The organism is Nocardioidaceae bacterium SCSIO 66511 (assembly GCA_023100825.1).
GTDB lineage: Bacteria > Actinomycetota > Actinomycetes > Propionibacteriales > Nocardioidaceae > Solicola.
Genome location: CP095846.1, coordinates 288,357 through 345,257 on the forward strand (window position 1 = coordinate 288,357; position 56,901 = coordinate 345,257).

Annotated in this window: 56 protein-coding genes and 4 pseudogenes (1 of these 60 cut by a window edge); 36 read left to right on the forward strand and 24 right to left on the reverse strand. The window is 65.7% G+C overall.

Features of this window, described 5'->3' with window-relative positions; genetic code table 11:
* Positions 1-1,482 precede the first annotated feature (1,482 nt).
* Positions 1,483-2,639: pseudogene (locus MU582_01350) on the reverse strand (IS3 family transposase).
* A 103-nt stretch (positions 2,640-2,742) separates the two neighbouring features.
* Here MU582_01350 and MU582_01355 point away from each other — a divergent pair.
* Both MU582_01355 and MU582_01360 read left to right on the forward strand, forming a co-directional pair.
* Positions 2,743-3,198 carry a hypothetical protein gene (locus tag MU582_01355; GenBank protein UPK75313.1) on the forward strand — a complete coding sequence of 152 codons (456 nt, stop codon included), beginning with the start codon at positions 2,743-2,745 and terminating at the stop codon, positions 3,196-3,198.
* Between the two features lie 16 nt (positions 3,199-3,214).
* Entirely contained in the window at positions 3,215-4,474 is a 1,260-nt protein-coding gene (locus MU582_01360) for an IS256 family transposase (GenBank protein UPK77229.1), read from the forward strand.
* A 1,021-nt stretch (positions 4,475-5,495) separates the two neighbouring features.
* On the opposite strand, the gene MU582_01365 is transcribed toward MU582_01360, so the two are convergent.
* Positions 5,496-7,544: an MMPL family transporter gene (locus MU582_01365; GenBank protein ID UPK75314.1), complete on the reverse strand. Its 2,049-nt coding sequence runs from the start codon at positions 7,542-7,544 to the stop codon at positions 5,496-5,498.
* A gap of 53 nt (positions 7,545-7,597) precedes the next feature.
* Between MU582_01365 and MU582_01370 the strand changes: the two genes are divergently transcribed.
* From MU582_01370 to MU582_01380, 3 genes are all read left to right on the forward strand, one after another.
* Entirely contained in the window at positions 7,598-8,098 is a 501-nt protein-coding gene (locus MU582_01370; protein ID UPK75315.1) for a MarR family transcriptional regulator, read from the forward strand.
* A gap of 39 nt (positions 8,099-8,137) precedes the next feature.
* The gene (locus MU582_01375) at positions 8,138-8,557 is read left to right on the forward strand and encodes an SRPBCC family protein (protein UPK75316.1); all 420 of its coding nucleotides are present in this window, start codon (positions 8,138-8,140) and stop codon (positions 8,555-8,557) included.
* A gap of 79 nt (positions 8,558-8,636) precedes the next feature.
* Positions 8,637-9,149 (forward strand): DUF427 domain-containing protein, encoded by a 513-nt coding sequence (locus MU582_01380; protein ID UPK75317.1) that lies wholly within the window; start codon positions 8,637-8,639, stop codon positions 9,147-9,149.
* Between the two features lie 66 nt (positions 9,150-9,215).
* On the opposite strand, the gene MU582_01385 is transcribed toward MU582_01380, so the two are convergent.
* Positions 9,216-10,094: a MerR family transcriptional regulator gene (locus MU582_01385; protein UPK75318.1), complete on the reverse strand. Its 879-nt coding sequence runs from the start codon at positions 10,092-10,094 to the stop codon at positions 9,216-9,218.
* A 117-nt stretch (positions 10,095-10,211) separates the two neighbouring features.
* On the opposite strand from MU582_01385, the gene MU582_01390 reads away from it, so the two are divergent.
* The 10 genes and pseudogenes from MU582_01390 to MU582_01435 all read left to right on the forward strand — a co-directional run bounded on the left by MU582_01390 (position 10,212) and on the right by MU582_01435 (position 19,776).
* Complete coding sequence (locus tag MU582_01390) at positions 10,212-11,495, forward strand: cyclopropane-fatty-acyl-phospholipid synthase family protein (protein UPK75319.1); 1,284 nt, start codon at positions 10,212-10,214, stop codon at positions 11,493-11,495.
* Complete coding sequence (locus MU582_01395) at positions 11,486-12,445, forward strand: SDR family NAD(P)-dependent oxidoreductase (GenBank protein UPK75320.1); 960 nt, start codon at positions 11,486-11,488, stop codon at positions 12,443-12,445. The genes MU582_01390 and MU582_01395 overlap by 10 nt, the downstream gene beginning before the upstream one ends.
* Before the next feature lies 1 nt (position 12,446).
* A complete protein-coding gene (locus MU582_01400; GenBank protein UPK75321.1) occupies positions 12,447-12,833 on the forward strand; it encodes a hypothetical protein in 387 nt (128 codons plus the stop codon).
* Positions 12,834-12,853: 20 nt separating this feature from the next.
* Positions 12,854-14,181 (forward strand): annotated as a pseudogene (locus MU582_01405) (DNA photolyase family protein).
* Between the two features lie 287 nt (positions 14,182-14,468).
* Positions 14,469-15,170 (forward strand): pyridoxamine 5'-phosphate oxidase family protein, encoded by a 702-nt coding sequence (locus tag MU582_01410; GenBank protein ID UPK75322.1) that lies wholly within the window; start codon positions 14,469-14,471, stop codon positions 15,168-15,170.
* The gene (locus MU582_01415) at positions 15,167-16,507 is read left to right on the forward strand and encodes a TIGR01777 family oxidoreductase (protein UPK75323.1); all 1,341 of its coding nucleotides are present in this window, start codon (positions 15,167-15,169) and stop codon (positions 16,505-16,507) included. Before MU582_01410 ends, MU582_01415 begins: the two co-directional genes overlap by 4 nt.
* 117 nt (positions 16,508-16,624) lie before the next feature.
* Positions 16,625-17,218, forward strand: coding sequence for a DNA starvation/stationary phase protection protein (locus MU582_01420; protein ID UPK75324.1), 594 nt, complete (start codon positions 16,625-16,627; stop codon positions 17,216-17,218).
* A gap of 32 nt (positions 17,219-17,250) precedes the next feature.
* Positions 17,251-18,150, forward strand: coding sequence for an NAD(P)H-binding protein (locus tag MU582_01425; protein UPK75325.1), 900 nt, complete (start codon positions 17,251-17,253; stop codon positions 18,148-18,150).
* On the forward strand, positions 18,147-18,917 hold the full coding sequence (locus tag MU582_01430) for a CPBP family intramembrane metalloprotease (GenBank protein UPK75326.1): 771 nt from the start codon (positions 18,147-18,149) through the stop codon (positions 18,915-18,917). Before MU582_01425 ends, MU582_01430 begins: the two co-directional genes overlap by 4 nt.
* A gap of 16 nt (positions 18,918-18,933) precedes the next feature.
* A complete protein-coding gene (locus MU582_01435; GenBank protein UPK75327.1) occupies positions 18,934-19,776 on the forward strand; it encodes a hypothetical protein in 843 nt (280 codons plus the stop codon).
* Positions 19,777-19,798: 22 nt separating this feature from the next.
* On the opposite strand, the gene MU582_01440 is transcribed toward MU582_01435, so the two are convergent.
* Positions 19,799-21,076 (reverse strand): FAD-dependent oxidoreductase, encoded by a 1,278-nt coding sequence (locus MU582_01440; protein UPK77230.1) that lies wholly within the window; start codon positions 21,074-21,076, stop codon positions 19,799-19,801.
* Between the two features lie 198 nt (positions 21,077-21,274).
* Between MU582_01440 and MU582_01445 the strand changes: the two genes are divergently transcribed.
* Positions 21,275-22,987: a cytochrome bc complex cytochrome b subunit gene (locus MU582_01445; protein ID UPK75328.1), complete on the forward strand. Its 1,713-nt coding sequence runs from the start codon at positions 21,275-21,277 to the stop codon at positions 22,985-22,987.
* A gap of 324 nt (positions 22,988-23,311) precedes the next feature.
* On the opposite strand, the gene MU582_01450 is transcribed toward MU582_01445, so the two are convergent.
* The gene (locus tag MU582_01450; protein ID UPK75329.1) at positions 23,312-23,689 is read right to left on the reverse strand and encodes a DUF2267 domain-containing protein; all 378 of its coding nucleotides are present in this window, start codon (positions 23,687-23,689) and stop codon (positions 23,312-23,314) included.
* A gap of 569 nt (positions 23,690-24,258) precedes the next feature.
* On the opposite strand from MU582_01450, the gene MU582_01455 reads away from it, so the two are divergent.
* The 3 genes from MU582_01455 (at position 24,259) to MU582_01465 (ending at position 26,594) form a co-directional block, all read left to right on the forward strand.
* Positions 24,259-24,966 carry a GAF and ANTAR domain-containing protein gene (locus MU582_01455; protein UPK75330.1) on the forward strand — a complete coding sequence of 236 codons (708 nt, stop codon included), beginning with the start codon at positions 24,259-24,261 and terminating at the stop codon, positions 24,964-24,966.
* A 144-nt stretch (positions 24,967-25,110) separates the two neighbouring features.
* Complete coding sequence (locus MU582_01460; protein ID UPK75331.1) at positions 25,111-26,154, forward strand: aromatic acid exporter family protein; 1,044 nt, start codon at positions 25,111-25,113, stop codon at positions 26,152-26,154.
* A gap of 182 nt (positions 26,155-26,336) precedes the next feature.
* The gene (locus MU582_01465; protein UPK75332.1) at positions 26,337-26,594 is read left to right on the forward strand and encodes a hypothetical protein; all 258 of its coding nucleotides are present in this window, start codon (positions 26,337-26,339) and stop codon (positions 26,592-26,594) included.
* A gap of 27 nt (positions 26,595-26,621) precedes the next feature.
* Here the strand turns inward: MU582_01465 and MU582_01470 are convergent.
* Positions 26,622-27,946: pseudogene (locus tag MU582_01470) on the reverse strand (IS3 family transposase).
* Between the two features lie 507 nt (positions 27,947-28,453).
* Between MU582_01470 and MU582_01475 the strand changes: the two are divergent.
* The 4 genes and pseudogenes from MU582_01475 to MU582_01490 all read left to right on the forward strand — a co-directional run bounded on the left by MU582_01475 (position 28,454) and on the right by MU582_01490 (position 31,798).
* Positions 28,454-29,068: a thiolase family protein gene (locus MU582_01475; GenBank protein ID UPK77231.1), complete on the forward strand. Its 615-nt coding sequence runs from the start codon at positions 28,454-28,456 to the stop codon at positions 29,066-29,068.
* 1 nt (position 29,069) lies between these two features.
* A pseudogene (locus tag MU582_01480) lies at positions 29,070-29,823 on the forward strand (enoyl-CoA hydratase-related protein).
* Positions 29,824-30,024: 201 nt separating this feature from the next.
* Positions 30,025-31,416 (forward strand): MBL fold metallo-hydrolase, encoded by a 1,392-nt coding sequence (locus MU582_01485; GenBank protein ID UPK75333.1) that lies wholly within the window; start codon positions 30,025-30,027, stop codon positions 31,414-31,416.
* Between the two features lie 85 nt (positions 31,417-31,501).
* The gene (locus MU582_01490) at positions 31,502-31,798 is read left to right on the forward strand and encodes a DUF2277 domain-containing protein (GenBank protein ID UPK75334.1); all 297 of its coding nucleotides are present in this window, start codon (positions 31,502-31,504) and stop codon (positions 31,796-31,798) included.
* On the opposite strand, the gene MU582_01495 is transcribed toward MU582_01490, so the two are convergent.
* Positions 31,795-33,756, reverse strand: a complete 1,962-nt coding sequence (locus tag MU582_01495; protein UPK75335.1) for an MFS transporter — start codon at positions 33,754-33,756, stop codon at positions 31,795-31,797. The genes MU582_01490 and MU582_01495 overlap by 4 nt on opposite strands.
* Before the next feature lie 138 nt (positions 33,757-33,894).
* Between MU582_01495 and MU582_01500 the strand changes: the two genes are divergently transcribed.
* Entirely contained in the window at positions 33,895-34,353 is a 459-nt protein-coding gene (locus MU582_01500) for a YtoQ family protein (protein UPK75336.1), read from the forward strand.
* 7 nt (positions 34,354-34,360) lie between these two features.
* Here the strand turns inward: MU582_01500 and MU582_01505 are convergent, their stop codons facing one another.
* From MU582_01505 to MU582_01530, 6 genes are all read right to left on the reverse strand, one after another.
* Entirely contained in the window at positions 34,361-35,077 is a 717-nt protein-coding gene (locus MU582_01505; GenBank protein UPK75337.1) for an ABC transporter permease, read from the reverse strand.
* A complete protein-coding gene (locus tag MU582_01510) occupies positions 35,074-35,988 on the reverse strand; it encodes an ABC transporter ATP-binding protein (protein UPK75338.1) in 915 nt (304 codons plus the stop codon). Before MU582_01510 ends, MU582_01505 begins: the two co-directional genes overlap by 4 nt.
* A gap of 39 nt (positions 35,989-36,027) precedes the next feature.
* Positions 36,028-36,945 carry an ABC transporter permease gene (locus MU582_01515; GenBank protein UPK75339.1) on the reverse strand — a complete coding sequence of 306 codons (918 nt, stop codon included), beginning with the start codon at positions 36,943-36,945 and terminating at the stop codon, positions 36,028-36,030.
* Positions 36,929-37,861 carry an ABC transporter ATP-binding protein gene (locus tag MU582_01520; protein ID UPK75340.1) on the reverse strand — a complete coding sequence of 311 codons (933 nt, stop codon included), beginning with the start codon at positions 37,859-37,861 and terminating at the stop codon, positions 36,929-36,931. The genes MU582_01515 and MU582_01520 overlap by 17 nt, the downstream gene beginning before the upstream one ends.
* Before the next feature lie 88 nt (positions 37,862-37,949).
* Entirely contained in the window at positions 37,950-38,627 is a 678-nt protein-coding gene (locus MU582_01525; protein ID UPK75341.1) for a helix-turn-helix domain-containing protein, read from the reverse strand.
* Positions 38,624-38,983 (reverse strand): ferredoxin family protein, encoded by a 360-nt coding sequence (locus tag MU582_01530; GenBank protein ID UPK75342.1) that lies wholly within the window; start codon positions 38,981-38,983, stop codon positions 38,624-38,626. Before MU582_01530 ends, MU582_01525 begins: the two co-directional genes overlap by 4 nt.
* Before the next feature lie 55 nt (positions 38,984-39,038).
* Here MU582_01530 and MU582_01535 point away from each other — a divergent pair, with 55 nt between their 5' ends.
* Positions 39,039-39,665, forward strand: coding sequence for a DUF2249 domain-containing protein (locus tag MU582_01535; protein UPK75343.1), 627 nt, complete (start codon positions 39,039-39,041; stop codon positions 39,663-39,665).
* A 164-nt stretch (positions 39,666-39,829) separates the two neighbouring features.
* Here MU582_01535 and MU582_01540 read toward each other — a convergent pair whose 3' ends face one another.
* Positions 39,830-41,089, reverse strand: a complete 1,260-nt coding sequence (locus tag MU582_01540; protein ID UPK77232.1) for an IS256 family transposase — start codon at positions 41,087-41,089, stop codon at positions 39,830-39,832.
* 43 nt (positions 41,090-41,132) lie between these two features.
* Here MU582_01540 and ctaD point away from each other — a divergent pair, with 43 nt between their 5' ends.
* Positions 41,133-42,770: a cytochrome c oxidase subunit I gene (gene ctaD / locus MU582_01545; GenBank protein ID UPK75344.1), complete on the forward strand. Its 1,638-nt coding sequence runs from the start codon at positions 41,133-41,135 to the stop codon at positions 42,768-42,770.
* Positions 42,771-42,797: 27 nt separating this feature from the next.
* Here ctaD and MU582_01550 read toward each other — a convergent pair whose 3' ends face one another.
* From MU582_01550 to MU582_01560, 3 genes are all read right to left on the reverse strand, one after another.
* Entirely contained in the window at positions 42,798-43,439 is a 642-nt protein-coding gene (locus MU582_01550; protein ID UPK75345.1) for a hypothetical protein, read from the reverse strand.
* Positions 43,440-43,496: 57 nt separating this feature from the next.
* Complete coding sequence (locus MU582_01555) at positions 43,497-44,897, reverse strand: GGDEF domain-containing protein (protein ID UPK75346.1); 1,401 nt, start codon at positions 44,895-44,897, stop codon at positions 43,497-43,499.
* A gap of 91 nt (positions 44,898-44,988) precedes the next feature.
* The gene (locus tag MU582_01560; protein UPK75347.1) at positions 44,989-45,450 is read right to left on the reverse strand and encodes a VOC family protein; all 462 of its coding nucleotides are present in this window, start codon (positions 45,448-45,450) and stop codon (positions 44,989-44,991) included.
* Between the two features lie 169 nt (positions 45,451-45,619).
* Between MU582_01560 and MU582_01565 the strand changes: the two genes are divergently transcribed.
* A complete protein-coding gene (locus MU582_01565; protein ID UPK75348.1) occupies positions 45,620-45,811 on the forward strand; it encodes a hypothetical protein in 192 nt (63 codons plus the stop codon).
* Positions 45,812-45,826: 15 nt separating this feature from the next.
* Here MU582_01565 and MU582_01570 read toward each other — a convergent pair whose 3' ends face one another.
* From MU582_01570 to MU582_01580, 3 genes are all read right to left on the reverse strand, one after another.
* Entirely contained in the window at positions 45,827-45,982 is a 156-nt protein-coding gene (locus tag MU582_01570; GenBank protein ID UPK75349.1) for a hypothetical protein, read from the reverse strand.
* A 148-nt stretch (positions 45,983-46,130) separates the two neighbouring features.
* On the reverse strand, positions 46,131-46,592 hold the full coding sequence (locus tag MU582_01575) for a nuclear transport factor 2 family protein (GenBank protein UPK75350.1): 462 nt from the start codon (positions 46,590-46,592) through the stop codon (positions 46,131-46,133).
* A 102-nt stretch (positions 46,593-46,694) separates the two neighbouring features.
* Positions 46,695-47,177, reverse strand: a complete 483-nt coding sequence (locus tag MU582_01580; protein ID UPK75351.1) for a YbaK/EbsC family protein — start codon at positions 47,175-47,177, stop codon at positions 46,695-46,697.
* Between the two features lie 53 nt (positions 47,178-47,230).
* Between MU582_01580 and MU582_01585 the strand changes: the two genes are divergently transcribed.
* The 3 genes from MU582_01585 to MU582_01595 are packed head-to-tail and all read left to right on the forward strand — an operon-like array spanning position 47,231 to position 49,243.
* Positions 47,231-47,614: a hypothetical protein gene (locus tag MU582_01585; GenBank protein UPK75352.1), complete on the forward strand. Its 384-nt coding sequence runs from the start codon at positions 47,231-47,233 to the stop codon at positions 47,612-47,614.
* Positions 47,615-47,662: 48 nt separating this feature from the next.
* Positions 47,663-48,034, forward strand: a complete 372-nt coding sequence (locus tag MU582_01590; protein ID UPK75353.1) for a YciI family protein — start codon at positions 47,663-47,665, stop codon at positions 48,032-48,034.
* Entirely contained in the window at positions 48,035-49,243 is a 1,209-nt protein-coding gene (locus MU582_01595; protein ID UPK75354.1) for an RNA polymerase sigma factor, read from the forward strand.
* A gap of 5 nt (positions 49,244-49,248) precedes the next feature.
* Here the strand turns inward: MU582_01595 and MU582_01600 are convergent, their stop codons facing one another.
* A complete protein-coding gene (locus tag MU582_01600; protein ID UPK75355.1) occupies positions 49,249-49,683 on the reverse strand; it encodes an SRPBCC family protein in 435 nt (144 codons plus the stop codon).
* A 210-nt stretch (positions 49,684-49,893) separates the two neighbouring features.
* Entirely contained in the window at positions 49,894-50,232 is a 339-nt protein-coding gene (locus MU582_01605; GenBank protein ID UPK75356.1) for a hypothetical protein, read from the reverse strand.
* Positions 50,233-50,406: 174 nt separating this feature from the next.
* Between MU582_01605 and MU582_01610 the strand changes: the two genes are divergently transcribed.
* Positions 50,407-51,054 (forward strand): amino acid-binding protein, encoded by a 648-nt coding sequence (locus MU582_01610; GenBank protein ID UPK75357.1) that lies wholly within the window; start codon positions 50,407-50,409, stop codon positions 51,052-51,054.
* On the opposite strand, the gene MU582_01615 is transcribed toward MU582_01610, so the two are convergent.
* Positions 51,029-51,916: an SDR family oxidoreductase gene (locus MU582_01615; GenBank protein UPK75358.1), complete on the reverse strand. Its 888-nt coding sequence runs from the start codon at positions 51,914-51,916 to the stop codon at positions 51,029-51,031. The two genes, MU582_01610 and MU582_01615, sit on opposite strands and share 26 nt — an antisense overlap.
* An 84-nt stretch (positions 51,917-52,000) precedes the next feature.
* Between MU582_01615 and MU582_01620 the strand changes: the two genes are divergently transcribed.
* Positions 52,001-52,930 (forward strand): 1,4-dihydroxy-2-naphthoyl-CoA synthase, encoded by a 930-nt coding sequence (locus MU582_01620; protein ID UPK75359.1) that lies wholly within the window; start codon positions 52,001-52,003, stop codon positions 52,928-52,930.
* A 182-nt stretch (positions 52,931-53,112) separates the two neighbouring features.
* A complete protein-coding gene (locus MU582_01625) occupies positions 53,113-53,811 on the forward strand; it encodes a DUF3800 domain-containing protein (GenBank protein ID UPK75360.1) in 699 nt (232 codons plus the stop codon).
* Between the two features lie 49 nt (positions 53,812-53,860).
* On the opposite strand, the gene MU582_01630 is transcribed toward MU582_01625, so the two are convergent.
* Complete coding sequence (locus MU582_01630; protein UPK75361.1) at positions 53,861-54,964, reverse strand: oxidoreductase; 1,104 nt, start codon at positions 54,962-54,964, stop codon at positions 53,861-53,863.
* A 125-nt stretch (positions 54,965-55,089) separates the two neighbouring features.
* Between MU582_01630 and MU582_01635 the strand changes: the two genes are divergently transcribed.
* The 3 genes in view from MU582_01635 to MU582_01645 are tightly spaced (each overlapping or abutting the next) and all read left to right on the forward strand, a layout consistent with a single transcriptional unit that may run on beyond the window.
* Positions 55,090-56,241 (forward strand): NAD(P) transhydrogenase subunit alpha, encoded by a 1,152-nt coding sequence (locus MU582_01635; protein UPK75362.1) that lies wholly within the window; start codon positions 55,090-55,092, stop codon positions 56,239-56,241.
* Positions 56,234-56,551: an NAD(P) transhydrogenase subunit alpha gene (locus tag MU582_01640; GenBank protein ID UPK75363.1), complete on the forward strand. Its 318-nt coding sequence runs from the start codon at positions 56,234-56,236 to the stop codon at positions 56,549-56,551. The genes MU582_01635 and MU582_01640 overlap by 8 nt, the downstream gene beginning before the upstream one ends.
* Positions 56,548-56,901: the beginning of an NAD(P)(+) transhydrogenase (Re/Si-specific) subunit beta gene (locus tag MU582_01645; GenBank protein ID UPK75364.1), read on the forward strand. Its footprint extends 1,026 nt past the window's final position; 354 of the gene's 1,380 nt are visible here — the first part of the coding sequence; it begins with the start codon at positions 56,548-56,550; its stop codon lies off the right edge, out of view. Before MU582_01640 ends, MU582_01645 begins: the two co-directional genes overlap by 4 nt.

Below are 56,901 nucleotides of genomic sequence, written 5' to 3' on the forward strand. Positions count from 1 at the left end.
ACACGCACGCCAGCCCTCGCAGCTCCGCTGGAACATCGCCGCCCTGGCACGCCACTGGCTCGGGCGTGGCCGTGTCCCGCGCACACCGCGGAATGGGATTGTGCAGCTCGTCGACGTGACGACCGACTGGGCACGATTTGATCACTACCACCAACGCGGCGCGGGACGACATCGCGCTGCGACTGGTCCGCGGCCAACCGCTGACTGGACTATCGCGCCACGCGTCCGGGTGGGCAGACATGTGGCAAGCCCAGATGATCGCGGTCGTACATCAAGCGGGCTTTCCTACGGACGCGAGCAGCTGCGACGCGAAAACTGGACCGACGCACGCCTCGGGATCAGCGCGGCACTGGCAGCCGAACCAGCAAGCATCCCTGCATACCGCTTGGTGGACGCGCTGGCCCGAAAGACAAACGATGCTCCTGCACTGGAGCGGACTCGGAATGCGAAGGATCAGATGCGTGGCGCGCTGCACGTCCCGCGCTATGCGTGAACTGACTGCCAGCAGCGCCCGCTCGGAGCTTGCTCATCGGGAGCGCCACGACCAGCGGCGCACCCGAGCCGCCCGGCGTCAGACACCGTTCGCGGAAGCTCCGGCAAGTGCCTCTCTTCGATTGTCACCAGGACCGACTGACGCGCGGGCACGTGGCCGATTGCCAATCTCCATCCCTGAAGGGAAGCAGGGATGACCGGGGGTAGCACTGCCGGCGGCATCCCGCAGTTTTCGTGCACGACCCATGCCCTTGAGCACGACGTGGCCGCTTGGACTGACCGAGGGTGCATCTAGGAGTCCCCTCGTTGCCTGCCGACAAGAAATCTTTCATTGGGTGAACGCTGGGAAGGCTCTCACTGCCTTGGGTTGTCACGAGGGCGAACGCGGCATCAACAACGGAAGTGAGCCGGATGAGGCATGGAACGCAGCACCACGGACGCGGCGACGTGGACAACCTGCTCAAGTGGCCCGTTCGTTCTAGGGTGAGGACCACGGTAACCCTCCGTAACCAACAGCTCCAAACATCGAGAGGGAGAAGCGTGGGCATACTCCGTATCGCTGTGGCAGCCACAATCCTTCCGGCATTGCTCGTCGCCGGCTGCAGGGGCGATGACGACAGCCTGCCTCCCGTCGACAAGTCGAGCGAGTCAACGACCGACGAGCCGAGCAACGCCGCCGGGAAAGACGGTGCTGGTGATTCTGAGCCGGCAGATGATTCGACGAAGTACGCGCCGAACCCTCAGGGAGCGAAGCTCACCAAGGGGGAGCAGGCCGCGTACAAGAAGGCACAACGCGACTACGACCGGTGGCATGCGATCGCGGCACAACTCAACCGAAATCCTCGTACAACGAAGGCAGTGCAGCGCAAGATCATCAACCACACATACAGCCCGTACACCGCGTCGTTCTACAAGAAGGTTGAGTCGCCCCGGGATGTCTGGAGGCTTTGGTGTGTCCCGGGTTCCGCGGTGTCGAGATGTCTTGGATTCTCATGCCACGGTGATGATGCGGTTGCGTTCGAACCCTATCGGCGTGAGCCATCCGAGTTGGCTGTGGCGGCGCTTGCGGTTGTGCCAGATCTCGAGGTACTCGAAGATCGCGTTCGCAAGCTCGAGGCGGGTGTTCCACTTCTTCCGGCCGAGTAGTTCGACCTGCATCCGGGACCAGAACGCCTCGATCATGGAGTTGTCGTAGCAATCTCCGATGCTCCCCATCGAGGCGAGCAGGCCGGAGTCTCGGGCACGTCTGGTGAAGGCCCAGGAACCGAATTGAACTCCCTGGTCGGAGTGAATGACCGTGCCCAGCTCGTTGGCCTTGCCCAGGCGGGTGTCGATGGCCATACCGAGTGTGTTGGTCACGAGCGCGGCATTGGGCGAGGAGTCGATCGCCCAGCCCACGACTCTTCGGGAGTAGGTGTCCAGGACGACGCAGCAGTACAACTTCCCCTCGCGGGTTGGATGCTCGGTGATGTCGGTGACCCAGAGCTTGTTCGGCTCGTCGCGGGTGAAGTCACGTTCCACAAGGTCGCGGGCGATGCTGTCGGGCTTGATTCGCTTCCACTTCCTTCGACCGGTGACGCCTTGCAGGCCAGCACGACGCATCAGCATCTCCACCTGGTTGTGGCCGACCAATACGCCGCGGCCCAGGGTCAGCTCGGCGTGCACCCGGCGAGCCCCGTAGATGCCGTTGCACTCGGCATGAATCTGAGTGATCAGGTCGGTCAGCATCGCGTGCCGAATGGCACGCTCGGACGGCGGTCGATTGCGCCGCTCGTAGAACCCGGACTCAGAGACCCCGAGGACCCGGCACGCAGCCTGCACGGGAAGGTTATCCGCGGCGATCAACTCGACCGCCGCGTACCTCCTTTTGGGCTCACCTCCTCCTTCAACGCATCGACCGCCTTCTGTGCGACCGCGAGCTCGGTCTCCAAGTCGCGGATCCGCTTCCTCGACGCCGCCAACTCGGCGTGCTCAGCGGTCGTCAGACCCGGCAATTCACCGCGGTCAACACGGTCTTGGCGGCGCCAGTTGTAGAGCGTCTGGTCACTGATGTCGAGATCGTGCGCGACGCTGGCAACACTGCGGCCCGCGGCAAGCAGGTCGAGAGCCTTGCGTCGGAACTCAGCCGGATAGCCCGGTCGTCCCATCTGAACCTCCTGGTGTCAGGCACCAGAATCCAGAAACTCAGACGCCGTAGAACCCGGGACACACCAGAGTCTCCGGACTCGCCGGGGCGACTCAGATCACGTCGTGACCTGGCTGAACCACGAATACACCTGGGATGCCGCCGACACGATCCCCACCTGCTGGCCCAAACACCCCCACATCATCAATGAGATCGCCGTCGTTGCCGACCAACGACGCCGCGCCCACCTCGACCCCGCCAGCAACACCCTCGAGGAATGGCACCGCTATTGCCTGCCCGCGTTCATCGACCGCATGCGCGGACGACTGAAAGCGCACTGCGACCACGACCACACCAGGTGGCCAGGCCGCGGCCGCCACAGCGAATACACCTCCGACAATGAGGCAGAGCGTCGCCAGGTGATGTTCGCGGCCGACGCCGCTGCTCTGAATCAGGGCCCGACACCTCAGAGCTCACGACCGGGTCCGCGGCTATCGGGGGACTGTCAGGAAAATGGTGGATCTGGTCTTGGTCTGACCGAGAGGAATGACCATGACGACGACCGATCCGAGAGATCGTGAGGTCGCAGCGGGCGAGATGATCGAGCCCGTGAGCGAAGAGGGCATTGATCAGCAGCAGTTGGCCGAGCAGCTTCTGGCGCAGGCCAAGGAACAGGGCATCGATCTGGTTGGCCCGGACGGGCTGCTCAACCAGTTGACGAAGAATGTGCTGGAGACGGCGCTCGAGGCCGAGATGGATGACCATCTCGGCTATGAACGCCATGACCCGGTGGGCCGCAACAGCGGCAACTCCCGCAACGGGACCAGGTCGAAGACAGTGCTGACGGAGATCGGCCCGGTCGAGATCGACGTTCCCCGCGACACTGACGCGTCGTTCGACCCGAAGATCGTGCGTAAGCGGCAACGGCGGTTGGACGGGATCGACGAGGTCGTGCTGTCGTTGACCGCCCGCGGGCTGACCACCGGTGAGATCGCGGCGCACTTCGACGAGGTCTATGGGGCCAAGGTCTCCAAGGAGACGATCTCGAAGATCACCGACAAGGTCGTCGATCAGATGGCCGAGTGGTCATCGCGGCCGCTCGATTCGATCTACCCGGTGATCTTCGTCGACGCCCTGGTGATCAAGGTCCGTGATGGGCAGGTGGTGAACAAGCCGTTCTATGTCGTCGTCGGTGTGACCACCAACGGTGAACGCGACATCCTTGGCATTTGGGCCGGCGACGATGGTGGCGAAGGTGCACGGTTCTGGCTGCAGGTCTTCGCCGAGCTCAAGAACCGCGGCGTGACCGATGTGCTGATCGCGGTCTGCGACGGGCTCAAGGGCCTGCCAGAAGCGATCACCACGACCTGGGAACACACGATCGTGCAGCAGTGCGTGATCCACCTGATTCGCAACTCGTTCCGCTACGCCGGGCGCCAGCACCGGGATGCGATCGTGCGAGGTCTCAAGCCGATCTATACCGCACCGTCGGAGCAGGCGGCCAAGGACCGGTTCGACGAGTTCGCGGCACAGTGGCAGGACAAGTATCCGGCGATCGTGCAGCTATGGCGCAACGCCTGGGCCGAGTTCGTACCGTTCCTCGAGTACGACGTCGAGATACGCAAGGTCATCTGCACGACGAACGCGATCGAGTCGATCAACGCCCGCTACCGCCGCGCGGTCAAGGCCCGCGGCCACTTTCCCTCCGAAGCCGCGGCGCTCAAATGCCTGTACCTCGTCACCCGATCCCTTGACCCCACCGGGAAGGGCCGAGCACGATGGACGATGCGCTGGAAAGCGCCGCTGAACGCGTTCGCGATCACGTTCCCCGGACGCCTGGACCCGACCAGCAACTAAGAACCGCCAAGGTCAGATCCACCGTTCATCTGACAGACCCTCTATCGGTCGTCGATGAGGACACCGGCGAGATTGTCGACACCTAGTCTTGCCGGTATCCGTCAATGGTGGCGTTCTTGTCTGCCGTATCCGGTAGAGTTTGCCGGTCGTTGCACGATGGGGCCTACGGGGCCGCAGCCCTGGTGGCTCGGTGGGCGAGAGATGCCCACTCGGGTCCGTGCCCTGCGTGTCGGCGGTCGAGGCGCGGCGTACCCCTGGTGGGAGTTCTTGGCAGTGCCCGAGTTGGAGCGCCGTCTCCTCTGCTGGATCAGAGCCGCAACGGCCCCAGCAGAGGAGACATGCCTACTCGCCAAATGGGGACTCGGCGACAGGATGACGGACGCTCCGATTGATTCGGAGCCCCCCAGCCCGGAGTTCGGCGGCGAACCGTCGTAGTTCGACACGTGTCTGCGCAGGCGTGGCCTTCGTCAACGTATAGGTCTTACCGCGTGTGCTGCGTAGCCGTAGGGTCGTCTCACTGTTGGTCTTGACCGTCCACCCCTGGGCGAGCGCACTGCTACACACCAGTTCGAGCTCCTGACTGAGCACTGTGCGCCCGGTGAGCTTTCCGGAGACAGGGATTGGGGGACGCTGTCCATGCGTCGAGATCTGCTGCTCGATTGCCAGGGCAGCGTTGTTGAGCGCGGCGCGCAGATTCCCAACGACGCCGGAACTCCGGCGGCTTCGCAGCAGGCATGTCACGGACTCCTATCTGAGACGATCATCGTCTCAACTCAGGTGTCCGTGAAAGCGGGTCATGCTCCGACGCACATTGAATGTCAAGAGGCGCTGAGCCACCGGCGGTAGCGCTCTGAACCGTCACCGGTTGAGTATCCGTGGACCGTCGCGGCCAGCGGTTACTGACGGGGTGCTGATCTGGAGGTAGTACGTCTACTCGTACACGGTTGACGGCGACACAGGAGAGCGCGGTGGAGGCAGCGATCATCGCATCAGTGAACCCCTTGTCAGCTGCGGGTGGTCCCTAGCGGGTTCGTGTTTGTGAGCGTGTCGTTCGGGAGAGATGTCCTGGCCACCAGAACCGGCGGCCGAGCAGAGTGATCAGGGCGGGTACGAGCACGCTGCGTACGAGGAGGGTGTCGAGTAGGACGCCGAAGCCGACGATGACGCCGATCTGGGCCAGCACGATCAGTGGTAGGACACCGAGCACGGTGAACACTGCGGCCAGCAGGATCCCGGCACTGGTGATCACTCCACCGGTGACGGCGAGAGCGGTCGAGATCGCTGTGGTGGTGTTGGCGTGCTCGGCTTCTTCCTTGGCGCGTGTGGTGAGGAAGATGTTGTAGTCGACGCCGAGCGCGACCAGGAACAGGAATGCGAGTAGCGGCACACTCGAGTCGAGCGCTGGGAAGTCGAGCAGCTGAGTGAAGGCGAGCCAGCTGACGCCGAGGCTGGCCAGATAGGTGGCCACCACGGTGAGCACGAGGACGACGGCTGCAACCGCCGAGCGCAGCAGAGCGAACAGCATGAGCAGGACCACGCCGAGGATCAGCGGGATGATCAGCCCTTGGTCACGCTCTGCGGTCTCGGCCGTGTCGAGTGCTTCGGCATCGGGACCACCGATGAGCGCGGTTGGGCTGACATCGGTTGCGGACGCGCGTACCGCTTCCACCGCGGCGAAGGCCTGATCCGATGCGGGCGCGGTGGTCAGGACGACCTCGAGCACAGATCGTCCATCGCCGGTGCCGCCGTCGTCCACCGACTGCACGGCGGGTATCTGTGCGACCGCGCGCTTGACCCGCTCGGCCGCATCCTCAGATACGACGACCCTAGTCGTCTGGCCGCTGCCGGCAGGGAAGTGGTCAGAGAGCACTTGCTGGCCGGTAACCGACTCGGGAGTATCGATGAACTGCTCCGTTTCCGACAAGCCTCTCTCGGCGCCGGTGAGCGGTACGGCCATCGCGATCAGCGCCAGCGCCCCGGCCAGGCTGACGGCGACTGGACGTGCGGTGACGTTCTCCGCGACACGCGCCCACCACCCGCTGCGGGCGGGGTCGCGCTGCCCGACGCGAGGCATGAACGGCCAGAACAGCCAACGCCCGAAGCAGGTCATCGCAGCCGGCAGTACGAGCAAGGCGTAGCTGACGGCCGTGGCTATGCCGATCGCGCCGCCGAAGCCGATGTTGCGGCTGGTCGGATTGTCGGCGAAGCCGAGGCAGAGCAGAGCCAGGATCACCGTGCCCGCGCTGGCGACGATCGCCGGGGCGGCCCGGCCGACCGCCTTTCGCATGGCGTCGTAGCGGTTCTCGATGCGACGCAGCTCCTCGCGATAGCGAGCGATGAGCAGCAAGGCGTAGTTCGTGCCTGCGCCGAAGACCAGGACCGAGGTGATCCCTGTGGACTGGCCGTCGGCCTGGAACGGAAGGACCTGCGTGCCGACGGCAACCAACGACGCGGCGACCTGGTCGCCGACGGCGACGACCGAGAGCGGTACCAGCCACAGCCACGGGCTCCGGTAGGTGACCAACAGCAGGAGCGCGACGACCGAAGCTGTGACGATCAGCAATCGAGTGTCGGCACCGTCGAACACGTTCCCGAGGTCGAAGGAGATCGCCGGCGCCCCGGTCACCTGGGCGCGCAGATCGTCGGGCAGCGAGCCCCCAACCGTGTCGCGCAGTCGCTCGACCGCGGCATTGCGTTCCTCCTCGGGCAGGTCCGTACGCAGCGGCACTCCGATGAGCACCGCCTCCTTATCGTCAGCGGGCACGGAGAACACCCGCTGCCCACTGCCAACCTGGTCCTGCAGGTGACCCGCCAGGTCCTCGATCGCCGTCCGGTCGGATGCCGTGAGTTGCTCCCCCCCGCGGTCGACGACGATGAGCGCCGGCACGAACTCCGCGGCACCGATCGCGTCCGCGAGATCAGCGGCGTGAGCCGACTCCGCATCCGAAGGCAGCCCAGCCGAGGCGTTGTCCGCCTCGTCGGTCTCGATGTTCGCTCCCAGCATCACCGCCGAGAACCCCACGGCGACCAACACCACGACCCAACTGATCCAATGGCCGACGAACTGCATCAGGTGGCGAGGCTCGCGATTTACTTCCACCATCGAAAGAGTACGCTCGGTAGATGGCCGACGGCAACGCGCCCCATAACGAAGACCGCCCCGAGATGGCTCGTCGTGTCGTCCGCGCGCTGCGCCGCTACGCCACCGAAACCGACCTGTATGTCGCTGCCGCCGGACGCTCCTCGGCAATGCACCACACGGATCTCAAAGGGTTGGCGCTCGTGATGGACTGGGGTCTGGAGGGCGATCCCGCGACGCCGGGCAGGCTGAGCACGGCACTGCAGCTGAGCCCGGCCGCGACTTCGGCGATGCTCGATCGACTCGAGCGCCATGGCCACATCACGCGCGCCACCCACCCGCTCGACCATCGCTCGGTCGTCGTGGAGATCACCGAGCACGCGATGGAGGTCGGCGGCCAGCTCTTCGGACGTCTCGCCCAGCACCTGGGACCCGTACTTGCACGCCACAGTGAGCAGGAGCTTATCCTCGTCGCCCGATTCCTCGAGGATGCAGGAGCTGCCACCATCGCGGCCCGCAACGACACCCTGACGCATCGCTCGTGACCGAACGACACGAGTGGCACCTATCGAGAACCCCGGCCGATGAACCTCTTCGCTCTAGGCGCTGATGTCGCGGCGCCGGCCGATCAGGTGTGGGAGTTGTTGGTCGACACCGACGCCTGGCCACAATGGGGTCCGAGCGTGCGGGAAGTGCACCTGGCATCCGGCGCACGGCAGCTCACGCCCGACGTCACGGGCCGGGTACGCGTCGGGGTCGGGCCAGCGCTTCCCTTCGCCGTTCGGGACTGGAGAGAAGGGCCTGAGGAGTACGGCTGGTCATGGCGGGTCGTTGGGGTCGTCGCGACCGACCATCGGGTCCGACCTGCAGGGCCGCGTACGTGCCGGGTCGAATTCACGTGGCCATGGTGGGCGCCGGCGTACGGCGTCGTTGTGTTGCTGGCGTTGCGACGGCTGCGTCGCATGGCTGAGCGGGGCGAGCGCGGTGGTGACCACCCGGGCTGACCTCCCGGATAGCGGCAGCGGTCAGATCGGTCGACAGCCTGTCGTTGCCCGAGGCGCCCGCATCAGGTGGGATGGGCACATGTGCGATCGCTCTCAACACCAGCCGATCCCCGTGCGTGCTGCACCCGGTCAGGAATCGGTCTGGGAGTATCCCCGTCCACCGCGGGCGGAACCCAGCAGGTCACGGATCGAGGTCGTGCTGGGCGGGCAGGCGATCATTGCGACGACCCGGTCCTACCGCGTGCTGGAGACGAGTCATCCACCGACGTACTACCTGCCCGTACGTGACGCCGTTCCCGGTGCGCTCGTTCCGGTCGACGGAGGGTCGTGGTGCGAGTTCAAGGGCCGCGCGGCGTACTTCGATCTGCACGGCGGGGATCGGGTGGTCGCCCATGCCGCCTGGACCTATCCGGAGCCGACGCCTACGTACGCCATGTTGCGTGGACACGTCGGCCTCTATCCCGGCCTGGTCGATCGTTGCACCGTCGACGGTGAGGTCGTGCGGCCTCAGCCTGGCGGATTCTACGGCGGCTGGGTCACAGATGCTGTCGTCGGACCCTTCAAGGGCGAGCCCGGCACGGCCGGCTGGTGACAGGCCGATGAATCGACTCGACTCAGTGGTGGGGAGGCCCCGCAACAATGTTCCGGCGGATGCCGGTCACCGTGGAGCTGTGGCGTCCAGGTAGCCGAGGGTCCGGTTGAGCAGTCCGTCGGCGCGCCGCAGATCATCGGACGCCGGAGGAGGCGCCTCGTCGGCGAGAAGCTGGGCCACGGCGGGGTCGGCGGATCTTGTGTAGCTCTCGGCGAGCCGGGCGCAGATACGGGCAGCGTCACGGACGGCCTGGGGATCGACGGTCCAGATCGTTTCGAACCGACGGTCGGCATCTGCCAGTGCGTCCTGCCCCGGATGTTCCCAGCCGGCGACGCATGCCGGGTAGTCCGAGGCCTCGCAGACCAGCACCCACTCCCGGCGTAACGCGGCACGAGCGGGGACGGGCACATGCAGCGGCGTATCCCCGGACTCCGGCTGTTCGTCGAAGTCGGCGAAAATGATCACCGAACGCGCGGTGCGGGCGAGCTCGATCCACCGGTACTGAACCTGCTCGTAGAAGTGCCGCTTCTGGAAGCTGGCGAACAGAACCGGGTCGTCGGCGCGCGCGCAACACTCGTCCTCGATCGCCCGAGACAGTGCGAGCAGTGTCGGCTTCCGGACAACCCGCGGCTGCAGATCGGGGCGCCGGCGCCGAAGCCCGGCGAAGATTGACGGCTCAGGTTGCTCGAACTGTGCGACGGTCGCAGCGATTGCGGTGGAGATCGTCTGACCGGTCGAACGGCGGCGGACGATCGCCTTGATGGCATCGACGTCGCGGTCGAGGTAACGGCGGTGCCCTCCGGCCAGCCTCCGGGGGCTGGGATAGCCGTACCGACTCTCCCAGGTGCGCAGCGTCGCGGCGGAGACGCCAGTCCGATCGGCCAGGTCACTGATGGACAAGCCGGCCGGCTGGCCATCATCTCGAACCGAGGTATCATCCGCCATGATGAGGAAAGTCTACATCTCTTGCCTAAGTTATGGGGAGGACAGGTTGGGCCAGCCGTCGGGAGGAAGCCACGACGGCGTCCGTCCTCATGCCTGACTGATCGGAGGTATACCGCCGTGGTCACTGTAGCGGAGCCGCTGTGCGTGCGACGTCCCTTGCTGCGCCCGCTGTGCCTGCGCGCCAAGATCGCGCGGATGATCGTCGAACGCGTCTTGGATTCGGTGCCCGTACGGGTGGTGTATCCCGACGGGACGGTGCGCTTCGGCATAGATGAGCCAGGCGCGCCGAAGCTGGAGATCGTCCGCCCGGCGGCGCTGTTCGACCGCGTGGGAGACAATCCGAAGATCGGTCTAGGGGAGGCGTACATGGCCGGTGACTGGCGCGCCGCCGCCGGGACCGACCTCGCCGACCTGCTGACGCCGTTCGCTGCACGACTCGCCAATCTCGTCCCTGCTTGGCTCACGCGCCTTCGGGTCGTCGTCGACAAGCGCATTCCGCGCAGTCAGCGCAACACGGTGGACGGTGCGCGCAAGAACATCAGCTCCCACTATGACCTGAGCAACGAGCTGTTCGCGCAGTTCCTCGACCCCAGCATGACCTACAGCTCGGCATGGTTCGACGCCGCGGCGCCGTTCGCCGGCCAGTCGCTCGAAAATGCCCAGCACGGCAAGATCGGCCGCATCCTGGACCTGGCGAACGTCGCCGAGGGCTCGCGCGTGCTCGAGATCGGTACCGGCTGGGGAACGCTGGCGATCGAGGCCGCACGCCGTGGGGCGCACGTCACGAGCGTCACGATCTCGAAGGAACAGTACGATCTCGCCAGCGAACGTGTCGCCGAGGCGGGTCTGGCAGACGAGGTCGATCTGCGCCTGCAGGACTACAGGCATGTGCGTGGCACATTCGACTCGATCGTCAGCGTGGAGATGATCGAGGCGGTCGGTGAGGCGTACTGGCCGACGTACTTCGCAACCCTGGACCGCCTCCTCGCGCCGAACGGAACCATCGGACTGCAGGCGATCCTGATGGACGACGACCGGATGCTGGCTACCCGCAAGTCCTACGGCTGGATCCAGAAGTACATCTTCCCCGGCGGCCTGATCCCCTCGCTCGACGCGATCCAACGCGCGATGTCCGACCACACCGGTCTTGGACTCGTTGGCCGGCCGCTGCGGTTCGGCGAACACTACGCGGAGACCCTTCGGCGCTGGCGACGTCGGTTCATGGACAACTGGCCACAGATCTGTGACCTGGGCCTCGACTCCACGGCTCGTCGGGCCTGGGAGTTCTACCTTGCGTACTGCGAGGCCGGGTTCCGTTCGGGATACCTCGACGTAGCCCAACTGCAACTCGCCCACCGAAACGATGATCGGCCGGAGCCGGGGAGGCACGAATGGGCATAACCGACTTGCTCGACACGAGCATCGACCGGACAGTCGTTCTCGGGTACACCCGCGTGGGCTTCGCGCTTAGGAAACAGTGGTGGCCGGCCGATCCACCCCCTGGCGCGCTCACGGACCGGCATGTGCTGGTGACCGGAGCGACTTCCGGGATAGGGCAGGCTGCCGCTGTGGGACTCGCTCGCCTGGGAGCGACGGTGCATGCGCTGGGACGCGATCATGACCGTACGGCGCGCGCAGCGCAGCACGTTGTGGATCGCGTACCCGGAGCCCACGTCGAGGTCGAGGTCTGCGACGTCTCGAGCCTGGACGCCGTGCGAACCTTCGCCGAGGACTTCGGCAGTCGCGTCGAGCGCCTACACGCGTTGCTTCACAACGCGGGCGCGTTGACGCAGCAACGCACCGTTACCCCGGAGGGCAACGAGCTGACCCTCGCCACCCACGTGCTCGGCCCATTCCTGCTGACCGAGCTGCTCACCGCGTCTCTGCGCGCCGACGGCGATGCTCGCGTCCTGTTCACCTCCTCGGGTGGCATGTATGCGGAATCTCTGCACGGCGACGACCCCCAGTACGAGCGTGGAACCTACTCCGGCACGACCGCGTACGCACGCACGAAACGTATGCAGGTATCGCTCGCAGAGCTGATGGCCGAGCACATGCGTCCCAAAGCCGTCGCCGTGCACAGCATGCACCCTGGCTGGGTCGATACTCCCGGCGTGCAGGAGAGCCTGCCCCGGTTTCGCGCCCTGACCGGTCCGCTGCTGCGTAACGACGAGCAGGGCGCCGACACCCTGGTGTGGCTGTCGGCGGCCGCCGAGGCGACGTCCAGAACGGGACTGTTCTGGCACGACCGCCGCGCCCGCCCGACAACGTATGGTCCATGGCCTCGCCAGGCCGACAGCGAACGGCAGCAGCTATGGGATTTCTGTGTCCGCATGACGGCGAGCGTCTGAGATGTTTCAGCGCTTCGAGTTCGACTTCGACCTGTCCTATCGCCTGCCGGCCCTGCTGTTCGGCGTGAGACCGACAACCGCCTACACCGACGTTGGCGACGAAGATCTGCATGTCCGCTTCGGACCGTGGCGGCTGCGCACGTCGCTGGCAAATATCTCCGGATGCGAACAGACGCACCGTTTTGCCTTCCTGAAGACGGCCGGACCGCCCCGGCTATCCCTGGCGGATCGCGGCGTGACGTTCGCGACCAACGGGCGGCGGGCGGTATGCGTACGTTTCCATGAGCCAGTCGCGGCGATCGAACGATCGGGACGGCTTCGACATCCTGGTGCAACGCTGACAGTGGCGGACCCTGCGGCGTTGATCGCCGCGCTTGAGGAAGGCTGATTGTCCATACGCCGAGTGTGATGTGGTTTCGTCGCGACCTTCGGCTTCGCGACAATCCTGCGTTGGCGTCGGCGGTCGCGGACGCCGGTGACGGTCGTGTTGTTCCGTTGTTCGTGCTGGACCGGAGGTTGTGGGGCCGGCGGGTGCCGCGAGGCGCGCGTATCTGAATGCGAGCCTGTCTCGGCTCGGTGAGAGCGTCGGTGGCCTGCAGCTGCGGCGGGGCGATCCGGTCGAGGAGGTCGTCTCGGTGGCTCGTGCGGCCGGCGCGGCTGCTGTGTATGTGACCGAGGACTTCGGCCCGTACGGCGTTCGGCGTGACGATGCGGTCGAGGCGGCGCTCGCGTGGCACGGTATCGACCTGGTCCGCAGCGGCTCGCCATACGCCGTTGCGCCCGGTGCGGTGCTCAACGGCAGCGGCGACCCGTACCAGGTGTTCACTCCGTACTCCCACGCGTGGCGCGAGCACGGCTGGGACGCGCCGGTCGATCCCGGTGCGGCACCGACCTGGACCCGCCCGCTGAAGAGCCATCGGTTGTACGCGGCACCGGCGCCGGACGGGCTGTCGCTGCCCGAAGCCGGGGACGACGCCGCGCGGCAACGCTGGGCCGGCTTCCTCGGGCACCGTCTCGACGGGTACGGCTCCGCGCGCAACCGACCCGACCTGGATCGCACCTCACGGATGTCGGTGCACCTGAAATGGGGCGAGATCCACCCGCGGACGATGCTGGCCGACCTGTCCGCACACGGCGACGACGCGTCCCGGTACCGCACCGAGCTCGCCTGGCGCGACTTCTACGCCGACGTGCTGTGGCGGCAACCGGCCACCGCCCACGAGTACCTGAAGCCGCAGTTCGCCCGGATGGAATACGACGAACCGCGGGACCGGTTCGACGCCTGGCGCGACGGCAGGACCGGCTATCCGATCGTCGACGCCGGGATGCGTCAGCTCAGGAACGAGGGCTGGATGCACAACCGGGTACGGATGATCGTGGCCAGCTTCCTGGTCAAGGACCTGCACATCGAGTGGCAACACGGAGCACGCCACTTCATGCGGCACCTCGTCGACGGCGACCTCGCCTCCAACCAGCACGGATGGCAGTGGACCGCCGGCTGCGGCACCGACGCCGCACCGTACTTCCGGATATTCAACCCCACCACCCAGGGCCACCGCTTCGACCCCGACGGCGACTACGTCCGCCGCCACGTACCGGAACTGCGGGACCACGACCCGGCGACCATCCACGAACCCTGGAAGACCGGAACCGGCCCCACCGGCTACACGCCACCGATCATCAACCACGCCGACGAACGCAGGGAGTCACTGCGCCGCCTCCAGGACCTCGAGTAGAAGCAGCGGCGGTAGATGCCGACGTGAGCTGCCCCAACGGCGCAACCCTCGGCCCACGGCCCTCGATGGGTGGCGCGGCATTCGCAGGATCCTGTCATCCCTCAGGGGCCGATGCCGGCAGAGCACGGAGCCTGATTGCGCCCAGACGCCGACCGGAGCCCGCATGGTCTCCGGGATCCGGGGTGCTTCGACAACATGTTGAAATATATCTTTACACTGGATGTAGATACGAACAAAAGGAGGACGCGGAGCAAACGGCGCTGCTCATCCGAGCAGACCCGTGACGAATGATCGACCTAGCCGTTCGCAACCAGCATCGACGTTGTGACGAGGAAGGACACAGAATGTCAGACCAGCACGAAAAGGCCGTTGATCATCTCACCGCCCTGATGAGCCGCGCTCGACTGTGCATGCTGACGACGACGACCGCCGATGGCCGACAGGCGAGTCGTCCGATGGCACTGCAGGAAGTCGAGTTCGACGGGGACCTGTGGTTCTTCGCCGACGACACCTCCGCAAAAGTCCGCCAGATCGCCGAGCATCCACAGGTCAACGTCGCTTTCTCTGACAACAAGGACGGTGAATGGACCTCGATCTCAGGGCCTGCGCTCCTCGTTCACGATCGCGAGAAGGCCGAGGCGCTCTGGTCCTCGCCGCTCAAGGCCCGGTTTCCCGACGGGATCGAGACGCCTGGGCTGAGTCTGATCAAGGTTCATGCGGAAAGCGCCGAGTACTGGGAAGGCCCGAATAGCAAAGTCGTTCGGCTGCTCGGCGCCGCCCGAGCAGCGGCTGCCGGTGACCCGACCAGGTTCCCCGGGCCGCAACGAGGAAATCCGCCTATGAGCGATCAACAGCATGAAGTCGATTCCAAGGCCTCGCTGGCGGCAAACAGCACCTGGGCGAGGGCAGCAGAAGGAGGACCGCCGAAGCGAGGGCCGGCGTCACCGCAGAAGCCTACCCATCGACCCGCGCACTGGAAGACACCATGAGTCTCATCCACTCCACCGAGGTGGCTGCGCCGATCGATGACGTTTTCGGCTGGCACCAGCGACCTGGCGCCGTCGATCGGTTGACGCCACCGTGGCAGCCGGTACGGGTCGTGGCCGAAGCTGACTCGATTCGCGACGGTCGAGCGGTACTCGCCTTGCCCGGTCCGCTGCGCTGGGTCGCGCAGCACGACGCGGACGGTTACCGGCCGCCACGACAATTCGTGGACCAGCTCACCTCGGGGCTCCTGGGCTCAGTCCTGAGCTGGCGACACACTCACGAGTTCGCCGCCGTTTCCGAGAAGTCCACGCGCGTCACCGACATCGTCCAGACCCCGCTCCCGGCGGCCATGCTGCGGTCGATGTTCGAGTACCGTCACCGTCAGCTCGCCGACGACCTTGCCGCGAACGAGCGTGCACGCAAGCACGATGACGCGCCGCTCGCCGTGGCCGTCACTGGATCCTCCGGGCTGGTCGGGAAGGCACTGACAGCGGCGCTGTCGACCGCTGGACATCGGGTGGTCCGGCTGGTCCGGCGGCCCGCGAGTGCGTCCGGAGAGCGACAGTGGGACCCGACCGACCCTGCTCCGGACCTGCTCGACGGTGTCGACGCGGTCGTCCACCTCGCGGGAGCTCCCATCGCGGGCCGCTTCACCGACCGTCACAAGCAGCAGGTGTACGGCAGCCGGGTCGGCCCGACCCGCAAGCTCGCCCAACTGGCTGCCGACAGCGATATCAGGACGTTCGTGTCGGCCTCGGCGATCGGCTACTACGGTCCCGACCGGGGAGACGAGCGGCTCGCCGAGTCCAGCGAATCTGGTGCGGGCTTTCTTGCTGAGCTGGTGCAGGACTGGGAGGCCGACTGCGAACCGGCTCGCGCCGCCGGGCTGCGCGTTGTGAACGTGCGTACCGGTGTGGTGCAGTCGCCGTCGGGTGGCATGTTGCGGCTGCTGTGGCCGATCTTCGCCGCGGGCCTCGGCGGTCGTATTGGCGACGGAATGCAGTGGATGGCATGGATCGGTATCGACGACGTCGTCGACATCTACCACCGGGCCCTGCTCGACGACGCCATGGCCGGTCCGGTCAACGCCGTCGCACCGAACGCCGTGCGCAATGACGAGTACACCCGCACTCTCGGTCACGTTCTGCGCCGGCCCACTGTTTTGCCTGTCCCGGCCATCGGCCCACGCCTGCTGCTGGCGAACGAGGGTGCACGTGAGGTCGCCAGGGCCAACCAACGCGTCGAGCCGCGCTGGCTGGTGGAGCACGATCACGTCTTCCGCCAGCCGACACTCGAGGCCGCCCTGAGCCACGTTCTCGGGAAGACGGTCCTCACCTGAAGTTTGTAGCAGCAATGACGGTGAGGCGATCAGCGTCACCGGGAACCGGGAGGTGTCGAATCGGCGAACAACTCAGATGCACATTTCAGATCGAGGACGAAAGTAGGTTGAGAACAGATGACTTCTGACAACGGCACCCGCGTCAACGACCGCTCGGACGCTGGCTCGTTCACTGTGCCGAGCCTGGCAATCGAGAAGGGTCAGGAGGTCGCGGAGATACTGCAGGCACGGCTGAACGCGCTGAATGACTTGATGTTGACGCTCAAGCACGTGCACTGGAACGTGGTGGGGCCACACTTCATCGCGGTGCACGAGATGATCGACCCGCACGTGGATGAAGTCCGCGCGATGGTAGATGAGACCGCCGAGCGAATCGCGACCCTCGGCGGTTCACCGACGGGAACATCCGGACATATCGTCGAGCACCGGTCATGGGATGACTACGCGCTCGGACGAGCAACGACCAACGAGCATCTCGGCGCACTCGACCTCGTCTACGAAGGGCTGATCGGCGATCATCGTGCGGCGCAGCACGCAACGTCCGATCTCGACCCGGTCAGCGAAGACATGATCATCGGACAGCTGCGTCAGCTGGAGCTGTTCCAGTGGTTCATTCGCGCACACCTGGAGAATGTGAAGGGCAGCCTCGCGACGGCATCCACCAGCACGGAGAAGGCGGCCGCAGCCCACGCGTCCCAAGCGTCTGACTAGGACGATCGGAGCAGGAACGAGAGGATCCCCACATGCAGGTGCTGGTAGCGGGTGCGTCGGGTTTCGTCGGTCGGCGGCTGTGTTCGGCATTGGTAGACGCCGGGTACGACGTGCGCTCGATGACTCGGCACCCCGATACCTACGGTGGCTCCGGCCTTGCCGTCTACGGCGATGTGCACGATCCCTCGAGCCTGCCCGATGCGCTGCGCGGCTGCGAGACGGCGTACTACCTGGTGCACTCGCTGGACTCACCCGACTTCGAGCGTCTCGACGCTGAGGCCGCGCAGTCGTTCGCCGAAACGGCCGCCGACGTCGGCGTGCGGCGGATCATCTACCTCGGTGGCCTGGGAAGTGACGACGACGATCTGTCGACGCACCTGCGGAGTCGGCGGGAGGTGGAGGGCATTCTCGGTGCGGGCGGAGTCCCTGTCACCAGCCTTCGCGCCGGCATCATCGTCGGCCACGGCGGTATCTCGTGGGAACTCACCCGTCAGCTGGTCGAACATCTCCCGGCGATGGTGACGCCTCGCTGGGTACGCACGCGCACCCAGCCGATCGCGGTCGATGACGTCGTCCGATATCTCGTCGGCGTGCTCGAGGTCGAGGACACGGTCGGGCGGGCGTTCGAGATCGGCGGCCCCGAGGTGCTCAAGTACTTGACGATGATGCGGCGGCTGGCCGCGATCGAGGGCCGACCGATGCTGGTGGTTCCGGTACCGCTGCTGAGTCCGGGGCTATCGTCACGGTGGTTGTCCCTGGTCACCGACGTCGACACACAGACCGGCAGGGCCTTGATCAACTCGATGACCAACGAAGTCGTGGTCACCGACGATTCGATCCGCTCACTGGTCTCGTTCGAGCCGATGGATTATGACACGGCCGTCTTACGGGCACTGGGTGAGCGTGCCAGGGGAGCGCGGGGGCGACGATGAAGGCCGCTCGTCCCCGGCGAATTCATGCCCGGCTGGACCGCATCGCCGGCCAGCTGCCCAAACCGTTGGCGCACCAGGTTGTCCGGGACCATTGCGAGTCCGACGAGGCGTTCCGCCGTCGTCGCCAGGTGGTGACTGGCGTCGGTCTGGCCGGCGCGAGCCTGCTGGGGGTCTCGCTGTCGTCGCCGCCCGGGTCGACTCGGTTCTACCTGCTCACCCTGGGAGTCGCGGGCACCTGGTTGACCGGCGCGCTCCGTTCCGGGCCGGTGCACCTGGGCTGGATCGAAACCCGCGACGAGACCATCAGTCGTCCCGTCGTCGTCCCGGTACTCACTGGTGTCGCTGCCTTCGGCGTCTTCTACGCGGGCGCTCACGTCGTGCGGCGCATACCTGTTCTCAATGACGCGGTGGCTCGCATCATGCAGTTCGCGGACCGAGGGTCGTCACCGTTGGTGCTGCTGACCACCTGCGCGAATGGCATGGCCGAGGAAGTCTTCTTCCGCGGAGCCCTGTACTCGGCGGTTGGGGCCAATAGCCCCGTGCTCAAATCGACCGCTGCGTACACCGCCGCGACCCTCGCGACCCGGAACCCGGCACTCGTACTCGCAAGCTCGGTGATGGGAACGGTCTTCGGCCTGCAACGCCGTGCATCGGGCGGTATTCAGGCCCCCGCGCTGACTCACCTGACGTGGTCGGTCCTGATGTTGCGCTACCTGCCGCCGCTGTTCCGGCAACGGGCCGAGCGCCGGTCTCGAGCGAACCCGTGATCGGCCGGGGTCGGCAATGACTGTACTGATCGCCGGGTGCGGTGACCTCGGCACCGAGGCCGGCCTACGGTTTGCCTCGAGCGGCTTACGCGTCTACGGAGTACGCCGCTCGCCGCACAAGCTGCCCCCGGAGATCATCGGGATCGGATCTGACCTCAGCTGCGAAGTGCCGGACGTCCCGCCAGAGACCGAGGTCGTGGTCATGTCGACCACCGCCGACCGGAGAACCGAACGCGCCTACCGCGCGGCCTACATCGACGCGCTCCTGAATCTGCTCGACGGGCTGAGACGTGCCCGTACCTATCCTCGGCGCTTCCTTCTCGTGTCCTCCACGTCCGTCTACGGCTCCAACGACGGTTGGATAGACGAAGACACACCCACCACACCCACGGTGGGTACCGCAGCAATCCTGCGTGACGCAGAGACCCTTCTCCAGCGACGCATGCCGCAAGCCACTCTGTTGCGCCTCGCTGGCTTGTACGGGCCCGGCCGCACGCGGCTCGTCGACCAGGTACGGAACGGATCAGCGGTGTTGAGCGGCCCCGATCGGTGGACCAACCGAATCCACCGCGACGACGCGGCGGCCGCGATCGTTCATCTGAGTACGATGAACCCTGAGCCAGATCCCGTCTACATCGGAGTCGATCGCGAGCCTGCGGCCCGCGGCGCAGTCCTGCGCTTTGTCGCCGACGAACTCGACATAGCACTGCCACCCGACGCCTCACAGGGTAGCGTCCGGCCCGAGGGAAAGCGTTGCCGCAACGACCGCCTGATCGCGAGTGGCCTCCAATACCGGTATCCCACCTACCGTGAGGGATACCGCGCGATCCTCGCGGGCGACGGCGTACGTCATCCGTGACGATCCGTCAGCCCACGGTCGGCTAGGGATGGCCCACCAGGCGTGGACCACCTGCGAGGTCGGCGAGCACAGCCGTCGTCGGGCGCCGACCCGACACCAAGGCCCCTTGAATAGAGCTCGTGTCCCGGTGATCGCCACACACGTACACACCGCCGTGACGTACCGGCTTACGGAAACTGTGCGGTGCCTTCATCGCCGGCAGCGCATGTGCGATGTCGTAGGTCGCGAGAGGCTCCCACGCCGACGTACTCGTCCGATACAACGTGGCCAAACGTTCGCGCACGGCCCGCAGATCCTGGATGCCGGCATTGGGATCAGGCACGAGAGACGTCGCGATCAGAGCTCGATCGTCGGGTGAGTAGGAGGCCGCCGCGGCCGACATCACCACGGTGTTGCTGACCCGAGGCGGGTCAGAGTCGACGACCAAGATCGGATCATCCACCGGGGCGCGCGGCGCGACGTGATAGACGGTCATGACGCCGCGCCAGAGGGGACGGGCGAGGCCGCCGACCAGGCTCCGCGCGTCATCGACGTAGGTGGCGACCACGACCGCCGAAGCCTCGATCGATCCGGCGTCGGTGTCGACGCCGTTTGCCCGAACCCGGCGCGCAGGTGTGAGCAGGTGAATGGCGTCGTCGCGAAGCTGGACGGCGAGCTGTCGAGGAATCTGCTGCATTCCGAGCGCCGGCACGACCGCGTCCCCGCGTACGAACATCCGCATCATCAGGTCGACGAAGCGAATCGATGTCTCCATCTCGGCTTCGAGAACCATACCTTCGAAGAACGACCGCAGGACGCGATCGACCACCGCGTCGGACAGCCCGCGGCGTCGCCACCCGGTGCGGGCCGTGACGTCTCGCTGACCCCGCAGCGCGCGGGCCGGGAGTCCCGAGGCGAGGCCGGCATAGGTGGCGAGTGCCCGCTTGTCCTTCACTCCGCCCAACGGTGCACCGACGGCCTGCAGCGCCTGGCGCATGTCGCGGCGCGGATCCGTGATCCGCACGCTGTGACCGTCGATCTGCAACAACGCCGCGCGGTCGAACCGTCGCAGCTCCAGGGCGTCGAGGTCCAGGACGCGTCGCGCTTCGGGGTAGGCGGAGTTCAGCAACTGGAAGCCGCGGTCGAGCCGGAACCCGTCCACGACGTCGGTCCGTACCCGCCCGCCGACATCGTCGGACGCCTCCAGCACGCACAAGTCCAGACCAGCGTTCGTGAGTGGGACCGCACACGCAAGGCCGCTGAGTCCACCTCCGACAACCACGACGTCGCAACGGGTCGGCACCGAGTCGCTACCTTCCACGGGGGTCAACGCCACCTCCTGGGATCTGGAGCATCCGGCATTCGTCGGTCCCGCTCTTCCTCGAATACTCTTCAACATGTCAAACTTATCCTATCCGATCTGACGAAGTTCGGAGAGGAGCCTGCGGATGCGTGGAGGCAACAGACCCCTCGAACGGGCCGGGCGCCGGCGGCCGCGTACCGACATCCAGGGATCACGATGAGTTCGGGCGGACAGAGCTCGACTCGTATCCAGGACACCGGTGTGGGCAAGAAGCCGGCCGGGCCGGTTGGCTGGCTCGACGACCGTCTCGGTCTCGCGACGCTGGCGAAGAGCAACCTACGCAAGGTGTTCCCCGACCACTGGTCCTTCATGCTCGGCGAGATTGCCCTCTGGAGCTTCGTGGTGCTGCTGCTGTCGGGCGTGTTCCTGACCCTCTGGTACGACCCGAGCATGAACGAGGTCGTCTACGACGGCTCGTACGCTCCGTTGCGCGGCGTTGAGATGTCCGCGGCGTACGAGTCGACGCTGCACATCTCGTTCGACATCCGCGGTGGCCTGCTGATGCGCCAGATCCACCACTGGGCGGCGATGCTGTTCGTCGCTTCCATGATGGTGCACATGCTGAGGGTGTTCTTCACCGGCGCCTACCGCAAGCCTCGTGAGTTGAACTGGCTGATCGGCGTGGCCCTGTTGTCCCTCGGCCTGATCGAGGGCTTCGCCGGCTACTCGCTTCCCGACGACCTGCTGTCCGGCACCGGCCCGAGATTCGTGGACGGCCTGAGCCGGTCGATCCCGATCGTGGGCTCGTACCTGGAGTTATTCATCTTCGGCGGGGAGTTTCCCGGCGACATCCTGATCCCACGCTTGACCATGGTGCACATCCTGCTCGTTCCGGCGCTGCTGCTCGGGCTGATCGGTGCGCACATGCTGTTGCTCGTCTACCACAAGCACACCCAGTGGCCTGGGCCCGGGCGTACGGAGAAGAACGTCGTCGGCTACCCGATGCTGCCGGTCTACGCGGCCAAGGCGGGCGGCTTCTTCTTCATCGTGTCCGGCTTCACCGCGATCATGGGTGCGTTGTTCCAGATCAACCCCGTCTGGAACTACGGTCCCTACGACCCATCCCAGATCACTGCCGGAACTCAGCCCGACTGGTACATGGGCTGTGTCGAGGGCGCCGTACGGATCATGCCGAACTGGGAGAGCACCATCCTCGGCTGGACGTTCAGCTGGAACCTGTTCCTCCCCGGGGTCGGCGTGCTCGGGCTCCTGTTCACCCTGCTCGGTGCGTTCCCGTTCGTGGAACAGTGGGTGACCGGTGACAAGCGGGAGCACCATCTGCTCGAGCGCCCTCGCAACGCGCCCACACGAACGGCACTCGGGGTCGCGGGCATCACCTGCTTCGGGATCCTCTGGACTGCCGGCGGAAACGACATCCTCGCCATCGTTTTCCACCTCGACATCTACGCCGTCATCTGGCTCTGTCGTGTCGGTGTGTTCGTAGGCCCCATCGTCGCCTTCGTCATCACCCGGCGCGTCTGCATCGGTCTGCAACGGCAGGACGAGGAGCGGGTGCTGCACGGCTACGAGACCGGCATCATCGAGCGCTCTCCCGACGGCGGGTACTCCGAGCGGCACGCCCCGATCACAGACACCCACGCCTATCAGCTGACCGCACACGATCGGCCGACAGTGCATGAGCTGCCCGCGGACGTGGACGACAACGGCGTACGTGCCCCGCACTCACGGGTCGTGCGACTGCGGGCACGCCTGTCGCGGTTCTACCAGGGCTCCGATGTCCGTAAACCGAGCGCCGACGACATCGAGGTCGCCCATCAACATCACGACCGGCGGCCAGACGTCGAGGACTCCGGAGAGTCCGACGAATTCACCGGCGTCAGCGAGACCGGCATCGCCCGCAAACCCTGATCGAGCCTGCCAGGGCCTGAGGGTCCTGCGTGCAACAACCGCGCCACGACCTACGCGCAGATGGGCAAGGTCAACGACGCTATGCGAGATGGCAAGTGTCGCGATGGACCTGCCTGTCGATTGGATGGCGGAGCCTCGGTCACCTCGGTTCTGAAACTTGCGGACAGGGGTCTGGTGCTCGCCTACCACGTCGACGACCCGATCCTCGAGCGAACTCGGCGACCCCGAGCTTGTCGGAGTTCGCGATCGTGCCGCCCAGGTGGCAGATCCCATCCCGCCAGCGACCACAGGTTAGGCCGAACGTCGACTTGAACCGTCACTCGGTCAGCCGATGATCGGCTCGTACTCGGGTGGCAACTGGCGGCGGAGGTCATCCATCTCTCCGTGGCTGACGAAAGAGCCGATGGTCGCGAGCACCGCATGGGCATGGGTCTCGGCCTCAGCACGGGTGCACCCATCGCGTTGGCGTTCGGCGATTCTTCGGAAGAACTCGTCGAGGTCGTACTTCTGAGGTTCGCCGGCGTGCCTGATCAACACGTCCCTGAACTCGGCGGGGAGCTGGTCCGCGAGGTTGGTCGGCTCGTTGCCGGCAAGGCGCTCGCCAAGGGTGTCGAGGGTCGCGAAGGTAGCGGCAGCGGCCGCGTCCTCATCGGGAAGGTCGGCGCGCTGCTTCACTTCTTTGAGGATCTCTTTGTACTTCATAATCGTTGACTCCTTGCTCGTGGCTGGCACCCCGCGTCCTGATGTCTCGTCGGGGTGACTACTTCCTGCTGTTGAATCCGAGTTTTTGGCGGTCGGGTCGGCGAGAACCTGTGGGCTACGTGTTGGTTGCCGATCGAGCTCCCGGTGCCGAGGGAAGGACACCGCCGCGCCTGGAGGTCCGTCCTGACTGCGTGAGCCAGGACAGTGGATGTCGGCTTCGGGCGGTGTCCTTCCGGCAGGTGGCGGAGATGCGCTGCCGGGCGGACCCGCGAGCCAACTACAACGAAGCAGATGGGATAGTCGCTGGTGGCAGCAACTTCAGACGCTTGTCCGAAGCGAGTAGGACTCCGTCGGCTGCTCTTCCAACCGATTTCAGCATAAGCCTGCGTTGCTCATCGATGCAACCGGTGAGGCGGCCCCTCGGCTGTCTGGTTGAACCGGGAGGCCTGGGGATCAGCCCTGACCGGTCGGGGCCGGCCCCTGCTGTCAGGGTGCCTCGCATGCGACGCTGATACAACCTGGTGCGACGACCTACGATCGGGAAAGACAGGAATCGGCCCGAAGGAGTGATGATGGCGGACAAGGGAGCGTGGGTGGTGGCATCCATGTCGGTGCAGCTCGGGCGAGACCTCGTCGCTCACGATGACCTCCAGCCGGCTCTGCAGACTGTTGTCGATGTGGCACCCGAGATCGCGTCGGCAGACGCAGCGAGTATCACTGTCCTCGATCATGGCCGGTATCGAACCGCTGCGACGACCGATCCCTCCGTTGTGGAGGCTGACAGTCTGCAATATGTGTTGGGTGAAGGTCCTTGTGTGGATGCGACGGACGAGAACGAGCACTACTTGATCTCCGATGTCGCCAATGACCCACGGTGGCCACGTTGGGGTCCGCGTGCGGCCGGGCTCGGCGTCGGAAGCGTCCTCGCGGTCCACGTGCGAGTCGGCGACACGTCAATCGGAGCGATCAACCTTTATAGCTACGCCGGCCGCGATTACGGCCTCGAGGACATCTCTGTCGGCTACATGCTGGCCAGCCAAGTCGGGGCAGCGCTGGCGGCGGTGACCAAGATCGAAAATCTCACCGTCGGGATGGACCGCCGGACGATCATTGGTCAGGCGCAGGGAATCATCATGCAAAAGTACGATCTCGACGCCGGCGTCGCTTGGAATACGATGGTCCGCCTGTCACAGGATTCCAATATCAAGGTTCGCCTGCTTGCAGAGGAGATCGTGTCCAAGCGGGCTCTCCCCGAACATCGCGGTCCATCGAGTTGACCCGCTCACAGGTCCGCCAGCGCGGCTCAGCGAGCTGCCGAGTCGAGTATGCATGCCGTCCTGCCATTGATTGGACCCAGAAGTATGACCTCAGCGCCGGCGGGAGCCCCACGCCCCAACGTGCGGAAACTAGCCGCGTCCGCGATGGCCAGTCTTCGGGACCCGGTGACGCAGACAGACCTGCTGCAGATTTGCAAAGCTGTCGTCGCGGCTGTGCTCGCCTGGGTCCTGGCGGTCGAGGTGTTCGATCTTGCTCAGCCGTTCCTGGCACCGTGGTCGGCGTTGCTCACCGTGCACGCGACGGTCTATCGGACGTTGTCAGAAGGTGTCCAGTCGGTGTCGGCGACCGCCTTGGGCATCGGGCTGTCGTTCATTGTTGCTCAGGCACTCGGTATGGGGGCGCTGACTCTCGGCGCAACGATGTTCCTTGGTCTGCTGGTGGCCCGCACTCGGCTGCTTCGCCAAGGTGGTGTCACGATCGCCACCACAGCGATATTCGTGATCACCACCGGATACGTCCAGCAGGAGTCCCTGCTCCTCATCCGCCTCCTCGATACCGGTGTCGGTGTCGCAACGGGCATCCTGGTCAACCTCGTGGTCATGCCACCATTAAACGACCGCAGCGCCGAGAGGCAGGTCGACTCGATCGACAAACAGCTCGGTTCGCTGATGTCCGACATGGCCGGCGCGTTGGGCCAGACCTGGTCCACTGAACACTCACAGGCCTGGATCGAGCGGACCCGTGGGATGGACAACGACCTTCAGCATGCCTGGCAACTCGTACGACATGCACACGAGAGCGGCTGGTGGAACCCCCGGCGACGGTGGTCGCGTCGCGCTGGCGATCCGACACAGTACGAGCAAGTTCTACGACGCCTCGAGGAAGGCATCGCCCAGACGCGCAGTATGGCCCGCACCATCAACGAATCCACCGAGTCGGCCCACGAATGGGACGCACGCTTTCGCGAACCCTGGCTCGACCTCCTCGCCGAGACCGGCGAACGAGTCACCGATCCCGACGCCGACGTCAAGGCCATGCACGAACGCGTCGACGCACTCACCCGCGAGCTTTCCAGCGAAGACCTTCCCGGCCTCCTGTGGCCCATCTACGGTGCGCTCATCTCGAACCTGGTCAACATCATCGACATCGTCGACGATGTCGCGACGGCCCGACCGGTCCGCACCTGACTATGTCTTGGCCTCTCCGGGTACGATTCAAGTTGAACGACATGAAGAGTTTTTCTCCACAAGATTGCTGAAGTAAGGAGCGCGCCTGTTCCGCAAGAGCAGTCGTCCGGCACGCAGAGCAGTTTGGTCTCCTCCAGATCGCCGACCTTCAGCCGAAAGCCGCCGATGACTCGGCAGCACACATGGACCCCGGGGAACGTTGCCTCGTCTATGAGGATCAGCGCGTCGAGCGCGTCACCATCCTCGCCTTCGACTCCGGCGACGTGACCGTAGTCGCCAGGGAAGCCGACTGGGCCGCCGAGCCGTCGGTCGAACCACAGGATGCCGTCGTCCGACTCCTCGTACTTGTTCCTACTGCCGCGAGGAATCTCGACAACGACAACGCACCTTCCGTCGGCGTGGAGTTCTTGGAGGTCGAGGCGATCAGCCATGTGACGTAGCGCAGCCCGGTACTCCCAGAGGTCCGATCATGTCCCGCAGGGCGACGAGACGGTGAACCGCCCCGGCGTGTCCGGAAACTGTCTAGTTGAGACTCCAGCGATTGCTGGGGTCTGGTGGTGAGCGTAGTGAGCGTGCTCGGCCTCGGCGGGTGTGAGGTCGTCGCAGTACTCGTGGGGCCGGCGGTGGTTGTACCAGTCGACCCACTCGGCAGTGGCGATCTCGAGGTCGTCGAAGCCTGCCATGGCCGTCGCGGTTTGATCAGTTCGGTCTCGTAGAGCCCGATGACGGTCTCGACCAGGGCGTTGTCATATGACGAGCCCACGGCCCCGGTCGAGGGCTTGATCCCGGCAGCATCGAGGTGTTCGGAGTAGGCCACGGACAGGTACTGGGTGCCGTGGTCGTGATGCGCGATCAGGCCGGTCAGGTCCTTGCCGTCACGGTGCCGGGTCCAGATCGCTTGCTCGACGGCGTCGACGACGAGCTGGCTGGTCATCGTCGTGGCCACCGACCAGCCCAGGATCCGCCGGGCGTAGGCGTCGATCACGAACGCGGTGTAGCACCAGCCCGACCACGTCGAGCAGTAGGTGAAGTCCGCGACCCACAAGCGATCCGGTGCCAGGGGTGCGAAGTTGCGGTCAACTAGATCCAGCGGCTTGGGAGCCTTCGGGTCGCTAATCGTGGTCCGCTTGATCTTCCCACGGAGCGCACCGGCCAGGCCCAGCTCACCCATCAGTCGCTCGACGGTGCAGTGTGCGATCGGCGGCTCCTCGGCCGCCCGTTCACGGTTCAGCGTCAGCCACACCTTCCGCGCCCTGTAGACGCCGTAGTTCGCGGCATGCACCACGGCGATCTGCGACTTCAGCTCTGCGTCCCGCACCTCCCGGGCGGTGGGCCTGCGGGTGCGGTGCTCGTAGTAGGTCGCGGGGGTGATCTTGCAGCCAAGCTTGCACAGCGCGGCACAGATCTACTCGACACCCCACCGCAGAACGTCGCCGTCGCGGTCACCGACATAAATCGTCGATGTAGCGCGCGATCAGCGCTGTGGCCGGTCGAGTTCGGCCGCGAAGAAAACCGACGCGCTCTTGAGGATCGCGTTGGCGCGTTTGAACTCGGCGTTCTCCCGCTTCAACCGCTTCAACTCGGCCGAATCCTCGGTCGTAACACCAGGCCGCTGGCCAGCGTCGACCTCAGCCTGGCGACACCACTTGCGCACCGTTTCCGGCGTGCCGACACCAAGCAGCTCGGCGACCTTGCCCATCGCCGCCCACTCCGACTCGTGGTCGGCCCGAATCTCGGCGACCATCCGGACCGCCCGCTCACGCAACTCGGCCGGATAGCCCGGTCGTCCCATCTGAACCTCCTGGTGTCAGGCACCAGAATCCGGAAACTCAGACGCCGTAGAACCCGGGACACACCAAAGCCTCCAGGCATCCCGGGGCGGCTCAGAAGGACACGGTTTGCTGTCTGCGGTCCGGGCCTGTCGTTTTCCTTCTCGGTTCTTAGTTGTGGGGGATCCGAGGTCCAGTCCGTATCTGAAGTGCCCCTATCCGTCGCGGCGGGAGTCTTTGAATGATCGGGTTGCTGCATCGACTGGCGTGGCAATGATCATCGTGGCAGACAGCGTCGCCGAGGCTGTAGTCACTGCGGCGAGAACGTGTTTGTGTATCTACGCCTCTCGGTCCGGGTTGAGTAACGGCGGCATCTCCACAGTCGATATTCACATCGCACGACGCGTGCTACACCGTGCTGCGGTCGTTGGTATGAGGACGATCAGTCAGCGGGAGTTCCGTTCTACGACTTCGGTGCTCGTAGTGGCTACCGACTCGGAAACCGCGAGCTCGTCGATGGAACGGTCATGATGCTCACGGATCCCTTCCATGGTGTGCACATGGGCGTTACTGCCGAGAATGTTGCTCGCGAGTACGGCGTCTCTCGCGATGAGCAGGACGAGTTCGCGCTTGAGTCACAACGGCGGGCGGCGACGGCGGCAGCGCGGGCGGCGTTCGCCGACGAGATCGTCGCCGTTGACGTCGATGGGCGCAAGCCGTTCACCGTTGAGGAGGACGAACACCCCAAACCAGACACTACGCTCGACGCACTGGCCGGCCTTCGCCCGGCCTTCAGCAAGGACGGCACCGTTACGGCAGGCAATGCCTCAGGAATCAACGACGGCGCGGCCGCACTCATCCTGGCTAGGCAGGGTGCCGCCACCGAGCGCGGTCTGAGCGGCCTGGTCTCGCTCGAGGCCTTCGCATCGCAGGCTGTAGCCGTGATCCGTGACTCGAAACTCGACCCGCTGCGTGTCAATCCCTACGGCGGCGCCATCGCGCTCGGGCACCCAGTTGGCGCAACCGGTGCGAACCTCGTTCTTCGCCTTGCCAAGGACATGGTCCGTCGCGACCTGGAGCTCGGCATCGTGAGTATGTGTATCGGCGGCGGGCAAGCGCTCGCAGCGCTGTTCAGAAGGGTCTGACATGAACGACCTCCTGACGTACGACGTCGCCCAAGGCGTGGCGCACCTCGAGCTGAACCGTCCCGGTGCCGCCAACGCACTCGACTTGCCGCTAGCTGAGGCGTTGCGCGCGGGCGTCGCACGCGCGGACGCCGACAACGATGTACGCGCGGTGCTGGTGACCGGTGCCGGCAAGAGGTTCTGCGCCGGCGGTGACGTCGGGGGCCATTCTGGAAGCGCCCAAGCCGGCGGTATACATCGAGGAACTCGCCCTCGAGGCCGACGCGGCCACCCGTGCGCTCACCGATCTCGCCAAGCCCGTCGTGGCCGGTGTTCAGGGCGCCGTGGCCGGCGCAGGTCTTGCGCTCATGCTGAGTGCCGATCTCATCGTCGCGAGTCCTGAGACGAAGTTCGTTCTCGCGTACCCGTCGGTCGGGCTCACGCCGGACTGTGGTCTGTCCTACCTATTGCCTCGTGCAGTGGGACAGCAGCGGGCCTTGAAGTTTGCGTTGATGAGCGAGCCTGCGAACGTCGACGACGCGCTGGCCTGGGGTTTGATCACTGAACCCGCTGCTGACGCTACCGGGCGTGCTCGTGAGATCGCGATCGAGTTGGCCGGTGGTTCTGCACTGGCGTTGGGAGAGTCTCGCAGACTGCTGCGTGGTGGCTGGGAGAATGACCGTGCGTCCACAGGTGCAGAAGAAGCACGAACCATTGGTCGGTTGATGACCGGTGCCGAGGCGAACGACCTGACCCGCAAGTTCATAAGCCGCTGAGGTTTGACGCGGGTGACCGAGCGGGCGCGGTGTCTGCCCGTACACCGTCGACGTTAACGTCAGTCGCAATGGATGCCGACGGCGGGAGATCTCCGCAGAAACGACCTCGTCGAGTCGGCGTACGTGGTCGAATGTTGGTACATGGTCGTTGTCCGCGCGCAGGGCAGCCGTCGGCGACCGTCTACCCGCAGGAGACACCCGATGCTTCTCGAGCGAATCTATGACGACGACCTAGCCCAAGCCAGCTACTTCCTCGGTTGCCAAGCAAGTGGTGAGGCGATCGTGGTTGACCCACGCCGTGATGTCGCCGACTATCTTGCACTCGCGCGGCGGCACGGAATGCGGATCGTCGCCGTCGCAGAGACGCATATCCACGCCGACTATCTGTCGGGTACGCGCGAACTGGCCGCAGCGACCGGCGCCGAGGCGTACGTGTCGGGCGAGGGCGGAGACGACTGGCAGTACGGGTACGACGCCAATCGCCTGAGGGACACCGATGCCTTATCTGTCGGCAACCTGACGATCGAGGCCAGGCATACGCCGGGGCACACACCGGAGCATCTGGTGTACCTCATCACCGACGGAGCGTTCGGCACCGAGCCGGGCTACGTGCTGTCCGGCGACTTCGTGTTCGCCGGCGACCTCGGCCGCCCCGACCTGCTCGACGAGGCAGCGGGCGGAACCGACACCCGCTTCGAAGGTGCGCGCCAGATGTTCACCAGTCTCCGGAGCGCCCTTCGCGACTTGCCCGACCATGTGATGCTCTATCCGGCGCATGGTGCAGGGAGCGCCTGTGGCAAGGCTCTTGGAGCACTGCCGAGTACGACCGTCGGGTACGAACGACTCAATGCGTGGTGGGCGCCGTACGTACGAGACGACGACGAGCCGGGTTTCATCGCCGAGCTGCTCGACGGCCAGCCGGATGCGCATGCGTACTTCGCCCGGATGAAGCGTCAGAACAGGGATGGTCCGGCGGTCGTCGGCCCCCTCTCCGCGGTGCCCGAGCTGGACACGGACGCGATCGCCAGATCGCTTCAGGCGGACGACACAGTGTTCGTCGACACGCGCGATCACTCGCAGGTGAGCCGGGGGACTGTGGTCGGCGCGCTCAACATCCCCGCTCCCGACAAGGCGGCGAGCTTCGGGGCGTGGGCGTACGACCCCGACCGCGAGCAGCGGCCGCTCGTGCTTTTGGCGCCGGACACCGCCACGGCCGACGCGATCCGTGATCACCTGCTCCGGGTCGGTATCGACCACGTCGCGGGTTTCACTCGTGACGTCACGGGTCTACCGCAGAGCACCCCGGCGCGCATTGCTCCGGCGGACCTGGAGGAGTTCGACGCTGCGCTTGTACTCGACGTGCGCAGCAAAAGCGAGCACGTCCGCGCGAGCATCCCGGGCTCGGTCCAGCTCAGCGCAGGCAGGATCCTGTGGCAGCTCGCCGAGCTGCCGGCGGACGGCACCATCGTCTCGTACTGCCAAACCGGCGCGCGAAACTCCGTCGCATCCAGTGTGTTGCGCCGCGAGGGTTTCGACGTGGTCGAACTAGACGGAAGCTATGCGGGCTGGGCGGCCTGGAATCAAGGCCGCTGAGTCGGACGCCCAGGCAGGAGATCCGGACGACTTTGTCCTTGGATTGGCCTGGGCGCGGGGCCGGTGCGCGGGCTACCGTGGCTGTATGTGCCGCAATATTCGCGTCCTTCACAACTTCGATCCGCCGACGACCGACGACGAGGTCCGCGAGGCCGCGTTGCAGTTCGTACGAAAGGTCAGCGGGTCGACCCGTCCGTCACGCGCGAACGCCGAGGCGTTCGACCGGGCAATAGACGAGGTGGCGGTGGCGACTCGGCGACTACTCGACGATCTCGTGACGAAGGCGCCGCCGAAGAACCGCGAGCGTGAGGCGGTCAAGGGACGCGAGCGGCACGAGAAGCGAATGGAGCGCGAGGTGCGCATCCGGACAGCGTCAGCCTAGGCGTCAGGAGCCTCGTCGACGTTGGTGACCGGGATGTCGATGTCGACGATCTGGGATTCGATCGTCAAGGTGACCTTGCGGGCGTGGGCGCGGCCGGTGCGAGGATCGTAGGCGGTGAACACGTAGCGGCCGGTCGGCGGCAGCTGGAACGTATAACTGCCGTTCTCGTCGCAGTGCGTAGAACCGACCTGCTTGCCCATCGCCTCGCTCAGCGCGACGAGAGCGCCGGATGCCGGCGCACCGCCACTGGTGATCACGCCGGAGACGGTGAGCTCGTCGGTGAGGGTGAGGTGCTGTTCGATCTCGTCGCCGGCGAAGTCGAACACGGTGGCGGCCGGCGCCCAGCCGACGGCATTCGCGATCACCACGTACGTACCCGGTCCGGGGAGTACGACTGAGTACCGGCCGCCGTTGTCGGCGCGGCCCCAGTCCAGTTGCTCGCCGTGCACGTCGAGGATCGAGACGAGGATCGTGCCGCGGGCGCTGTCGTCCGGCCGGGCCAGGCTGATCTCGCCGCTGACCACGGACTCTTGCCTCTCTCGGCCTTGGGTTCGCGCGAGCTCACGCTCGTGGTGCGTACGACGACCGGATGGTACGAGCGCGGCCAGCCCGGCGCAGACACCGGCAGCACCTGCGCCGAGTGCCAGCACAGCCCTGAAAGCGTCAGCAGAGGCGAGGGTCACGCCGCCGACCTCAACCGTGTACGTGGCCATGATCGCCGCAACCAGGGTGCTCGCAAGCGAGGTGCCGATCGAGCGGACCAGAGAGTTCAGGCCGTTCGCCGAGGCAGTCTCGGTGATCGGTACCGACGACATGATCAACGTCGGCATGGCCGCAAAGGTGAGTGCCGTCCCGATTCCGACCAGCGTAGAACCGATCACGACTGCGGCAACGGAGTCGGCGTAGATGATTCGGCCGACGTACGTGACTGCCATCAAGGCGGCACCGACGATCAGCACCACTCGGCCGCCCCAACGAGCCAGCGACCATCCGGAGACGGGTGACATCGCAACCATCGCAAGTCCGGAGGGCACCATGGCCAGTCCGGCGGCCGTCACTCCGAGACCGAACCCGGCTCCGCTGGCGGCGGGCTGCTGCAGGACCTGAACGGTGACGAGCATGTTCACGAACATCGCGATGCCCGCAAAGATCGAGGCCAGGTTGGTCATCAGGACCGGGCGTTGAGCGCTGGTACGCATGTCGACCATCGGCTGGTTGACGCGCAGCTCCAACGGCACCCAGATGGCGAGCAGGACGAGCGAAGCTCCCAGTAAGCCCACGACCGACGGCTCGCCCCAACCCCACGTGCTGCCCTTCGAGATCGGCAGCAGGAGGCACACCAGAGCCGCCGAGAGCACCACCGCTCCCGGTACGTCGAACCGGCCGGGCGTACGTACGGGTGATTCACGCACCAGTACGAGCAACGCGGCGACCAGCACTGCACCAGTGATGGCACCGAACCAGAACACCGAGTGCCAACCGAGCCAGTCGGTCAGGACTCCCGCCAGGGGAAGACCGAGCGCCGAGCCGATGCCCATCGTCGCGCTCATCAAGGCAACCGCGGTACCGATGCGCTCCGGCGGGAGCTCGTCACGCAGGATGCTGATGCCGACCGCGATCAGCGACGCCCCGAATCCCTGTAGCGCCCGCCCGATGATCATCGTCACGAACGTGGCGCCCAGGGCGCAGATCACCGACCCGAGGATCATCGCCCCGAGCGCGACCAGCAGCATCCGTCGTTTGCCGTACATATCGGCCATCCGCGCGATGATCGGCGTACCGACGGCCGCGGTCAGCAAGGTGGCGGTGACCAGCCAGGAGGAGTCCGAAGCCGAGATGTCGAGGAGCTCGGGGAACTCCGGCAGCAGCGGGATCACCAACGTGAACTGCAGTGCAGAGACCATGCCGCAGAGCGACAGCACGAGGACGGCTACCCAGGCCGGCGCGGTACGAGGCATCAGGCTCCTTGACTCGAGGGGGACCGGACCCAGTCTCGCCCACTGCAGAACTCACATGACGGCCCAGGTCGGCGGGCAATGCGGGTCGACAGCGCTGGGCTATCCTCGGCCGGGAGGAACCTGGCGACGGAGGTACTGATGAGCGAGCGGACCTGGAACGTCTACCTGGCCGGCGAGATCCACTCCGACTGGCGCGACCGGATCGCGAAGGGCGTCGCCGAACAGGACCTGCCGGTCATCCTCACCAACCCGGTGACAGATCATCCGTCGAGCGACGATTGCGGCGTCGATATCCTCGGCGCGGAAGCCGACAAGTTCTGGCACGACCACAAGGGCGCCGGGGTCAACGCGGTCCGTACGCAGACGCTCCTGCGCGAAGCCGACATCGTCGTGGTCCGGTTCGGCGAGAAGTACAAGCAATGGAACGCTGCCTTCGACGCGGGTCAGGCGTCCGCGCTGGGTAAGCCCCTGATCACGCTGCACCCGCCAGAGCACGACCACGCCCTGAAGGAGATCAACCGCGCGGCGCTCGCCACTTGCCGCGAGCCCGAGCAGGTGGTTGCGATCCTCCGCTACGCGATCAGGGGCGAGCTCTAGTTTCCGGTCACTCGTCGCCAGTGAGGTTGAACGACCGGAGACGATTACCCGCTAACCAGACGCCGGCGACGCTTGCGACGAGTGTGGCGAGCAGCGCGTAGAGCAGCGGAAGATCGGCGACCAGCGAGATGTCAGCGATGTCTCCGACGATGACGGCCGACCATCGGGTGATGCTCAGCCAGCGGACGCCGTCGAGCAGTCCTCCGAGCAAGCTCTCCCAGATCAGCAGGTAGATGAGGCCGATCACCACCGCATGTCGAGTCAGCACCGACAGCAGCGCGAAGATTGCGCAGTACGCTGCGCCGCTGATCGCCGAACCCACAGCGAATGCGAGCCCGAACAACGGTGTGCTCGGCTGTGCGATCAGGCCCGCGAGCAGCATCGGAAGAGCGCCGAAGAGCACAACGCATCCGAGCGCGACAACCAACTTGCTCGCCACGATCGTGTGACGTGAGATCGGCTTGGCAAGTAGGTAAGAGATGGAGCCGTCATCGATCTCCGGTGCGAGCAGCCCAGACGTCGCGAGCAGCGCGAGGAGCGGCACGATCACCACCAGCCCCAGGCCATAGAGCGTGTTCTCCGCGGCCGCGTAGTCATCACCGGCGAGGGAGCGTACGAGAACGGCCATGCCCAGCAGGATGATCGGCAGTACGAGGAGCATCGCGCCACGCCACCGGCCGAAGATGCTTCGTACGCCCAGCCGGGCGATCGTCGAAGAGATCATGACGACACCAAGTACGCGAAGACGCTCTCGAGAGACTCATCCGTCGGAGTCACCTCGAGCAGACGTACGTCATGCGTACGCGCCAGCCGCGGCAATGCCTCGCTGAAACGGCCGAAGTCGGACGCCTCCACCTCGATGCCGCCCTCTGGTCGGAGCCGCGCTCCGCGAACCGACGGATCGCTCAGCAAGGTCGATGCCAGCAGGCGGTCGTTCGCGGTACGAAGGACGAACCGGTTCGGCCGATCTGTCATCAGTCGTCGGATCGCTCCGAAGTCGCCCGAGGCCGCATGCCGCCCCGACACCACGACCTCGACCTGGCGAGCTATCTGCTCGACGTCCTCCAAAATGTGCGAGCTGAACAGGACCGTCCTCCCCTCGGCGCCCATGGCGCGCAGCAGGTCCATCAGGTGGATCCGCTGCCGCGGGTCCATTCCGTTGAATGGCTCGTCCAGCAGCAGGACGGGCGGGTCGTGTACGAGCGCTGAGGCCATCTTGATCCGCTGTCGCATCCCCTTGGAGTACGTCGAGATCCTCCGGTCCTGCGCCTCGGTCATCTCGATCAGCGCGATCGCGCGCGCTGCGGCGTCGCCGGCCGCAGCCAGCCCGTGCAGCTCGGCATTCGCGACGACGAACTGGCGTCCGGTCAGATAGTCCAACGACGCCTCGCGTTCCGGTACGAGACCGATGCTGCGGTAGACCGTCTCGTTGCGCCACAGCGGCACGCCATCGAGAGTGACCGTGCCGGTCGACGGCGCGAGGAAGCCCGACATCAACGCGATCAGCGTCGACTTGCCGGCGCCGTTGGGTCCGAGTAGGCCGGTTACTCCGGGGCCGATCGTCATCGACACGTCGTTGACCGCGACGACATTGCGGTACCACCGGGAAACGTGCTCGATCCGGATCTCACTCATGCCGGCGCCTTCTTGCCTGAACGTCGCAATGCCTCGCACTCATGCCTTCACCCTCCGGTAGCGAACCATCAGCGCTACAAGCGATCCGAGGATCGTGACGATCACGGCAGCGATGTACAGCAGACCCATGGCAGTACTGTCCGGTGGCGCCTCGGTTGCCGCCGGGGAGTCGAAACAGAAGACCTGTACGCCGTTCGCGAGTGTGTACGGAGAGAACAGCCCCGCGACCTCCCCGACCGTGTCTGTTCCGGTCTCGGTCGCGATCCCTTGGATGGTCGATACCACGGTGTAGCTGACGACAAGCACGACGATCACGGCTGCCACGGCAAGGCCCCGGCGGACGGTGAGCGCCGCGACCAGCGCAGCCAACCCTGACAGGCATGCCGCCAGCAGAAGCGCACCGAGGGCGGCACTCAGGAAGCGCCCGGTCTCGCGGCCGAACGGTAGCTCGGCGAGTAGCCCGCCCACGTACAACACCAGTAGCGGAGCGCCGATGAGTATGAACGTCGCGACGGTCAGGGACGACATGCGCACCAGCACGTACGCCGGTCGACTCATCGGCCGCGCCAGATAGAGCGTGATGGTGCCGAAGCGCAGGTCGCGCGAGATCAATGCTGGTGCCTGCGCTGCCACGAACACGGAGATCAGCAACTGCGTGGTGATCGGGTAGGTCGAGTACGCGACGATCTGCTCGTCGAGGCCGAGCAGGTCGCGCGCCTGGACCAGCACTCCGACCAGGATCAGCGCCGGGAGAAGCATCAGCGCCAGCAGCATCATCGGTAGCACCTTTGACCGCGCCGATCGACCGAGACCGTACGTGTTGCGCAAGCCGGTCAGGAAGAACGACCACGCCACCGCGCCGGGCTCCAAACGTGGACCGTTGTAGGGGCGATAGCCGAGATCGTGGATGACTCCGGTTCCCTGGCCACGCGGCTCTGGATCAGGAGGGCTGGACACCGCCGGCACCTCCCTCCCGGAACACGTCTTCGATGCGGTGGTGGCGTTCCTGCATCCGAACCAGTCCGAGACCGAGATCGACGGTGAGGTCACGCACGACGTCCGGTGTGGACGCATCGCGTATGTCGACCTCGATCAGCGCGCCCTCGACAGGTCGCATTGTCAGTCCGGCGGCGACGAGTTCGCGACCCAGAACCTGGTTGGCATTGGCCCGGCCCTGGACCTCGATGAGGAGGCTGCCCGTCGCATGCAGGAAGTCGGTCGTTGCCGAGGACCGCAGCAACGTGCCGCTGTCGAGCACGATCACGTGGTCGCTTACCTGCTCCAGTTCGCCGAGCAGATGCGAGGTGACGAGGACCGCGATGCCGAACTCTTTACCGACGCGCCGTACGAGGTCGAGCATGTCGTTGCGCGACGACGGGTCGAGGCCGTTGGTCGGCTCGTCGAGGAGTACGAGCCGTGGGTCGTGCGCCAGTGCTTGTGCGAGTTTTGCGCGCTGTTTCATCCCGGTCGAGTAGCCGCCGATCGGACGGTAGCGTTCCTCGGCCAGGCCGACATGGCGGAGTACGTCGGCCGCCCGCTCGCGCGCCGCGGCGTACGGGAGTCCGGACATCTGACCCAAGTGCACGACCAGGTCGCTGGCGGACGTGTCGGCGGGCAGACAGTCGTGCTCTGGCATGTAGCCGACCAGGGACCGGATCTGACTTCCGGCGGTCGCCACGTCGTACCCGAGCACCGTCGCGGTCCCGCTCGTCGCGGGTACCAGCCCGAGCAGGATCTTCACCAGCGTCGACTTGCCCGCACCGTTTGCGCCGACCAGCCCCGTTACGCCTTCCCCGACGCTGACGGTGAGGTTGTCGAGCGCAGTGACGCGTGGGTATCGCTTGGTCAGACCGGTGGTCTCGATGACGCCCACCTGGCCAATCTAGCGGCTTTGGGTGACTTCGATGGGCTGGTTCGGGAGTCCGAGCGGACGACCGGGATGGTCGTTGAGCGGTGAGCAGTCAGGATTCGGAAATGGTGCTGAGGTGCGCCACGCACAGATCCGGTTCGGCGAAGGCATCGAGTCGATCGACTGTGATCGGCGACTTCCAGGTATCCATGGCGCCCTGCATCAGGCCGAGGTGCACCGGGCAGATGACATCGGCTCGGTTCGACACCAGCTCGAGGAACGGGCAGTTCCGCAACCCGATCCTCGGGTTGTCGTCGTCGACCATCTGCTCGGGTTCGAAACCCAGTTCGTCGAGCAGGCTTCGCAGTCGTTCCACGGATCCGTCGGTATCGGGCCGTACGCCCGGGGGCTCCGAGTCCGCGGCTTCGGTCGCTTGCAAGCGACCCCACAGACGCCCGATCTTCAGCGCTCGCTCCTTGTGGTCGGGATCTGCGGCGAGGCCGGTTGCAAGGGCCGCGGCGAGAGTGTCGTAGCGACGGGGCCCCATGGGGTCCATCCCCGCGGCGGGTTCGAACAACTGTGCCGGGCGTCCGGGTGAGCCAGACTCGGCGGTCGTGCGGGTGACCTGTCCGTTGGCTACGAGCGCGTCGAGATGAAACCGCACGGTGTTGGCGTGGACGCCCAGCCGCTGGGCGATCTCGGCGATGCCGATCGGGCTGTCGGCCTCGCGGATCACCCGCCGAACCTCGGCCCGACGCCCTTCTCGCTGGCTCTGCGGTGGTGTCGTCATGGTGTCGCTGCTGCCTCGTCCTGTCTCGGTAGTGCCGCCACTAGAGGCGTGTCCACCCCCAACGCTCCGAGTCTGGCAGCCCCGCCGGGTGAGCCGAGCGCGTGGTCGCGGCCGGACAGCGGCTCGGCGAAGAACGCCGCGTTGTCGGCAAGGAACGGCTCGAGTTCGTCTGGCAGGTCGTCTTCGTAGTAGATCGCCTCGACCGGGCAGACCGGCTCGCACGCTCCGCAGTCAACGCATTCGTCGGGATGGATGTACAGCGACCGACTGCCCTCGTAGATGCAGTCGACCGGGCACTCGTCGACACAGCCACGATCAAGTACGTCTACACAGGGTTGCCCAATCACGTACGTCATGGCGTAGAGTTTACACAAGTTCAGCTTGTAAAAAATCATCAGACGAGGAGACCCGATGCCACCGGACACTGCGAGCGATTCCGCCGTTCAAGAGTTGGACGTACGTGGGATGCGCAAGCTCGATAAGCATCCGGCGATCTTCAAGACCTATTCGGAGCTGCCCGTCGGCGCGGCGTTCGTACTGGTCAACGACCATGACCCGAAGCATCTGCACGACGAGTTCGAGGCCGACCACGCCAGCAGCTACGACTGGGAGTACCTCAACCGTGAAATGCGCGATTGGCGCATCAAGATCACCAAGCTGGCCGGCACTCCGCTGCCGCGGGTGCTCGTGAACACCGCGACGCTTGCCGCAGAAGCCGCCCCCGACGTCACCGGTGCTGGCTGGAAGCTCGATGCAAGAGAGCGCGATCTCGACTCCAACGTCATCATCCTGCCGCCGGGCGAAACGATCGACGCCCACGCCGGGCCCGATCTCGATGTGCTCATCCATGTCCTGGCCGGCGGTGGTCAGCTCGAAACCGAGTTGACCACGATCGACCTCGAACCGGGTGCCCTGCTCTGGATGCCGCGGCGCTCGCAACGCAAGTTCACCGCGGGCGTCGACGGGCTCAGCTACCTCACCGTGCACCAGCGGCGCCAGGCACTCGTACTCGACACGACACAACTGACGTCGCGGTAGCGATCCACAAAACCATGTACTAGATCAGGGGTGGGAGCAGTGACCGCCACCGAGACTTCCCGAAAGACAACGACGACGTCGCGGCCGAACACACTCGGCCGGAGGATCGTCAAGGTCGTCACGAGGGTCTGTCAGATGAACGGTGGATCTGACCTTGGCGGTTCTTAGTTGCTGGTCGGGTCCAGGCGTCCGGGGAACGTGATCGCGAACGCGTTCAGCGGCGCTTTCCAGCGCATCGTCCATCGTGCTCGGCCCTTCCCGGTGGGGTCAAGGGATCGGGTGACGAGGTACAGGCATTTGAGCGCCGCGGCTTCGGAGGGAAAGTGGCCGCGGGCCTTGACCGCGCGGCGGTAGCGGGCGTTGATCGACTCGATCGCGTTCGTCGTGCAGATGACCTTGCGTATCTCGACGTCGTACTCGAGGAACGGTACGAACTCGGCCCAGGCGTTGCGCCATAGCTGCACGATCGCCGGATACTTGTCCTGCCACTGTGCCGCGAACTCGTCGAACCGGTCCTTGGCCGCCTGCTCCGACGGTGCGGTATAGATCGGCTTGAGACCTCGCACGATCGCATCCCGGTGCTGGCGCCCGGCGTAGCGGAACGAGTTGCGAATCAGGTGGATCACGCACTGCTGCACGATCGTGTGTTCCCAGGTCGTGGTGATCGCTTCTGGCAGGCCCTTGAGCCCGTCGCAGACCGCGATCAGCACATCGGTCACGCCGCGGTTCTTGAGCTCGGCGAAGACCTGCAGCCAGAACCGTGCACCTTCGCCACCATCGTCGCCGGCCCAAATGCCAAGGATGTCGCGTTCACCGTTGGTGGTCACACCGACGACGACATAGAACGGCTTGTTCACCACCTGCCCATCACGGACCTTGATCACCAGGGCGTCGACGAAGATCACCGGGTAGATCGAATCGAGCGGCCGCGATGACCACTCGGCCATCTGATCGACGACCTTGTCGGTGATCTTCGAGATCGTCTCCTTGGAGACCTTGGCCCCATAGACCTCGTCGAAGTGCGCCGCGATCTCACCGGTGGTCAGCCCGCGGGCGGTCAACGACAGCACGACCTCGTCGATCCCGTCCAACCGCCGTTGCCGCTTACGCACGATCTTCGGGTCGAACGACGCGTCAGTGTCGCGGGGAACGTCGATCTCGACCGGGCCGATCTCCGTCAGCACTGTCTTCGACCTGGTCCCGTTGCGGGAGTTGCCGCTGTTGCGGCCCACCGGGTCATGGCGTTCATAGCCGAGATGGTCATCCATCTCGGCCTCGAGCGCCGTCTCCAGCACATTCTTCGTCAACTGGTTGAGCAGCCCGTCCGGGCCAACCAGATCGATGCCCTGTTCCTTGGCCTGCGCCAGAAGCTGCTCGGCCAACTGCTGCTGATCAATGCCCTCTTCGCTCACGGGCTCGATCATCTCGCCCGCTGCGACCTCACGATCTCTCGGATCGGTCGTCGTCATGGTCATTCCTCTCGGTCAGACCAAGACCAGATCCACCATTTTCCTGACAGTCCCCGTCACGACGACTGATCACAAGGTGATCGGCTCGTTGTATTTGGCGACGTCGTTCGGGTTCTTCATCTTCGGCGGCATTCTGGCGTTGTTGATGCGGGCGGAGCTTGGCGCTCCGGGTACGCAGATCGTCAGTGATGAGACGTACAACCAGTTGTTCACGATGCACGGCACGATCATGTTGCTGTTGTTCGCGACACCGTTGTTCGTTGGCTTTGCGAACTGGATCATGCCGTTGCAGATCGGCGCGCCGGATGTCGCGTTCCCACGGCTGAACATGTTCAGCTACTGGTTGTTCCTGTTCGGTGGTCTGATCGCGGCGTCGGGGTTCATCTCACCGGGCGGTGCGGCGAGTTTCGGCTGGTTCGGGTACGCGCCCCTCTCGGATTCGGTGAACTCGCCGGGGGTCGGCGGCGACCTGTGGGTGATGGGCCTGTACCTCGCCGGTCTGGGCACCATTCTGGGTGCGGTGAACTTCGTGACGACGATCATCACGTTGCGCGCGCCGGGGATGACGATGTTCCGGATGCCGATCTTCACCTGGAACGTCTTGGTGACGAGTCTGTTGGTGTTGATCGCGTTCCCGATTCTTGCGGGTGCGTTGTTGATGCTGGAGGCCGATCGGGCGCTGGGTGCGAACGTGTTCGATGCGGCCAATGGTGGTGCGATTTTGTGGCAGCACCTGTTCTGGTTCTTCGGCCATCCGGAGGTCTATATCATCGCGTTGCCGTTCTTCGGCATCGTGACCGAGGTGTTGCCGGTCTTCAGCCGTAAGCCGGTGTTCGGCTACATCGGCCTGGTCGCCGCCACACTCTCCATCGGTGTGTTGTCCGTCTCTGTATGGGCGCATCACATGTTCGCAACCGGTGCTGTCAATCTGCCCTTCTTCTCGCTGATGTCGTTCCTCATTGCCATCCCCACCGGAATCAAGTTCTTCAACTGGATCGGCACCATGTGGGGCGGGTCGTTGAGTTTCGATACACCGTTGATCTTCTCGTTGGGCTTTTTGACGACGTTCCTGTTCGGCGGGTTGACCGGTGTCATCTTGGCGTCGCCGCCGCTGGACTTCCAAGTCACCGACACGTACTTCGTGGTGGCGCATTTCCATTACGTGGTGTTTGGCACGGTGGTGTTCGCGATGTTTGCGGGCTTCTACTACTGGTGGCCGAAGTGGACGGGGCGGATGCTTGATGAGCGTCTGGGCAAGATGCATTTCTGGTTGTTGTTCATCGGGTTCCATTTGACGTTCTTGGTGCAGCATTGGCTCGGTATCGAGGGGATGCCGCGTCGGTATGCCGACTACAGCAGCGCCGATGGGTTCACGGTGTTGAACCAGGTGTCGACGATCGGTGCGTTCCTGTTGGGTGCGTCGACGTTGCCGTTCATCTGGAATGTGTGGAAGACGCGTCGGGCGCCGAAGGTCGAATGCGATGACCCGTGGGGCTGGGGCCGGTCGTTGGAGTGGGCGACGTCGTCGCCGCCCCCGCGACACAACTTCGCGTCGCTGCCACGTATCCGTTCCGACAGCCCGGCCTTCGACCTGCACCACCCCGAGGTCGGCGCTGCTGCGCATTCGGACGAGTAGCGCCCCTCGCCGCCCCGCGAGCCCAGCTCAGGCGGGGTGTTCGCCAGGGGTGTTCGACTGCAGGTACGGCGCCGGGTCGCGCGTCGGGTTCGGCCCGGACATGAGCCACCTCCGTACGCCCTCTGGATAACGGCGTTCGAGCTCCTCGAGGTAAGAGCGTCGGCGGTCCACGATCTGCGCGGTCGTCGAGCTGTTGTCCGACTGGTGGAGAGCGTGCAGGCTGGTACGCCACGCACCGATGAGCTCGGGCGTCGACAAGGTCGACACCGGTATCACCGCGGGGTGAGCGCGCTGCCAACGCGCGCATGCGTCGGGGTTGCGTTCCCACTGACGAAGCCGCCAGGTACGCCGCAGTCGTCGGATCGCGGCCGGCGACGTGCCGCCGAGGACCACGGCGACGAGCACGCCCAACCCGCCCAGGATCGCCAGCAGCCCGAGCACTCCGACGGTTGCGGCCGTTGCGATGAATCCGCGTCGGGTCGCGTCGATCAGCGACTGGCGCGGGATCCCCTCGTCTTCGGCGACCAGGCCCAACGCCGTCGCAGTGATACCGACGAACACGGCGACCGTGATGACGGCAGACGGCGGAATCATCGCGACGGCAACGGCCGACGATGCCACCCAGATCGGACCGGTGACAGCCCACCACAGCCGACGGCCGCTGTTCATCCCAACCAGTACCCCTCGGGTCTGCCGTCGTCGACGACGTACGGGATGCGGAGCGGCTCAATCATGTCGGCCCAGAGCGGCGATGACCGCGGCGAGGAGAGTGTCACCCCAGGCGGGGAGGTCTCCTGTCAGGTAGTCGCCGTAGATCTCGATCAGCCAGCCGTCGCCGGTCTCGTCGCTGCCGCCGGCACCGATCACGCTGCGGTACCCGAAGTACGCGAGGAGCGACCGCTCGCTCTCGGCGCCCTGGGTCAACGTGGCGCTGAACGACTCCCCGGCCAATGCCCGCCGAGTCGTCGTGAAGTCGTCCAGGAGGTACGCGCGTGGTTCGAGTGTCACCGGGCGCTCGGGTTCATCCCAGCGCAGTGGCCTATCCCGCGTCTTACCGCAGTCGACGTCGACAACGGTGTCGTCTACTCGCCTGCTGAGCCACCACGCAGCGGCGTTGGCCTCCTCCGCGATGAGCTCCGCTGCGCGTACGAGGCGCTTTTCGGCGGACTCATCGGCCGGAAGGTCGGTCTCGAGGCGCGCGAGGAGGGCGCCTGCAGCACGCGCCGTCTCGGGTGGCGCCTTCGATTCCTGCGCCGCTCCGGTCAACGAGGCTTTGTGTAGGTACAGCTGTGCGTCGGCCAGAGCGAGTAGACCTCGTACGGCCGCGCCCGGAGACGGACTGCCTGGAGCGCGTCCGTCGAGTCTTGCGTACCCGCGCGCGAGACCAGTGCCGTCACCGAGATCGCCGGCGGCCGCGTCGATGACCTCGATCGTCGCTTCGATGTCAGCCGAACTGGTGCCGGCAGCGGCGATTGCGAACTCGTCGCCGCCGATCCGGGCGGCGACGGCATCGGTGCCCAGGCCTTCGGCGATGTGCGCGAGGATCGCCCCGACGCGGCGAAGCAGCCGATCTCCCGCGCGGTGGCCGAAGCGGTCGTTGACCGCCTTCAGTCCGTTGACGTCGGTGATGATCAGCGAAACTGAGCGATCGGCTTCGGTGAACCTGTCCAGTAGGAACCGCTCGAGCGTGGCGCGCCCGGAGAGCCCCGTGACCGCATCCCGCTGCGTACCCCTGTCGTCGGCCGGCAGGAGGCCCGCGAGCAAGGCGGCTGCGACAACACTCGCGGCGAGGTCGTCACGATCCGGGGAGCCGGCAAAGGTCAGATGCAGTACGGCCTGGCCCGGTGGATTGCGGATCACAAGACTCGCGACCCTGCCCGCCTCGGTCTCCACCTCGGACAACGACTGCTGCCACCGCGGCTCCGGCAGCGTGCAGACTGTGCGCGTACGCCGATGTTCGGAGTCTTGGATCCACCTGACCCCACCCGGCTCCTCGACGCGGCAGATGTGCGCATCGCGCAGGCCGAGGGTCTGCTGCAGGATCAACAGGGCCTGATCGCTGGCCAGTCTGCCGGTCTCCTCGGATGCAGTGGCGATCGCTGCTAATGCGTCGAGATGATGACTCACGCCAGGTTCCTTCACGCTACTCCGGCGGCGGTGCCTACTATCGACTGTAGGCCGTGGATCCGGTCTTGTTCGGCGAACTCTCTACTCCGCTTCACACCACGCAGAACTCGTTGCCCTCCGGATCGAGCATCGTGACGTGATCGAGATGTCCGCCGGTGTGGTAACGCTCGTATACGGTTGCGCCCGCCGCGAGTAGTTCATCGACCTTGGTGTCAATGCGTTGCGTACGTTGTGCGGGGTCGATGTGGCGCCCGCCCGACACCTTCACGTCGAGGTGGAGGCGGTTCTTCACCTGCTTCGGCTCGGGAACCCTCAGCATCGAGACCGACGGCAGCACTCCACCCGGATCGGCAATGGCCGCGCCGTCGTTCCACTCCGCCTCGGGAACCTGCTGATCGGTGAGGAACGCCTCCCAGGTCGCCCAACCGTCGGGTGGCGCCGCCTCCTCGTACCCGAGGGCGAGCGCCCAGAACCGAGCCTGTGCTCTGGGGTCGGCGCAATCCAGGGTCAACCCGAGCGCAGGTCGTGCCGGTGCGGTCTCACTCGACGCCATGGTGTCTCCCTGAATCGGATGCCGCCAGGCTATCGGCGTGCGCTGACACCGAGCCCCGGTCAGACCGCGATGAGCTGCACGCGCAACCTCGTTTTGAGCCAGGTTGATCGCCCTCAGTTACGATCGATGTGCGTACTGTCATCATCGTGTCGGGAGGGCAGGCGGTTCGATGCCCGAGCCTGAGCAGGCTCACCAGACCCGCGGCGGGGTCGAGGCCGAAGATCTCTACCGCAAGGGCTGGAGCGCGGCGGCCGATATGGAGCCCGTCGAGCGGTACCAGGTGTATCGACAGTGGTACCGCGAGGCGACGGATCCATTCTCGGTCGGATTTCGCGACTGTACGCTCCGCACGATGGATTGAGCGTGCAGCCGAGGGTCAGGCCGGCTTGGCGTTGCGCATCCGCTCGGGCGTCCAGTAGTCGGCCGCCTCTTCGATCTCCTGCTGGGAGACGGTGTGCGAGACGCTGCCGTCGCCGTCCGTGCTCTTCGGCTCGTCGTCGGCTGAGGCCGATCCGGTTTGCGTGGTGCCCACGACTGCCAGCGTAATAGCGAGCAGCCCCGCCGCGGGTATGGCTACGGCTCGATACGTGCGTGGTCGCTTCATCGGGCGCCTCCTTCGTCTGTGCATTCAGCTCTCAGACGCACCCTGGCGCGAACCGGTTCCGCTGCCCGTATCCGCGCTACGGCGTGAGATCGACTGCAGCCGGGAAGATGCCGTCGGCGGTTATCTCCATGTGGAACGGCGTCGACTCGTGTAGATGGGCGATCCGCCATGAGCCGTCGACCTTGCGAAGACCGGCAGTGAATCGGAACCACAGCGTGAACGCCTCGGGTGAGCCGATGGGCGTCGCGGACAGTCGGTTGAGTCCGTGGCAGTACGCGATATCGCCGGCAACCGTCGTTGCGAGGTCTCTGACCTCGAACCCGATCGGTCCGTCGAAGCCGGCGAACCAACTGCGTACGGCCTCCGGGTCCCGTGTGGTCGCATTGGGCTGCCGCAGCGGTGGCGCAAGGTTGTACTCGGTGACGTCATCGGTGAACCGGGCGACGAGCGCGTCGGCGTCGCGCTCACGCATCGCGCGCTGCGGGACCAACATCAGATCGCGGATCTCGGCCACATCGGTCGTCGTTGTCGTGTTCATGTCTGCTCCTTCGAGATCGGCACCCGAGTGGTGCCTCTTGAAGGGGTGTAGAAACTGCGATCACGATTTCGACATCGCGGGCGAAGATTTTCGACCGCGGTGCTACGAGTCGGTACGGGTCAGCGGTACGACCGTCGCTTCGTACGCGTGAATCAGATCGGCCGCCTCCACGAGGATGCTGTGCCGATGGCTCCCGGAGCCGATCGCGATGCGACCCGACACCGAATCATCGATGAAGACCGGCCAGGGCGTCGAGCAGCCGATCGGTGTGATCGTGCCGCGTTCGTAGCCGGTCACGGCGCGTGCCTCATCGGCATCGGGCAGAGTCATCCGACTCACGCCTGCTGCCGCCCGCAACTGCGGCCACGACAGTGCGCGGTCACCCGGTATGAGTGCCAACAGGTAGTCATCGGCGCCCCGACGTACGACCAGCGTCTTGATCAGGTGGAGCGGCTCGACGCCGATCGCAGCCGCCGCCTCCTCCAACGAGCGGGCCGACGGCCGCTCACGCACCTCGATCGTCAGACCTCGCTCGCGTGCGTCGGCGCGTGCCCGCGCGGTACCGTCCTCAGAATCGGCCTTCACAACCAAGCCAACACCGAACCGGTCCACCGGATTCCGTTCACCCAGGAGGAGCCATGGCGGATGAGTTCGCCGACTTCGGCCATACGGAGCAGGCGCGGGCGCGTCGTGCCGAAAAGGTGAAGGTGCTCGCGGCGTACTGCTGGGACCGTGCGATCGGCTCCGCGGACCTTCGTACCCTCTCCGACCAGACCCGCCGTCGACTCGCCCGCGCGGCCGACGTGCATCCACCGTCATCGTGGGAGACCTGGGGACAGGTCTGCGAGGCGCTCGATGCCAAAGACGCCTGGGCAGAACGCAATCCAGGCCACACTGCCGCCGCACGCACCCGTCCGTACGGCCGATCCCAATGGGTGGCGACGGCATCGGCACCGCCGCCCGAAACGGGCCCGCCCGTACGCGGCGAGGAGGTCCCGCTGTTCGGCGATGAGATCGGCTGAGCGGTCGCGTCTGTTCTGCAGGAGCGGCTCGAGACGGCGGAGGTTGCCATGAAGTACCTGATCCTGATCTACGACAATCCAGAGTCGCGGGCGATCTGGGAGACGCTGCCTGCCGATGAGCGCACCGAAGGCGTACGTGCGTACGTGGAGTTGAATGCCGATCTCGAGGCGACGGGTGAGGTCCTCGCCAGTGAGCCGCTCGATCACGCGTCTGCGACCAAACAGGTCGCTGTACGCGACGGCCGCACGGTGGTCACCGACGGCCCGTTCGCGGAGGCGAAGGAGGAGCTCGCGGGCTTCTACCTGATCGACTGCGATGGGCTCGACCGCGCGATCGAGTGCGCAGCCCGCATACCCGAGGCTGAGTTCGGCCGGGTCGAGGTTCGCCCGACGATCGATCTGAGCGAGATCGGGTTGTGAGTGGCTCGACCTGAACACTTGGAGGGCCTGCTGCGGAACCTGTCGCCGCAGGCCCTTGCCGTGCTCGTACGCCGGTACGGCGACTTCGCCGCATGCGAGGACGCCGTCCAGGGGGCGTTGATCGCCGCGTCCGAGCAGTGGGTCAGCGAGGTCCCGGACAATCCGCTCGGCTGGCTCGTCACAGTTGCATCCCGACGCTGGATAGAGGAGTACCGACGTGACTCGGCCCGCGTACGCCGAGAAGAGGCGAACGCCGCGAACGAGAGGGCGGTGGATCCGGCGCCCGGCACGGACGACAGCCTCACGCTACTGATGCTGTGCTGCCATCCCTCGCTCACGCCCGAGTCCCAGATTGCGTTGACCCTTCGGGCTGTGGGAGGGCTCACCACCGCAGAGGTCGCGCGAGCCTTCCTCGTACCCGAGTCGACGATGGGGCAGCGCATCAGCCGCGCCAAGCAGACCATTCAGAAGGCGGGCGCGACGTTCGCCATGCCGCCCGAGTCGGAGCGTACCGAGCGTACGTCTGCGGTGCTCCACGTCCTTTACCTGATCTTCAATGAGGGCTACACCGCGACGTCGGGCGACGAACTCGTCCGGCTCGAGCTGACCACCGAGGCGATTCGGCTGACCCGGCAGCTGTACGAGCGGCTGCCGGACGAAGGAGAGGTCGCCGGACTGCTCGCGCTGATGCTGTTGACAGAGGCTCGTCGCGGGGCGCGTACGAGTGGAGACGGTTCGCTGATCCCTCTGTCCGACCAGGACCGCACTCGATGGGATGCACGCGCGATCGCCGAGGGGAGCGCGCTGATCTCGGCGGCACTGGAGCGGTCTCCGATCGGGCCTTACCAACTGCAGGCCGCGATCGCTGCCGTCCACGACGAGGCTGCGACCGCCGACGAGACCGACTGGCGCCAGATCCTGGTGCGTTACGACATGCTCGCCGAACGAATGCCCGGCCCGATGGTGACGCTCAATCGGATCGTTGCGCTCGCTCGAGTAGAGGGGGGCTGCGGGGCTTCGCGCATTGGACGATGCGTCGGCGAGCGGCGCGGTCGGCGATCACCATCGGGTCGAGTCCGTAGCGCCCATCTGCTGGAGCGTGCGGGCGAGCGCGATGCGGCTCGTGCGCACTACGCCGAGGCTGCCGCGCGTACGCTCAGCGAGCCCGAGCGGCGTTATCTCCAGCGGCAGGCCGATCGCCTTCGCTGAGGTCGCTACCGCTTGGACCGAGCGCGTTCCTCGGCGGCGCGCTTCGTACCCTCGAGCTCCAGCTGCACGTACTGCCGGATGCGCTTGCCGGTGATCAGATCGGAGACCGGCGCGAGCAGGCCGTGTTGCCTGATGCCGAGCGTCAGTCTGGTGCCTTCCGTTGTCTCCTCGACGTCGTGCGACGCGATGCTGGTCACGCCGAGCGCCTTCGTCTGCCAGGTGAAACTCCGGCCGGGACGCCAGTCGGTGACCGTCCAGGTGAGTACGGGGACCTTCGGTTGTCTGACCCTCGCCGTGCTGCCAACACCGAACGGACCTTCGGACGTCACCTGGACGTCTTCCATCGAGTCGGTGACCGACGGCCACGACTCCACAGCTGCGACGACAGCCCAGACGTCGTCGGATGACGCATCGACCTGGGTGGAGATTTCGAACTTCATCTCTCGAATGTACCAGTTGATACACTTCGGCCAAGGTTGTCGACCTGGCCGTCGTGATCCTTCGGACCGCTTACGTACCAACGGGCATGGCAATCTGTCACTTTGCACGGCGTACGCGCCGTGCAAAGTGGAGTTTCACCATGTTTACTTGGTGAACCACCATCACCGACCCGGCAAACGCTGATCGGAACGGGGAAGCCGACGGAGCACCTAGTCGTCGAGCGGCAGCCAGTCCGAGTCGATGTCATCGGGTACGACCCGCGTCCAGGTCGTCTCGCCGCGGTCGACGCGGATCTCGTCCAACGTCTCCTGCTCGTCGCGCGACTGTGGGTAGTGCTCGAAGACGCGGGCGTCTGCGTACTGGTCACGCACGGCCGCGTATGCATCCGCGGCAACGTCGGTGACCGGCACGCCGTCGCCGGTCTCGGTGATCACCGCAAGGAGGTCGCCCGACCGGGTCTCCCACACCCGCAGCCGGCGGATCGACGGCGGTTCGTTCGCGTAGGTCGGCATCTCCCACGCGCGGTCGTCGTTGCGCAATGTGCTCATGCAGTGAGGCCCCTCTCTCTGCTCGTGCGACACCGAATCGGCTGGTACCGACTCACGTACAGACGACGCGTTGGAAGCCCGCTCGGTTGCCTCGGGGTGGCGTCGAAGCCGCCCGCGCAGTCCGCTGTACGGATGTGTCACACGGGCGAAACGATCGCGGCCGACAATGGGGGCATGTCGTTCTTGTTACGCCTCGAGTTACCCGATGTGCCCGGTTCGCTCGGCGCTGTCGCTACCGCGATCGGCGAATCGGGTGCCGATATCGCGGCGATCGAGGTCGTCGAGCATCGCTCGGACGGTCGAGCGGTCGACGATGTGCTGCTGGAACTCCCTGCGCCGATACTGCCCGATTCGCTCGTATCCGCGTGTCAGTCGGTCGCCGACGTACGCGTGCACTGGATCTCGCGCTACCCGGCCGGCGCGAACCTGCGGATGGACCTCGAAGTGGTCGAAGCCATGACGGGCGACCCGCGTAGAGCGGTCGAGAGTCTCGCTGAGGCGACGCCGGCGACGTTTCGCGCAGACTGGGCCATTGCGGTCGGGCGGCGCGAAGGCGAGACCGTGGTCCTGGTCGCGACCTCGGCGGCGCCCGCGTACGTCGACGAGATGGACGAATGGCTCGCGATCGAACACTCCGAGCGGCTGCCTCCGGTAGCGCAGTGGCGGTCGACCGTACTCGCCGGAGCGCCGGTGCCCGGTCGTGAGGTCGCCATCGTGTTCGGCCGACACGGCGGCCCGGACGTACTCGACTCCGAGCTCGCCAGGCTCGGTCACCTCGCGGGTCTCGCCGCGTCGATCAGGAGCTCGGCTTCTTCTCAGTGACCGGAATGTGCTTGGAGTGCGAGCGTCCGAGCGCTGCGACCTCGGACTCCATTTGTGGGACGGCACGCTTCGCCATCCGCTTGACGATCGGTTCGACCAGACCTGACACCAGCAGCTGGCGGGTGAGGTTGGAGACGACTACCTCGCGCGGTACGTAGATCCGACGCTTGCGCTTGGCCATGCCCTCGCAGATCAGCTCGACACAGGTGTCGAGGGAGGTGGTCTTGTTGGCCGGCCAGGGCAACTTCTTGCGCATCGCGCGGAAGCTCGGCAGGTCGTCTTCGGCGCCTCGGACGATGTCGGTGTCGACCCAGGACGGATGGCAGACGCCGATCCCGATGCCCAGATGCATCACCTCTTGGCGGCAGGCGAGCGCGAGCGCCTCGGCTCCTGCCTTGCTTGCGTTGTACGGCGACAGCCCGGCGAGGGGTGTGAACGCTGCCTGCGACGAGACCACCAGCGCATAGCCCCGGGTCTTCTCCAGATGCGGGATCGCCGCGTGCAGCGTACGGAAGACGCCGGTGAGGTTGACGTCGACGACGCGCTCGAATGCTTCGGGGTCGAGCTGGCGCACGGTGCCGTAGCTGGAGATCCCGGCGTTGGCGAGTACGAGATCGATGCGCCCGAACTTCTCTGCGGCAGCATCGATCGCCAGGGTCAGCGACTGAACGTCGCGTACGTCGGCCTCCCACCAGGCATGCTGCTCGCCGAGGTCATCGGCGACGCGTTTGAGCTCGTCGGGCTCCAGCCCGATCAGCGCAACCTTGGCGCCCTGGTCGGCGAGGCGCTTGGCGACGCCGGCCCCGATTCCGCGTGCCGCGCCCGTGACGACGGCGACCTTGCCGGTGAGATCTGTAGACATGGCGCCAAGATACCGTTGGTATCCGGAATGCGCCACTGTCGATGTCACGTTCGCTCTCGTACGCGGGTCTGAGATTGTGTCCCGATGAGCAAGCACGTGTCCGAGACCTTCGACCCCTCGGCCTGGAAGCCCGTACCCGGCTTCGAGGGCCTCACCGATCTGACGTACCACCGCGCCGTCGACCAGGGCACGGTGCGGATCGCCTTGGACCGACCCGATGTGCTGAATGCGTTCCGTCCGCACACCGTCGATGAGCTGTTGAGCGTATTGGATCATGCGCGTACGTCTGCCGATGTCGGATGCGTGCTGCTCACCGGCAACGGGCCGAGCCCCAAGAACGGCAAGCGCGCGTTCTGTACCGGCGGCGACCAGCGCATCCGGGGTAAGCAGGGTTACCAGTACGAGACGGAGCACGGCGCTGCGTCGGGTGAGCAGCCCAACCCGATCGACAAGGCGCGTACCGCGCGGCTGCACATCCTCGAAGCGCAACGGATGATCCGGTTCATGCCGAAGGTGGTCATCTGTCTCGTCAACGGATGGGCGGCCGGCGGCGGGCACAGCCTGCACGTTGTCTGCGACCTGACCATCGCGAGCCGTGAGCACGGCCGCTTCAAGCAGACCGACGCCGACGTCGGGTCGTTCGACGGAGGGTTCGGTTCGGCGTACCTCGCCCGACAGGTCGGGCAGAAGTTCGCCCGGGAGATCTTCTTCCTCGCCGAGGAGTACTCCGCCGACGACGGCGTACGCATGGGGACGGTGAACCGCGCCGTGCCGCACGACGAGCTCGAGTCGACCGCGCTCGACTGGGGTCGCAAGATCAACGGTAAGAGCCCGACGGCGCAGCGGATGCTCAAGTACGCGTTCAACCTGATCGACGACGGCTTGGTCGGGCAGCAGCTGTTCGCCGGCGAGACCACGCGACTCGCGTACATGACCGACGAGGCGCAAGAGGGGCGCGACCAGTTCCTGGAGAAACGCGACCCCGACTGGTCCGACTACCCCTGGTACTACTGAGCGCCGGTCCTGCAGGGGTCAGCGGATGAGTTTCTGCGACGAGGGACGCAGTTGCGGTACGTGCTAGGCTTTGCTCACTGGGCTGGCCGAGAGGCCCTGGTCCACCCTTTAGGCGGGGATATCCCTCGCCATCCCTCTTGAGGCGGGTTTCGGCCCGCCTCGAGTCGTTTCTGGATGTCGCATTGCGTGAACTCAGCATCTTTATCGACGAGTCAGGTGACTTCGGGCCGTACGAGAAACATGCGCCGTTCTATGTCCTCAGCCTGGTCTTTCACGACCAAGGCGACGACATCGCTGGCCATCTCGACAAGATCCATGAGGCGCTGGTCGTCCGGGGGTACGCGGCCAACCATGCAATACACACTGGACCTTTGATCCGACGAGAGCAGGACTACCGCTGGTTGGACATCGCTTCTCGCCGCTCCCTTTTCCGTGTGCTCATCGACTTCGTGCGCACGTGTGATGTCACCCACCACTCATGGGTCTTCAATAAGAAGGACATCGGTGACACCGACCAACTCGTGAGTGCAATGTCGCGCGAGCTAGGTACCCTGATCCGTTCGAAGTACGAGTATTTCAGCGCCTGGGAGCGCGTCGTCATCTACTACGACAACGGGCAGAAGGAAATCACCAACCTCGTCAACAGCGTCTTCAACGCGCACTTGACCACGGCCGAGGTTCGCAAGGTACTTCCCGCGGACTACAGCCTGTTCCAAGCAGCTGATCTTTGCTGCACGCTTGCGCTCCTACGCAAGAAGATCGAGACCGTCGGCCTATCGTCGTCCGAGCGAGACTTCTTCTCCACACGGAAGGAGAGCGCCAAGCGTGCCCTGACCAGAGGCTATTTCAAGTCGATGGATCGCAAGCGGTTCGGCAGTTGAGCGCGGGCCTTTTGCAGGGCACAAGTCACCTTCATTGCAGCAGCGACAACTACTTTCCGAACCGTAGTCGGAGATTGGCGACGCGGCCGTCGCCGCCGGCCGCCCAGCACGATAGATCGACCGTGCAGTCGAGTGCGTGGAAGCCCACCTTGCTGAACTGCTGCCAGCTGCGTCCGCCGTCGTGGCTGATGCTGCTTCCGGCCGTGTCGCCCGACTCGCCGACCACCACCAAGGTGCGAGGCAGGACCGAAACCCAACTCGCATCCTCGCCGAGGTGAGCGAGGTCGCCGCTGCTGGCCCACGTACGCCCGTGGCTGGTGTACGCGGAGGCGTCGACGCCGTCGGCGGGGTCCTCGAAGTCGCCGCCCACCGCGATGCCCTGCCACGGGGTACGAAAGGCCAGACCGAACACGCCCGCTGACTCGCCGGCGGGGATGGTCGACTCCGTCGCCGTCCAGGTCCGGCCGAGGTCGGACGAGCGGAAGACTCGGGACGCGGATCCGCCCGAGCCGAAGTACGCGTTGTGTGCGCGGATCACCAGGCAGTCTCCGCTGGCCGAGAAGTTGTACTCGCCGGTCGAGTCGGGCATCCCCGCTGACGGCATGACGCTCCAGGACCTGCCACCGTCGTCGGTCGCGAGGATCCGGAACTTCCCGTCGACCGGGTCGCTGACCGCCAGTCCGCGCCGCCCACCCGGGTAGAAGTCGACGCAGTTGTAGAACGCCTGCTCCTCGGCATTGCGGAACGTCTCCTGCCACGTCTTCCCGCCGTCGTCGGTGCGGTAGATCCGCGAAGCTCCACCCTCGCCGATCGCCAACACGACCGCGGACCGAGCGCTGCGGGCCTCGACGTCGCGGAACATCAGTCCGTCGCTGTCGGGTGGGCTGACGTTCTGCCAGGTACGCCCGCCGTCCGTCGTTCGCCACACCGTTCCAGGCCCGCCGGCCGTGCTCTCGCCGGCAACCCAGGCCGTACGCCGCGAGACCGCGTCGAGTCCCCGGAAACTCTGCTCCGAGTCGAGCGTCGTCTGCTGCCATTTCAGGCCGGAGGTGGGTTTACGTACCGTGTCCGTTGCAGGACCGGACGCTCCGGCGTACGCCGGAGCGAAGGAGAGGGAAAGGGCGAGGGTCAGTACCACGGCAGCGCGTCGCATGAGCCGTAGCCTGCCGACCTGATCGCTCCGTGTCCAGCGCCGGCCGCACACCCGACGTCTTCGACGATGAGACGCGCATCCCAGGTGCTGGGCAAATGGCATCCATCTCATCTAGGTTGCGAGGCGTGAGAATCGCAGTCGCCAAAGAGATCGACGAGGACGAGCCCCGCGTCGCCCTCGTGCCCGAGGCAGTCGCCAAGCTCGTCGCGGCAGGGCACGAGGTGACGGTCGAACCAGGGGCCGGGGAGGACGCCGACTTCGCCGACGACGCCTACGTCGACGCCGGCGCCGCGATCGCCGATGACGCGATCGCGACGGCTGAGCTGATCGCGAGCGTACGACCGCTGGACAGCGGCACGGTCGGTTCGCTCGCCGCTGGCACGGCGACGATCTCGTTCCTGCCACCCGCGCAGTCGCTGGACCTGGTCGCCGATCTTCGAGACCGCTCGCTCACGGCATTCGCGCTGGAGCTGGTGCCGCGAATCTCTCGGGCCCAGTCGATGGACGCGTTGTCTTCGCAGGCGCTGGTGGCGGGCTACCGCGCAGCCATCGTCGCCTCCGGCCTGCTGCGACGCTTCTTCCCGTTGAGCATGACCGCGGCGGGTACGGTGCAGCCGGCCGAAGTCGTCGTACTGGGTGCGGGCGTTGCCGGCCTCCAGGCGATCGCAACGTGCAGACGACTCGGTGCCGTCGTCAAGGCGTACGACGTGCGCGCCGCAGCGGCCGAAGAGATCCGCTCGATGGGTGCGAAGGCGATCGAGCTCGACCTCGAGACGCTCGAGGGCGCGGGCGGGTACGCGCGGGAGATGACCGACGACCGGGCGGCACGCCAACGCGAGCTGCTCACCCCGCACATCGCGGCCGCCGACGTACTCATCACGACCGCGGCAGTCCCAGGGCGCGAAGCCCCGCTGTTGGTCACCGCCGAGATGGTCGAGCAGATGAAGCCGGGATCGGTCGTGGTCGACCTGGCAGCCGAATCCGGTGGCAACGTCGAGGGTGCCAAGCCCGGGAGCATCGTCGCCATCGGCGATGCCCAGGTGTGGGGCGGCGCCAACGTCGCCGGGCAGATGCCGGGGCCCGCGAGCCGGTTGCTCGCCCAGAACATCGTGAACCTGATCGGGTTGATGACCGGCGAGGACGCCGCGTTCGTACCCGATTTCGACGACGAGATCGTCGTCGGTACCTGCGTGACGCACGCCGGAGAGGTACGCCACCAGCCGACCCGCGAGCTCCTCGACGGGCCCGAAGAGGAGGAGGGAAACGACAATGGATGAGTCGGTCATCTGGCTGACGTTCTTCGTGCTGAGCGCGTTCGTCGGCGTCGAAGTGATCTCGAAGGTGTCGACGACACTGCACACGCCCTTGATGTCGGGTACGAACGCCATCCACGGCATCATCTTGATCGGCGCGATCTTGGTCGCCGGCACAGCCGATTCGACCGGCACTCTCATCGTCGGCCTCGTCGCCGTGCTGCTCGCAGCCATCAACATGGCCGGCGGGTTCGTCGTGACCGACCGGATGCTCGAGATGTTCGGCGGCCCGAAGCGTACGCCCAAGACCGACGCCGACGGAGACGCCGCATGACACCGACGTGGATCCAGCTCGGCTACCTCGCCGCGGCTGTCTGTTTCATCCTTGCGCTCAAAGGTCTCTCGGGTCCGCGTACCGCTCGCAACGGCAACCTGATCGGCGCGGCCGCTGCGGTGTTCGCGACGGTCATCGTGTTCTGGCAGCAGGACCTCGACCATCAGGTGCCCATCGTCATCGCGATCCTCGTCGGCACCGCGATCGGCGTACTCGGTGCGCGCCGGGTGCAGATGACGCAGATGCCGCAGCTGGTCGCGCTCTTCAACGGTGTCGGCGGCGGTGCCGCTGCGTTGGTCGCCTTGCTGGAGCTGCACGAGTTCCATGAGTTCGCCGATGTCGAATGGTTC

Coding starts and splice junctions, on each gene's coding strand:
- MU582_01495 (UPK75335.1), bottom strand. CDS start 33,756: ATGCCTCGTACCGCGCCGGCCTGGGTAGCCGTCCTCGTGCTGTCGCTC.
- MU582_01365 (UPK75314.1), bottom strand. CDS start 7,544: ATGCAGTTCGTCGGCCATTGGATCAGTTGGGTCGTGGTGTTGGTCGCC.
- MU582_01425 (UPK75325.1), top strand. CDS start 17,251: ATGCAGGTGCTGGTAGCGGGTGCGTCGGGTTTCGTCGGTCGGCGGCTG.
- MU582_01435 (UPK75327.1), top strand. CDS start 18,934: ATGACTGTACTGATCGCCGGGTGCGGTGACCTCGGCACCGAGGCCGGC.
- MU582_01415 (UPK75323.1), top strand. CDS start 15,167: ATGAGTCTCATCCACTCCACCGAGGTGGCTGCGCCGATCGATGACGTT.
- MU582_01475 (UPK77231.1), top strand. CDS start 28,454: ATGCTCACGGATCCCTTCCATGGTGTGCACATGGGCGTTACTGCCGAG.
- MU582_01370 (UPK75315.1), top strand. CDS start 7,598: ATGGCCGACGGCAACGCGCCCCATAACGAAGACCGCCCCGAGATGGCT.
- MU582_01395 (UPK75320.1), top strand. CDS start 11,486: ATGGGCATAACCGACTTGCTCGACACGAGCATCGACCGGACAGTCGTT.
- MU582_01640 (UPK75363.1), top strand. CDS start 56,234: ATGGATGAGTCGGTCATCTGGCTGACGTTCTTCGTGCTGAGCGCGTTC.
- MU582_01490 (UPK75334.1), top strand. CDS start 31,502: ATGTGCCGCAATATTCGCGTCCTTCACAACTTCGATCCGCCGACGACC.
- MU582_01485 (UPK75333.1), top strand. CDS start 30,025: ATGCTTCTCGAGCGAATCTATGACGACGACCTAGCCCAAGCCAGCTAC.
- MU582_01610 (UPK75357.1), top strand. CDS start 50,407: ATGTCGTTCTTGTTACGCCTCGAGTTACCCGATGTGCCCGGTTCGCTC.
- MU582_01605 (UPK75356.1), bottom strand. CDS start 50,232: ATGAGCACATTGCGCAACGACGACCGCGCGTGGGAGATGCCGACCTAC.
- ctaD (UPK75344.1), top strand. CDS start 41,133: ATGGTCATTCCTCTCGGTCAGACCAAGACCAGATCCACCATTTTCCTG.
- MU582_01375 (UPK75316.1), top strand. CDS start 8,138: ATGAACCTCTTCGCTCTAGGCGCTGATGTCGCGGCGCCGGCCGATCAG.
- MU582_01460 (UPK75331.1), top strand. CDS start 25,111: ATGGCCAGTCTTCGGGACCCGGTGACGCAGACAGACCTGCTGCAGATT.
- MU582_01615 (UPK75358.1), bottom strand. CDS start 51,916: ATGTCTACAGATCTCACCGGCAAGGTCGCCGTCGTCACGGGCGCGGCA.
- MU582_01385 (UPK75318.1), bottom strand. CDS start 10,094: ATGGCGGATGATACCTCGGTTCGAGATGATGGCCAGCCGGCCGGCTTG.
- MU582_01630 (UPK75361.1), bottom strand. CDS start 54,964: ATGCGACGCGCTGCCGTGGTACTGACCCTCGCCCTTTCCCTCTCCTTC.
- MU582_01500 (UPK75336.1), top strand. CDS start 33,895: ATGAGCGAGCGGACCTGGAACGTCTACCTGGCCGGCGAGATCCACTCC.
- MU582_01410 (UPK75322.1), top strand. CDS start 14,469: ATGATCGACCTAGCCGTTCGCAACCAGCATCGACGTTGTGACGAGGAA.
- MU582_01575 (UPK75350.1), bottom strand. CDS start 46,592: ATGAACACGACAACGACGACCGATGTGGCCGAGATCCGCGATCTGATG.
- MU582_01530 (UPK75342.1), bottom strand. CDS start 38,983: ATGACGTACGTGATTGGGCAACCCTGTGTAGACGTACTTGATCGTGGC.
- MU582_01540 (UPK77232.1), bottom strand. CDS start 41,089: ATGATCGAGCCCGTGAGCGAAGAGGGCATTGATCAGCAGCAGTTGGCC.
- MU582_01465 (UPK75332.1), top strand. CDS start 26,337: ATGGACCCCGGGGAACGTTGCCTCGTCTATGAGGATCAGCGCGTCGAG.
- MU582_01590 (UPK75353.1), top strand. CDS start 47,663: ATGAAGTACCTGATCCTGATCTACGACAATCCAGAGTCGCGGGCGATC.
- MU582_01565 (UPK75348.1), top strand. CDS start 45,620: ATGCCCGAGCCTGAGCAGGCTCACCAGACCCGCGGCGGGGTCGAGGCC.
- MU582_01525 (UPK75341.1), bottom strand. CDS start 38,627: ATGACGACACCACCGCAGAGCCAGCGAGAAGGGCGTCGGGCCGAGGTT.
- MU582_01600 (UPK75355.1), bottom strand. CDS start 49,683: ATGAAGTTCGAAATCTCCACCCAGGTCGATGCGTCATCCGACGACGTC.
- MU582_01455 (UPK75330.1), top strand. CDS start 24,259: ATGATGGCGGACAAGGGAGCGTGGGTGGTGGCATCCATGTCGGTGCAG.
- MU582_01550 (UPK75345.1), bottom strand. CDS start 43,439: ATGAACAGCGGCCGTCGGCTGTGGTGGGCTGTCACCGGTCCGATCTGG.
- MU582_01380 (UPK75317.1), top strand. CDS start 8,637: ATGTGCGATCGCTCTCAACACCAGCCGATCCCCGTGCGTGCTGCACCC.
- MU582_01560 (UPK75347.1), bottom strand. CDS start 45,450: ATGGCGTCGAGTGAGACCGCACCGGCACGACCTGCGCTCGGGTTGACC.
- MU582_01430 (UPK75326.1), top strand. CDS start 18,147: ATGAAGGCCGCTCGTCCCCGGCGAATTCATGCCCGGCTGGACCGCATC.
- MU582_01535 (UPK75343.1), top strand. CDS start 39,039: ATGCCACCGGACACTGCGAGCGATTCCGCCGTTCAAGAGTTGGACGTA.
- MU582_01450 (UPK75329.1), bottom strand. CDS start 23,689: ATGAAGTACAAAGAGATCCTCAAAGAAGTGAAGCAGCGCGCCGACCTT.
- MU582_01420 (UPK75324.1), top strand. CDS start 16,625: ATGACTTCTGACAACGGCACCCGCGTCAACGACCGCTCGGACGCTGGC.
- MU582_01510 (UPK75338.1), bottom strand. CDS start 35,988: ATGAGTGAGATCCGGATCGAGCACGTTTCCCGGTGGTACCGCAATGTC.
- MU582_01400 (UPK75321.1), top strand. CDS start 12,447: ATGTTTCAGCGCTTCGAGTTCGACTTCGACCTGTCCTATCGCCTGCCG.
- MU582_01445 (UPK75328.1), top strand. CDS start 21,275: ATGAGTTCGGGCGGACAGAGCTCGACTCGTATCCAGGACACCGGTGTG.
- MU582_01620 (UPK75359.1), top strand. CDS start 52,001: ATGAGCAAGCACGTGTCCGAGACCTTCGACCCCTCGGCCTGGAAGCCC.
- MU582_01360 (UPK77229.1), top strand. CDS start 3,215: ATGATCGAGCCCGTGAGCGAAGAGGGCATTGATCAGCAGCAGTTGGCC.
- MU582_01585 (UPK75352.1), top strand. CDS start 47,231: ATGGCGGATGAGTTCGCCGACTTCGGCCATACGGAGCAGGCGCGGGCG.
- MU582_01505 (UPK75337.1), bottom strand. CDS start 35,077: ATGATCTCTTCGACGATCGCCCGGCTGGGCGTACGAAGCATCTTCGGC.